The organism is Ruegeria sp. YTSC199 (genome assembly GCF_059609725.1).
Window position 1 is genome coordinate 53365 of sequence record NZ_JBXWMF010000017.1, and the last position, 52949, is coordinate 106313.

General features: G+C 59.4%; 69 protein-coding genes (2 of these 69 only partly in view). 42 read left to right on the top strand and 27 right to left on the bottom strand.

All coding sequences use genetic code 11. The features are described 5' to 3' along the window. Positions 1 to 337, bottom strand: the 5' portion of a protein-coding gene (locus tag AC2FEE_RS16510; protein WP_496866419.1) for a hypothetical protein. The gene continues 182 nt to the left of window position 1, outside the view; the window shows 337 of its 519 coding nt (coding positions 1–337); the start codon lies at positions 335 to 337; its stop codon lies off the left edge, out of view. Positions 338 to 425: 88 nt separating this feature from the next. Between AC2FEE_RS16510 and AC2FEE_RS16515 the strand changes: the two genes are divergently transcribed. Beyond that, positions 426 to 956, top strand: coding sequence for a prolyl-tRNA synthetase associated domain-containing protein (locus AC2FEE_RS16515; protein ID WP_496866420.1), 531 nt, complete (start codon positions 426 to 428; stop codon positions 954 to 956). Between the two features lie 76 nt (positions 957 to 1032). Here AC2FEE_RS16515 and AC2FEE_RS16520 read toward each other — a convergent pair whose 3' ends face one another. Continuing rightward, positions 1033 to 1614 (bottom strand): FMN-dependent NADH-azoreductase, encoded by a 582-nt coding sequence (locus tag AC2FEE_RS16520; protein WP_496866421.1) that lies wholly within the window; start codon positions 1612 to 1614, stop codon positions 1033 to 1035. A gap of 120 nt (positions 1615 to 1734) precedes the next feature. Between AC2FEE_RS16520 and AC2FEE_RS16525 the strand changes: the two genes are divergently transcribed. The 4 genes from AC2FEE_RS16525 to AC2FEE_RS16540 are packed head-to-tail and all read left to right on the top strand — an operon-like array spanning position 1735 to position 4368. Continuing rightward, positions 1735 to 2613: a LysR family transcriptional regulator gene (locus tag AC2FEE_RS16525; protein WP_496866422.1), complete on the top strand. Its 879-nt coding sequence runs from the start codon at positions 1735 to 1737 to the stop codon at positions 2611 to 2613. 26 nt (positions 2614 to 2639) lie between these two features. Then, on the top strand, positions 2640 to 3521 hold the full coding sequence (locus AC2FEE_RS16530) for a DMT family transporter (protein ID WP_496866484.1): 882 nt from the start codon (positions 2640 to 2642) through the stop codon (positions 3519 to 3521). Positions 3522 to 3579: 58 nt separating this feature from the next. Then, positions 3580 to 3864, top strand: coding sequence for a hypothetical protein (locus AC2FEE_RS16535; RefSeq protein ID WP_496866423.1), 285 nt, complete (start codon positions 3580 to 3582; stop codon positions 3862 to 3864). A 39-nt stretch (positions 3865 to 3903) separates the two neighbouring features. After that, on the top strand, positions 3904 to 4368 hold the full coding sequence (locus AC2FEE_RS16540) for a universal stress protein (RefSeq protein WP_496866424.1): 465 nt from the start codon (positions 3904 to 3906) through the stop codon (positions 4366 to 4368). Positions 4369 to 4374: 6 nt separating this feature from the next. Here AC2FEE_RS16540 and AC2FEE_RS16545 read toward each other — a convergent pair whose 3' ends face one another. After that, on the bottom strand, positions 4375 to 4710 hold the full coding sequence (locus AC2FEE_RS16545; RefSeq protein ID WP_496866485.1) for an ArsR/SmtB family transcription factor: 336 nt from the start codon (positions 4708 to 4710) through the stop codon (positions 4375 to 4377). Positions 4711 to 4941: 231 nt separating this feature from the next. Here AC2FEE_RS16545 and AC2FEE_RS16550 point away from each other — a divergent pair, with 231 nt between their 5' ends. The 5 genes from AC2FEE_RS16550 (at position 4942) to AC2FEE_RS16570 (ending at position 7512) form a co-directional block, all read left to right on the top strand. Continuing rightward, the gene (locus tag AC2FEE_RS16550) at positions 4942 to 5274 is read left to right on the top strand and encodes an AtpZ/AtpI family protein (RefSeq protein ID WP_496866425.1); all 333 of its coding nucleotides are present in this window, start codon (positions 4942 to 4944) and stop codon (positions 5272 to 5274) included. 2 nt (positions 5275 to 5276) lie between these two features. Further along, a complete protein-coding gene (locus tag AC2FEE_RS16555) occupies positions 5277 to 6035 on the top strand; it encodes a F0F1 ATP synthase subunit A (RefSeq protein WP_298849513.1) in 759 nt (252 codons plus the stop codon). 48 nt (positions 6036 to 6083) lie between these two features. Next, positions 6084 to 6308, top strand: a complete 225-nt coding sequence (locus AC2FEE_RS16560) for a F0F1 ATP synthase subunit C (RefSeq protein ID WP_005981269.1) — start codon at positions 6084 to 6086, stop codon at positions 6306 to 6308. Between the two features lie 86 nt (positions 6309 to 6394). Beyond that, the gene (locus tag AC2FEE_RS16565; RefSeq protein ID WP_496866426.1) at positions 6395 to 6946 is read left to right on the top strand and encodes a F0F1 ATP synthase subunit B'; all 552 of its coding nucleotides are present in this window, start codon (positions 6395 to 6397) and stop codon (positions 6944 to 6946) included. Positions 6947 to 6951: 5 nt separating this feature from the next. Next, positions 6952 to 7512: a F0F1 ATP synthase subunit B gene (locus tag AC2FEE_RS16570; protein WP_496866427.1), complete on the top strand. Its 561-nt coding sequence runs from the start codon at positions 6952 to 6954 to the stop codon at positions 7510 to 7512. 118 nt (positions 7513 to 7630) lie between these two features. Here AC2FEE_RS16570 and AC2FEE_RS16575 read toward each other — a convergent pair whose 3' ends face one another. Both AC2FEE_RS16575 and AC2FEE_RS16580 read right to left on the bottom strand, forming a co-directional pair. Then, positions 7631 to 8119 carry a metal-dependent hydrolase gene (locus AC2FEE_RS16575; RefSeq protein WP_496866428.1) on the bottom strand — a complete coding sequence of 163 codons (489 nt, stop codon included), beginning with the start codon at positions 8117 to 8119 and terminating at the stop codon, positions 7631 to 7633. Continuing rightward, entirely contained in the window at positions 8119 to 8889 is a 771-nt protein-coding gene (locus AC2FEE_RS16580; RefSeq protein ID WP_496866429.1) for an FCD domain-containing protein, read from the bottom strand. The genes AC2FEE_RS16575 and AC2FEE_RS16580 overlap by 1 nt, the downstream gene beginning before the upstream one ends. A 140-nt stretch (positions 8890 to 9029) precedes the next feature. Here AC2FEE_RS16580 and AC2FEE_RS16585 point away from each other — a divergent pair, with 140 nt between their 5' ends. The 4 genes from AC2FEE_RS16585 to AC2FEE_RS16600 all read left to right on the top strand — a co-directional run bounded on the left by AC2FEE_RS16585 (position 9030) and on the right by AC2FEE_RS16600 (position 14681). Then, positions 9030 to 10229: an aminotransferase-like domain-containing protein gene (locus AC2FEE_RS16585; RefSeq protein WP_496866430.1), complete on the top strand. Its 1200-nt coding sequence runs from the start codon at positions 9030 to 9032 to the stop codon at positions 10227 to 10229. 44 nt (positions 10230 to 10273) lie between these two features. After that, the gene (locus AC2FEE_RS16590) at positions 10274 to 10681 is read left to right on the top strand and encodes a hypothetical protein (protein ID WP_496866431.1); all 408 of its coding nucleotides are present in this window, start codon (positions 10274 to 10276) and stop codon (positions 10679 to 10681) included. Between the two features lie 139 nt (positions 10682 to 10820). Beyond that, positions 10821 to 14276, top strand: coding sequence for a chromosome segregation SMC family protein (locus AC2FEE_RS16595; protein WP_496866432.1), 3456 nt, complete (start codon positions 10821 to 10823; stop codon positions 14274 to 14276). 54 nt (positions 14277 to 14330) lie between these two features. Further along, entirely contained in the window at positions 14331 to 14681 is a 351-nt protein-coding gene (locus AC2FEE_RS16600; protein WP_496866433.1) for a hypothetical protein, read from the top strand. A 403-nt stretch (positions 14682 to 15084) separates the two neighbouring features. Here the strand turns inward: AC2FEE_RS16600 and AC2FEE_RS16605 are convergent, their stop codons facing one another. From AC2FEE_RS16605 to AC2FEE_RS16615, 3 genes are read right to left on the bottom strand one after another with little or no spacing between them, the layout of a single operon-like run. Next, positions 15085 to 16248 carry a lytic murein transglycosylase gene (locus AC2FEE_RS16605; protein WP_496866434.1) on the bottom strand — a complete coding sequence of 388 codons (1164 nt, stop codon included), beginning with the start codon at positions 16246 to 16248 and terminating at the stop codon, positions 15085 to 15087. Between the two features lie 12 nt (positions 16249 to 16260). Beyond that, positions 16261 to 17181, bottom strand: a complete 921-nt coding sequence (gene cbiB, locus AC2FEE_RS16610) for an adenosylcobinamide-phosphate synthase CbiB (RefSeq protein WP_496866435.1) — start codon at positions 17179 to 17181, stop codon at positions 16261 to 16263. Next, positions 17178 to 18143, bottom strand: a complete 966-nt coding sequence (locus tag AC2FEE_RS16615; protein WP_496866486.1) for a threonine-phosphate decarboxylase — start codon at positions 18141 to 18143, stop codon at positions 17178 to 17180. The genes cbiB and AC2FEE_RS16615 overlap by 4 nt, the downstream gene beginning before the upstream one ends. Positions 18144 to 18325: 182 nt before the next feature. Between AC2FEE_RS16615 and AC2FEE_RS16620 the strand changes: the two genes are divergently transcribed. Continuing rightward, positions 18326 to 18688 (top strand): response regulator transcription factor, encoded by a 363-nt coding sequence (locus tag AC2FEE_RS16620; RefSeq protein ID WP_170328338.1) that lies wholly within the window; start codon positions 18326 to 18328, stop codon positions 18686 to 18688. On the opposite strand, the gene AC2FEE_RS16625 is transcribed toward AC2FEE_RS16620, so the two are convergent. Continuing rightward, on the bottom strand, positions 18670 to 19659 hold the full coding sequence (locus AC2FEE_RS16625) for a glutathione S-transferase family protein (RefSeq protein ID WP_496866436.1): 990 nt from the start codon (positions 19657 to 19659) through the stop codon (positions 18670 to 18672). The genes AC2FEE_RS16620 and AC2FEE_RS16625 overlap by 19 nt on opposite strands. A gap of 213 nt (positions 19660 to 19872) precedes the next feature. On the opposite strand from AC2FEE_RS16625, the gene AC2FEE_RS16630 reads away from it, so the two are divergent. Beyond that, complete coding sequence (locus tag AC2FEE_RS16630; RefSeq protein ID WP_170447995.1) at positions 19873 to 20226, top strand: hypothetical protein; 354 nt, start codon at positions 19873 to 19875, stop codon at positions 20224 to 20226. On the opposite strand, the gene AC2FEE_RS16635 is transcribed toward AC2FEE_RS16630, so the two are convergent. After that, complete coding sequence (locus AC2FEE_RS16635) at positions 20223 to 20750, bottom strand: L,D-transpeptidase family protein (protein ID WP_496866437.1); 528 nt, start codon at positions 20748 to 20750, stop codon at positions 20223 to 20225. The genes AC2FEE_RS16630 and AC2FEE_RS16635 overlap by 4 nt on opposite strands. Positions 20751 to 20754: 4 nt before the next feature. Next, the gene (locus tag AC2FEE_RS16640; protein WP_496866438.1) at positions 20755 to 21927 is read right to left on the bottom strand and encodes a MalY/PatB family protein; all 1173 of its coding nucleotides are present in this window, start codon (positions 21925 to 21927) and stop codon (positions 20755 to 20757) included. 94 nt (positions 21928 to 22021) lie between these two features. On the opposite strand from AC2FEE_RS16640, the gene def (AC2FEE_RS16645) reads away from it, so the two are divergent. From def (AC2FEE_RS16645) to speB, 6 genes are all read left to right on the top strand, one after another. Continuing rightward, on the top strand, positions 22022 to 22540 hold the full coding sequence (gene def / locus AC2FEE_RS16645; protein WP_496866487.1) for a peptide deformylase: 519 nt from the start codon (positions 22022 to 22024) through the stop codon (positions 22538 to 22540). Further along, positions 22537 to 23031: a peptide deformylase gene (gene def, locus AC2FEE_RS16650; RefSeq protein WP_496866439.1), complete on the top strand. Its 495-nt coding sequence runs from the start codon at positions 22537 to 22539 to the stop codon at positions 23029 to 23031. Before def (AC2FEE_RS16645) ends, def (AC2FEE_RS16650) begins: the two co-directional genes overlap by 4 nt. A 2-nt stretch (positions 23032 to 23033) precedes the next feature. After that, on the top strand, positions 23034 to 23948 hold the full coding sequence (gene fmt / locus AC2FEE_RS16655; RefSeq protein ID WP_496866440.1) for a methionyl-tRNA formyltransferase: 915 nt from the start codon (positions 23034 to 23036) through the stop codon (positions 23946 to 23948). Between the two features lie 5 nt (positions 23949 to 23953). Then, the gene (locus AC2FEE_RS16660) at positions 23954 to 24190 is read left to right on the top strand and encodes a hypothetical protein (RefSeq protein WP_496866441.1); all 237 of its coding nucleotides are present in this window, start codon (positions 23954 to 23956) and stop codon (positions 24188 to 24190) included. Position 24191: 1 nt separating this feature from the next. Next, complete coding sequence (locus AC2FEE_RS16665; RefSeq protein ID WP_496866442.1) at positions 24192 to 24428, top strand: GlsB/YeaQ/YmgE family stress response membrane protein; 237 nt, start codon at positions 24192 to 24194, stop codon at positions 24426 to 24428. 63 nt (positions 24429 to 24491) lie between these two features. After that, positions 24492 to 25319, top strand: a complete 828-nt coding sequence (gene speB, locus AC2FEE_RS16670) for an agmatinase (RefSeq protein ID WP_496866443.1) — start codon at positions 24492 to 24494, stop codon at positions 25317 to 25319. On the opposite strand, the gene AC2FEE_RS16675 is transcribed toward speB, so the two are convergent. The 7 genes from AC2FEE_RS16675 to AC2FEE_RS16705 form a co-directional block, all read right to left on the bottom strand. Beyond that, positions 25316 to 25918 (bottom strand): COG3904 family protein, encoded by a 603-nt coding sequence (locus AC2FEE_RS16675; RefSeq protein WP_496866444.1) that lies wholly within the window; start codon positions 25916 to 25918, stop codon positions 25316 to 25318. The two genes, speB and AC2FEE_RS16675, sit on opposite strands and share 4 nt — an antisense overlap. Before the next feature lie 18 nt (positions 25919 to 25936). Further along, positions 25937 to 26560, bottom strand: a complete 624-nt coding sequence (locus AC2FEE_RS16680; protein WP_496866445.1) for a trimeric intracellular cation channel family protein — start codon at positions 26558 to 26560, stop codon at positions 25937 to 25939. Beyond that, the gene (rnhA, locus tag AC2FEE_RS16685; protein ID WP_496866446.1) at positions 26557 to 27024 is read right to left on the bottom strand and encodes a ribonuclease HI; all 468 of its coding nucleotides are present in this window, start codon (positions 27022 to 27024) and stop codon (positions 26557 to 26559) included. Before rnhA ends, AC2FEE_RS16680 begins: the two co-directional genes overlap by 4 nt. Continuing rightward, positions 27017 to 27601: a class I SAM-dependent methyltransferase gene (locus AC2FEE_RS16690; protein ID WP_496866447.1), complete on the bottom strand. Its 585-nt coding sequence runs from the start codon at positions 27599 to 27601 to the stop codon at positions 27017 to 27019. Before AC2FEE_RS16690 ends, rnhA begins: the two co-directional genes overlap by 8 nt. Next, positions 27598 to 28050 (bottom strand): DUF3429 domain-containing protein, encoded by a 453-nt coding sequence (locus AC2FEE_RS16695; RefSeq protein WP_496866448.1) that lies wholly within the window; start codon positions 28048 to 28050, stop codon positions 27598 to 27600. Before AC2FEE_RS16695 ends, AC2FEE_RS16690 begins: the two co-directional genes overlap by 4 nt. Continuing rightward, entirely contained in the window at positions 28047 to 28997 is a 951-nt protein-coding gene (ispH, locus tag AC2FEE_RS16700; protein ID WP_496866449.1) for a 4-hydroxy-3-methylbut-2-enyl diphosphate reductase, read from the bottom strand. The genes AC2FEE_RS16695 and ispH overlap by 4 nt, the downstream gene beginning before the upstream one ends. A gap of 194 nt (positions 28998 to 29191) precedes the next feature. Continuing rightward, positions 29192 to 29767, bottom strand: coding sequence for a LabA-like NYN domain-containing protein (locus AC2FEE_RS16705; RefSeq protein ID WP_058283597.1), 576 nt, complete (start codon positions 29765 to 29767; stop codon positions 29192 to 29194). A 140-nt stretch (positions 29768 to 29907) separates the two neighbouring features. Between AC2FEE_RS16705 and folK the strand changes: the two genes are divergently transcribed. The 9 genes from folK (at position 29908) to rnc (ending at position 36997) form a co-directional block, all read left to right on the top strand. Further along, the gene (gene folK / locus AC2FEE_RS16710) at positions 29908 to 30477 is read left to right on the top strand and encodes a 2-amino-4-hydroxy-6-hydroxymethyldihydropteridine diphosphokinase (protein ID WP_496866451.1); all 570 of its coding nucleotides are present in this window, start codon (positions 29908 to 29910) and stop codon (positions 30475 to 30477) included. 94 nt (positions 30478 to 30571) lie between these two features. Beyond that, entirely contained in the window at positions 30572 to 30925 is a 354-nt protein-coding gene (gene rpoZ, locus AC2FEE_RS16715; protein ID WP_170328321.1) for a DNA-directed RNA polymerase subunit omega, read from the top strand. Positions 30926 to 30951: 26 nt separating this feature from the next. Continuing rightward, a complete protein-coding gene (locus tag AC2FEE_RS16720; RefSeq protein WP_496866453.1) occupies positions 30952 to 33084 on the top strand; it encodes a RelA/SpoT family protein in 2133 nt (710 codons plus the stop codon). Between the two features lie 16 nt (positions 33085 to 33100). Next, positions 33101 to 33799, top strand: a complete 699-nt coding sequence (locus AC2FEE_RS16725) for a DUF2062 domain-containing protein (protein WP_496866454.1) — start codon at positions 33101 to 33103, stop codon at positions 33797 to 33799. Next, the gene (locus tag AC2FEE_RS16730) at positions 33792 to 34538 is read left to right on the top strand and encodes a pyridoxine 5'-phosphate synthase (RefSeq protein WP_496866455.1); all 747 of its coding nucleotides are present in this window, start codon (positions 33792 to 33794) and stop codon (positions 34536 to 34538) included. The genes AC2FEE_RS16725 and AC2FEE_RS16730 overlap by 8 nt, the downstream gene beginning before the upstream one ends. 146 nt (positions 34539 to 34684) lie before the next feature. Next, complete coding sequence (locus AC2FEE_RS16735) at positions 34685 to 35008, top strand: hypothetical protein (RefSeq protein ID WP_496866456.1); 324 nt, start codon at positions 34685 to 34687, stop codon at positions 35006 to 35008. Continuing rightward, positions 35005 to 35424 carry a holo-ACP synthase gene (gene acpS, locus AC2FEE_RS16740; RefSeq protein ID WP_496866457.1) on the top strand — a complete coding sequence of 140 codons (420 nt, stop codon included), beginning with the start codon at positions 35005 to 35007 and terminating at the stop codon, positions 35422 to 35424. The genes AC2FEE_RS16735 and acpS overlap by 4 nt, the downstream gene beginning before the upstream one ends. Positions 35425 to 35480: 56 nt before the next feature. Next, positions 35481 to 36320: a signal peptidase I gene (lepB, locus tag AC2FEE_RS16745; RefSeq protein ID WP_496866458.1), complete on the top strand. Its 840-nt coding sequence runs from the start codon at positions 35481 to 35483 to the stop codon at positions 36318 to 36320. Continuing rightward, on the top strand, positions 36317 to 36997 hold the full coding sequence (rnc, locus tag AC2FEE_RS16750; protein WP_496866488.1) for a ribonuclease III: 681 nt from the start codon (positions 36317 to 36319) through the stop codon (positions 36995 to 36997). Before lepB ends, rnc begins: the two co-directional genes overlap by 4 nt. A 124-nt stretch (positions 36998 to 37121) precedes the next feature. On the opposite strand, the gene AC2FEE_RS16755 is transcribed toward rnc, so the two are convergent. Beyond that, positions 37122 to 38498, bottom strand: a complete 1377-nt coding sequence (locus tag AC2FEE_RS16755; RefSeq protein WP_496866459.1) for a multicopper oxidase family protein — start codon at positions 38496 to 38498, stop codon at positions 37122 to 37124. 156 nt (positions 38499 to 38654) lie between these two features. On the opposite strand from AC2FEE_RS16755, the gene era reads away from it, so the two are divergent. Together era and AC2FEE_RS16765 are read left to right on the top strand one after the other, a co-directional pair. Beyond that, positions 38655 to 39563 carry a GTPase Era gene (gene era / locus AC2FEE_RS16760; protein WP_496866460.1) on the top strand — a complete coding sequence of 303 codons (909 nt, stop codon included), beginning with the start codon at positions 38655 to 38657 and terminating at the stop codon, positions 39561 to 39563. Then, positions 39560 to 39889, top strand: coding sequence for a DUF1491 family protein (locus tag AC2FEE_RS16765; RefSeq protein ID WP_496866461.1), 330 nt, complete (start codon positions 39560 to 39562; stop codon positions 39887 to 39889). The genes era and AC2FEE_RS16765 overlap by 4 nt, the downstream gene beginning before the upstream one ends. 22 nt (positions 39890 to 39911) lie before the next feature. On the opposite strand, the gene AC2FEE_RS16770 is transcribed toward AC2FEE_RS16765, so the two are convergent. After that, the gene (locus AC2FEE_RS16770) at positions 39912 to 40307 is read right to left on the bottom strand and encodes a VOC family protein (protein ID WP_496866462.1); all 396 of its coding nucleotides are present in this window, start codon (positions 40305 to 40307) and stop codon (positions 39912 to 39914) included. Positions 40308 to 40530: 223 nt separating this feature from the next. Here AC2FEE_RS16770 and recO point away from each other — a divergent pair, with 223 nt between their 5' ends. Continuing rightward, positions 40531 to 41256 (top strand): DNA repair protein RecO, encoded by a 726-nt coding sequence (gene recO, locus AC2FEE_RS16775; protein WP_496866463.1) that lies wholly within the window; start codon positions 40531 to 40533, stop codon positions 41254 to 41256. Here the strand turns inward: recO and AC2FEE_RS16780 are convergent. From AC2FEE_RS16780 to AC2FEE_RS16790, 3 genes are all read right to left on the bottom strand, one after another. Further along, positions 41240 to 41632 (bottom strand): META domain-containing protein, encoded by a 393-nt coding sequence (locus tag AC2FEE_RS16780; RefSeq protein ID WP_496866464.1) that lies wholly within the window; start codon positions 41630 to 41632, stop codon positions 41240 to 41242. The genes recO and AC2FEE_RS16780 overlap by 17 nt on opposite strands. A gap of 38 nt (positions 41633 to 41670) precedes the next feature. Further along, on the bottom strand, positions 41671 to 42225 hold the full coding sequence (locus AC2FEE_RS16785; RefSeq protein WP_496866489.1) for a hypothetical protein: 555 nt from the start codon (positions 42223 to 42225) through the stop codon (positions 41671 to 41673). 160 nt (positions 42226 to 42385) lie between these two features. After that, on the bottom strand, positions 42386 to 44077 hold the full coding sequence (locus tag AC2FEE_RS16790; protein ID WP_496866465.1) for an acyl-CoA dehydrogenase family protein: 1692 nt from the start codon (positions 44075 to 44077) through the stop codon (positions 42386 to 42388). A gap of 145 nt (positions 44078 to 44222) precedes the next feature. On the opposite strand from AC2FEE_RS16790, the gene AC2FEE_RS16795 reads away from it, so the two are divergent. Then, entirely contained in the window at positions 44223 to 44987 is a 765-nt protein-coding gene (locus AC2FEE_RS16795; RefSeq protein ID WP_496866466.1) for a sulfite exporter TauE/SafE family protein, read from the top strand. Here AC2FEE_RS16795 and AC2FEE_RS16800 read toward each other — a convergent pair. From AC2FEE_RS16800 to AC2FEE_RS16815, 4 genes are all read right to left on the bottom strand, one after another. Further along, positions 44984 to 45535 carry a hypothetical protein gene (locus AC2FEE_RS16800; protein ID WP_496866467.1) on the bottom strand — a complete coding sequence of 184 codons (552 nt, stop codon included), beginning with the start codon at positions 45533 to 45535 and terminating at the stop codon, positions 44984 to 44986. The two genes, AC2FEE_RS16795 and AC2FEE_RS16800, sit on opposite strands and share 4 nt — an antisense overlap. A 27-nt stretch (positions 45536 to 45562) precedes the next feature. After that, positions 45563 to 45853: a hypothetical protein gene (locus AC2FEE_RS16805; protein ID WP_170328304.1), complete on the bottom strand. Its 291-nt coding sequence runs from the start codon at positions 45851 to 45853 to the stop codon at positions 45563 to 45565. 362 nt (positions 45854 to 46215) lie between these two features. After that, positions 46216 to 47814 carry a phosphoenolpyruvate carboxykinase gene (locus AC2FEE_RS16810; protein ID WP_496866468.1) on the bottom strand — a complete coding sequence of 533 codons (1599 nt, stop codon included), beginning with the start codon at positions 47812 to 47814 and terminating at the stop codon, positions 46216 to 46218. Next, positions 47795 to 47917 carry a hypothetical protein gene (locus AC2FEE_RS16815; protein ID WP_496866469.1) on the bottom strand — a complete coding sequence of 41 codons (123 nt, stop codon included), beginning with the start codon at positions 47915 to 47917 and terminating at the stop codon, positions 47795 to 47797. Before AC2FEE_RS16815 ends, AC2FEE_RS16810 begins: the two co-directional genes overlap by 20 nt. 244 nt (positions 47918 to 48161) lie before the next feature. Between AC2FEE_RS16815 and AC2FEE_RS16820 the strand changes: the two genes are divergently transcribed. The 7 genes in view from AC2FEE_RS16820 to AC2FEE_RS16850 are tightly spaced (at most 39 nt apart) and all read left to right on the top strand, a layout consistent with a single transcriptional unit that may run on beyond the window. After that, entirely contained in the window at positions 48162 to 48866 is a 705-nt protein-coding gene (locus AC2FEE_RS16820) for a response regulator transcription factor (RefSeq protein WP_496866470.1), read from the top strand. A gap of 32 nt (positions 48867 to 48898) precedes the next feature. Then, on the top strand, positions 48899 to 50617 hold the full coding sequence (locus tag AC2FEE_RS16825) for an ATP-binding protein (RefSeq protein ID WP_496866471.1): 1719 nt from the start codon (positions 48899 to 48901) through the stop codon (positions 50615 to 50617). Positions 50618 to 50621: 4 nt separating this feature from the next. Beyond that, positions 50622 to 51092, top strand: coding sequence for an HPr kinase/phosphorylase (locus AC2FEE_RS16830; RefSeq protein WP_496866472.1), 471 nt, complete (start codon positions 50622 to 50624; stop codon positions 51090 to 51092). Then, positions 51089 to 51970 carry an RNase adapter RapZ gene (rapZ, locus tag AC2FEE_RS16835; RefSeq protein WP_496866473.1) on the top strand — a complete coding sequence of 294 codons (882 nt, stop codon included), beginning with the start codon at positions 51089 to 51091 and terminating at the stop codon, positions 51968 to 51970. Before AC2FEE_RS16830 ends, rapZ begins: the two co-directional genes overlap by 4 nt. Next, on the top strand, positions 51967 to 52374 hold the full coding sequence (locus AC2FEE_RS16840; RefSeq protein ID WP_480594582.1) for a PTS sugar transporter subunit IIA: 408 nt from the start codon (positions 51967 to 51969) through the stop codon (positions 52372 to 52374). Before rapZ ends, AC2FEE_RS16840 begins: the two co-directional genes overlap by 4 nt. A 2-nt stretch (positions 52375 to 52376) precedes the next feature. Next, positions 52377 to 52646: an HPr family phosphocarrier protein gene (locus AC2FEE_RS16845; protein ID WP_170328297.1), complete on the top strand. Its 270-nt coding sequence runs from the start codon at positions 52377 to 52379 to the stop codon at positions 52644 to 52646. 39 nt (positions 52647 to 52685) lie between these two features. After that, positions 52686 to 52949: the start of a lysophospholipid acyltransferase family protein gene (locus AC2FEE_RS16850; RefSeq protein ID WP_496866474.1), read on the top strand. 636 nt of this gene lie beyond the right edge of the window; only the first 264 of its 900 coding nucleotides appear in the window; its start codon is at positions 52686 to 52688; the stop codon falls past the right edge of the window.

The window sequence follows — 52949 nt, forward strand, 5'->3', positions numbered from 1 at the left end:
CCGAGCTCGTGGTTTCAACCTCAGCGTGGGACAGGTTTGAAAGCACATGCTCGACAGTATCGTAGCCAAAGACAGATTGGCGGCGGATCAGAATGCTGTCGTCGCGACGGTCCAATATGATCTGCACGCGGCGGACAAACGCGCAGAAGGCGCCAAAACCCATCCCGCCGCCGATTAGAGCAAAGAAGATACCGAACAAGATTCCCTCGCCGCCTTCGCTGGCCATGAACATGCCCGCGCCTACAAAGGCGAGAATGAAGAAGACCAGCATGATGCCGATCAGCCAGGGTGTGTTGGACAGGATCAGTTGATCCGGAGTATTACGCGTGATTTTCATGGCGACACGCTAGCATTGTACTCAGAGACTGTCGTGGCTTGAAATTACCCTCATGTTGCGCGATGAGCGCGCCAAACAGGAGGTTTCCATGGACGCATCATCCGCCTTTCAGGATACTTTGCCGCTCAGCTCTGACGCGTTGCTTGCGCAATTGGACGAATGGGGTCTGACTTATCGTCTGCACACGCATATCCCCCTGCGTACCGTAGAGGACGCCAAGGGCGTCGAAGAGCAATTCTTGGTACCAGGAGAAAACACCCTGCGGCTCAAGAATCTGTACCTACGAGATAAGAAAAAGCGGAACTATCTGGTGACGCTGGAGCAAAGTCGCGAGATCGACCTTAAGGCGTTGGGGGCAGAACTGGGTGTCGGCAATCTGTCCTTTGGGTCTTCGGACCGGTTGCTGCAGCACCTCGGTATCAGGCCTGGCGCGGTTAGTCCGCTGGCGATGATCAACGGGGTGCAGAATGATGTGCGATTCTTCATGGACAGCGCGGCACAGCAGGCGGATGTCATCAACATGCACCCGCTGGTCAATGACCGCACTGTTGCGATGGCACGGACCGATCTGATGGCGTTCTTCGACCGCATTGGTTGCGAAGTGAACTGGTTGCCCTGATCCAGCGCCGCAGTAGAAATGCGCCCAGCCTTTGCAATAGCAGGCCGGGCGCGCAGGTTGCCAATGTCGAATGCGATCAGGCCGCCAGTTCCAATACGGCTTTCTGTGCGTTGGCCAGCGTGGCTTCAGCGTCCAGAGCCATCTGGTCGGCGGCAACAACATCCACATCATGAATGCCGATAAAGCTCAGCACATGTTTGGCGTAGTCGGTGGCAAAATCGATCTCGGACCCGACGGCGGTACCGCCCGAAGCAATGGCCAAAACCGCGCGTTTGCCTTCCAGCAGGCCTTTAGGGCCGTTTTCTGTGTAGGAAAAGGTCAGACCAGCGCGCGCAACCAGATCAATCCAGGCTTTGAAAGCAGCCGGTACAGAGAAATTGTATATTGGCAGACCGACGACAATTGTATCGGCCTCTTGCAGTTCGTTCACCAGCGTGTCGGACAGCGCCAGTTGGTCGCGCTGAGTCTCATCCCGTTGATCTGCGGGGGTGAAGTTGGCATTGATCCAGTCTTCGGTCAGCAAGGGCAGGGGGCTTGCCAGATCACGGCGGATGATGCGCGCGGCACCCAGGTGTTTGACGATGCGGTCGGACAAGTCTCGGGTGGCAGACCCGGCGCGGCGGGCCGAGGCGTCGATATGCAGGATGGTTTTGGTCATTTTACTTGGTCCTTGTGGATAGGGATTTCTCGTCTGGTCCCAATATGGATGTTGCGTACGTGAACAAAACTCGGATACATCAACAGTTGATGTTAGAAATTGCACAGTTGTGGTGATGCCGTGGACAATTGGGACGAAGTAAGAACCGCCTATCAAGTAGCTCGCATGGGCACCGTCAGCGGCGCGGCCGAGGTGCTGGGTGTGCACCATGCGACGGTGATCCGACACATCGATGCGATTGAGGCGCGGTTGGGCACCAAGCTGTTCCAGCGCCACGCGCGCGGCTACACCCCTACCGAGGCCGGAGAAGACCTGTTGCGCGTGGCGCAGGCGACCGAAGATCAGTTCAACCAACTGGTCGGGCGGATGAAGGGGCGTGGCGATGACGTCTCGGGTGAATTGGTCGTGACATCTCTGTCCTCATTGGCGCCCCTCGTAGTGCCGGTGCTCAGCGAATTCCAACGCCTGCATCCGGGTCTGATCGTGCGCTACCTGACCGGAGATCGCCTGTTCCGTCTGGAATACGGTGAAGCTCACGTGGCTATTCGCGCGGGTTCGGCTCCGGATCAACCGGACAATGTGGTGCAACCGTTCATCACGCAAGAGATCGGCTTATACGCCAGCAAGGATTACGTGGATCGCCATGGGACGCCCTCCAGCGTCGAGGACTTCAGCAACCATCAATTCGTCAGTACCGACGACGAAAACAGCCGCGCGCCGTTTTCCCGGTGGTTGCGCGCGACAGTACCCGCAGAGAACATCACCTTTCGCTGCACCAACAATTTCTGTATCCGCGAGGCGGTTTTGTCCGGTGCCGGGATCGGCTTCATGGCCCGCTGGGAAGCGGCCCGTGACCCCAATCTGATCGAAGTGGTCGACCCGCTGCCAGAGTGGTTCGGGAACCTGTGGCTGGTGACCCATGTGGACCTGCACCGCACAACCAAGGTTCAGAGTTTTCTGACATATCTGAAGGAACAATCCAAAGGCTGGCTGGCGTGAGCTCTCAGACGCAGGGTCATCTGGCCATGCTTGTGTTCTCGGCGTTGGTGGCCGGCAGCTTTTCTCTGGGCTCGCTGGTTGCCAATCAGATCGCACCCGAGGCGATCACGGCGGCGCGCTTCCTGATTGCCTCGGTGGTGATCGGTATTGCGGCGCTGATGACCACTGGCTTGCCGCGTAGTGCAGCACAGGCACCGTGGCGCTACCTGGTGCTGGGCGGGCTGTTTGCCAGCTATTTTGTTCTGATGTTCTACGGCCTGAAAACCGCCCCCCCGGTCAGCGCAGCTGCCGTGTTCACGCTGACACCAGTGATGTCAGCGGTGGCGGGCTGGGTGTTGTTGCGGCAGGTCACGACGCCCCGGATGGCCTTGGCCCTTGCGGTGGGCGCGGTGGGTGCGCTTTGGGTCATTTTCCGCGCGGATTGGCAGGTTTTTACCGCGTTCCAGATCGGAGGCGGCGAGATTATCTATTTCTGGGGCTGCGTGGCGCATGCGGTTTACACGCCGATGGTGCGCAAGTTGAACCGGGGCGAACCGGCGGTGGTGTTCACCTTTGGCACCCTCTTGGCGGGCTGCGTTCTGCTGACGCTCTATGGTTGGTCCGACATTCGGGCGACCGATTGGACCAACCTGCCGCTGATCGTCTGGGTGGGGCTGTTCTATGTCTCGATATTTGCCACCGCGGCCAGCTTTGTACTGGTGCAGTTTGCAACGCTGCGGCTGCCTTCGGCCAAGGTGATGGCCTATACCTATCTGACGCCCAGTTGGGTAATCCTGTGGGAAATCGCGCTGGGTCAGCAGCCGCCTCCACTGCTGATTGTTGTCGGGGCAATCCTGACCATCGTCGCGCTTGTGCTGCTGCTGAAAGCCGAAGAACAGCGCCGCACAACGAACCCGATGCCGGAATGAAACTTGCTTTCCCCCAAAAATGTGCCAGCGTCGGACGCAGGCAGCATGTAGGCACGAGATGACGAAACCAGCATTCTTCTTGATCACCGTGGCAGGATTGGCTGCCTGTACTCCGCCGGGACCCGGTACCACGGTTTCAGAAGCGGATCTGCACGGCAGTTGCGAAGCGCTTGTTTCGGCTGAAACAGGGGTGAGACCCGAAGATGTTTCTGCGGTTTCCACCCAGAAAGATCCTACGGGCTCCGTAACGACGGTGTCTGTGGTCGGTGCGCAGGCACCGTGGCTTTGTCGGGCGGACCCGTTCGGAGTCATCACCGGTGTGGAATACAGTCAGGAGGGTTAGCCCGCATTCTGTGTTCCGTCCCGCCGTTGAGGCAGATCAATGTCGATACATGCGAATATCCTTATGCTTTTGGCTGAGGAGGAATTCGCCATGTACACTCACATCATGTTCCCTGTTGATCTGCATCTTCCGCCAGAGGTTCGCAAAGCTGCCGATGTTGCGGCTGAGGTTGCCAAGTGGCAGGGAGCCAAGATTACAGTTGTCAGCGTAACAGGAATCCAGCCGGGAGATCCGGTTCAGACGGACGCAAAGATCAATGAAAACCTGCGCGCTTTCGCTGACCAACTCGCCAAGAACAGCGGAACGGAAGTCGCATGTCGAAATATCCATTCCGTCGATGTCGCGGCTGAGGTCGATGGTGATTTAGCTCGCGCTGCCGAGGAAATCGGTGCCGATCTGATTGTCGCGGGCACCCATGCGCCGCGGATCACGGACTATATCTTTTCAAGTCATGCCGGATATCTGGCCAATCACGCCAAGGTTTCAGTCTTTGTGGTGCGTTAGGTCCGGCTAGGGCTCCTCGACTGCGGGCAGCTCGGTTTCCAGAAACCGCTCGAAGGCATCCAGATTGACCGGTTCGAACTGCCCGAACCCCTGCATCCAGACAGACGCCGCACGCAGGGCGTCGGGTTCCAGCTTGCACCATTTCACCCGTCCGCGTTTCTCCTGACTGATCAGCCCGGCCTTGGTCAGGATGACCAGATGCTTCGAGATTGCGGCCAGCGACATCTCGAACGGTTCGGCCACATCGGTCACGGCCATGTCATCCTCTAACAGCATCGCTAGGATGGTGCGGCGCGTGGGGTCGGCAAGGGCTGCGAATACGGTGTCGAGATCATTGGACATGCCTTGGCTGAACCACAGCGCCCGGGTTTGGTCAACCATTTGGTTGAATATGCGGATTCAATGCATTTGAAATCAAGCGAAAGGGTGGGGTGGTTCACTGTTGTGTCGCGTTTGGAAAAAAATATATAAAAAACAATAGCTTAACATGCGGCAATTCGAGCGCTCAACGTCGTTGACTCTGCGCCCTCCGCCCCTTAGCACCCTACCCAAGAATGTGCGAGGGAAATGCCCGTGACCGATGATGACCAAAAGCAGCGTATGGCGCAGCTGGAGGCCAAGATCGAAGCGGCGAAAAAGGCCAAGGCGCCGAAACCCCGTGCAGACGCTGACGTCTCGGGCGGCGAGCTTGCCTGGAGGATGGTCATAGAAATGGTATCCGGTCTGGGGATCGGATTTGGCATCGGATACGGGCTGGACAGCCTGCTCGGGACGATCCCGATCTTTCTGGTGCTGTTTACATTGCTGGGCCTTATCGCGGGCGTGAAGGTTATGCTCCGCAGCGCGAAAGAGGTTCAAGAGAAACAAACGGCGGCAAACGCGGCCGAGAAGGACGAGAGGGACTGAACGTGGCAACTGAGACCACCGCAGCAGAAGGCAGCAGCCTGGTATTCCACCCGATGGATCAGTTCATCGTCAAGCCGCTGTTCGGCGACGGTGCGGTAGGCATGTTCACGGTCACCAATGTGACCCTGTGGTTGTTCTTTGCGGTACTGGCCGTAACAGCACTGTTGGTTCTGCCCACATCCAAACGCGCCATTGTGCCGACCCGGATGCAGTCGGTGGCGGAACTGGCCTATGGCTTCATCTACAAGATGCTGGAAGACATCTGCGGCAAGGAAGGCGTCAAGTACTTCCCCTATGTCATGACCCTGTTCATGTTCATTGTCGTTGCGAACTTCCTGGGCCTGATCCCGACTTCGTTTACCACCACTTCGCATTTCGCGGTGACCATTCCGCTGGCGCTGGCCGTGTTCCTGACCGTAACCATTCTGGGCTTTGTAAAGAACGGTGCCGGTTTCCTGGGCCTGTTCTGGGTGTCCAGTGCGCCGCTGGCACTGCGTCCGATCCTGGCGATCATCGAACTGATCTCGTACTTTGTACGCCCGGTCAGTCACTCCATTCGTCTTGCCGGTAACGTCATGGCTGGCCACGCGGTTATCAAGGTGTTCGCAGGCTTCGCCGCGATTGCCGTGATTTCGCCCGTGTCGGTTCTGGCGATCACCGCTATGTACGGTCTTGAGGTCCTGGTGGCCTTCATCCAGGCCTACGTATTCACCATTCTGACCTGTGTTTATCTGAAAGATGCGCTGCATCCTTCGCACTAAGGTCCGATACCCAAACATCGAAACTTCCAATTCGTAAGGAGAAACATCATGGAAGGCGATCTCGCACACATCGGCGCAGGCCTGGCAGCAATCGGTTCCGGCGCAGCCGCAATCGGGGTGGGCAACGTTGCAGGCAACTTCCTGGCCGGCGCCCTGCGCAACCCTTCGGCGGCTGCTTCGCAGACCGCAACCCTGTTCATCGGTATCGCATTCGCAGAAGCGCTGGGCATCTTTGCATTCCTGGTCTCGCTGCTGCTGATGTTCGCCGTCTAATCTGCGGAACCTGATCCTTACGCGCAGGTGGGCCCAAGCCATAGCGGCCCACCTGTTGTAAAGACAACGTTCCGACGGAGGACATCATGGCGACTGAACCCATTAGCGAAGAAGTAGTAGGCGCGTGCGTCGACTCGCATGGCTCTGCCATCGGGATGCCACAGCTCTGCTTCGATTGGTTCCCCAACCAGATTTTCTGGCTGGTCATTACGCTGGTCGTCATCTTTCTGGTCCTGTCCCGCGTGGCTCTGCCCCGCATCGCGGCAATCCTGGCTGAACGTCAGGGGACCATTACAAATGACCTGGCTGCGGCCGAAGATCTGAAGGCCAAGGCGGTCGAGGCTGAGGAGGCCTATAACAAGGCGCTGGCCGATGCCCGTTCTGAGGCACAGCGTATCGCAGCGGAAGCCCGCGCTGAAATCCAGGCTGGTCTGGATGACGCGATTGCTAAGGCGGACGTGGAAATCGCTGCAAAGGCGGCTGAATCGGAAAAGGCAATTGCCGACATCCGTGCCGGTGCGCTGGAAAGCATTCAAGTGGTTGCCAAGGACACGGCGGCTGAACTGGTCACAGCACTGGGCGGTGAGGCAGATGCCAAAACCATCAACAGTGCCGTAGACGCGCAGACGAAAGGATAAGTGACATGCGGAACACTCTTGCCTTTATCCTGACTGTTGGTGGCGCCAGCCCCGCGCTGGCCGCAAGCGGCCCGTTCTTCTCGCTTGGCAACACCGACTTTGTCGTCCTTCTGGGCTTCATCGTCTTCATCGCGGTCCTGTTCTACTTCAAGGTGCCGGGTTTGATTGGTGGTGCGCTGGACAACCGTGCCGATGGTATCAAGTCCGAACTGGACGAAGCCCGCGCCCTGCACGAAGAAGCGCGCACCCTGCTGGCCTCGTACGAGCGCAAGCAGCGTGAAGTTCAAGGCCAGGCAGACGCCATCGTGGCTGCTGCGAAAGACGATGCTGCTCTGGCTGCTGAACAAGCCAAGGCCGATCTGGAAAAATCCATCGCGCGCCGTCTGGCGGCTGCGCAGGACCAGATCGCATCGGCCGAGGCTTCGGCTGTGAAGGAAGTCCGCGATCAGGCCATTTCCGTTGCTGTATCTGCAGCAAACGCGGTTTTGGCCAAGCAGATGACGGCGACGCAGGCGAACAAGCTGATCGACGCGGCAATTGCCGATGTAGGCGAAAAGCTGCACTAAGCTTTGAGCAATATGAACTTTGTGCGACCCGGTAGATTTCTGCCGGGTTTGCCATTTTATGGAACAGCCTTCTGGTCCGGAGCGGCACTCGGGTTGTGCCGCCATAGCAAGGCTGGCATTAGCCTGCGCGCGCTGGCCTGTTTCTGCCAGAGAAAAACACGATTACAGCCAGCACGGTGATTCCGATCTCAACCAAAAACGTCCAGTGGTTGAGAAATGAGAGAATCCAATGCGAATGCGTGGCCTCAACAGTTACGAGCGGGTGGGAAAAGTCCGAAAACGGCCATAGCCAAGTGATTTTACCGACGATGGAATCCAGCGCCATATGGACCAGCCCACCGGTTCCAAAAATGGTCATAACACGCCCCATCTGCGACCAGCGCAATCCGGTGATTAACCCCACCAGCATGATACCCACCCACAAGATCGGGCGATGCGTGAGGTATGCGTGGTGGTGATGTGCCTTGTCGTCGACCAGATAGAACCAAAGCATGTCCAGATCCGGTGCGATCGCGCCGAGCATAGCCGCGGCGAAGACCGTTTTCCCGATATTTGGCGTGGCAGTCCGAAAGACCAGATAGGCCCCTGGTAAATGCCCTATGAACATCAGATCTGACCTGTCTCGTGTTGCAGCCGTTGCTGCGCGATGGCTTCGTTGCGCTGGGCTTTCTGGTGGTCTTCCATGCATCGCTGGACAAAGCTGAGATGCTTATGAACCGCATCGCGCGCGCCTTCCGGGTCCCGGGCTTGCAGGGCGGTATTGATGGCGCGGTGCTGGTCCAGAATAGCCCCGCGCGTGGTTTGCTGCTGGAACATGATCTGGCGGTTGTAGAACACGCCCTGTTGCAGCAACTCGTACATCGACCGCATCATGTGCAGCATCACAACGTTATGGCTCGCTTCGATGATGGCCATGTGGAACTGGGCGTCCAACTGCGCCTCATCTTCGGAGGCGTTGCGCCCATGGGCCGCTTGCATCTTGTCGAATATCGCCTGCACGACCTTCAGATCGCTGTCCGATCCCAGCCGCGTGGCGCGTTCGGCGGCGAGGCCCTCAAGATCCTTGCGGAACGAGAGGTAATCAAACACCGCCTCTTCGTGACTGCCGAACAACCGGACCAGCGCCGGAGAAAAAGCCGAACCCAAGACTTCGGCCACATAGATGCCCGAACCCGCCTTGGCGGTTAGCAGACCCTGATCCTGCAGGTTCGAAATCGCTTCGCGCAGCGAGGGCCGGGAAACGCCCAGCCGATCCGCCAGTTCACGTTCAGCCGGAAGCCGTTCACCCGGGCGCAGGATACCGCGCAGGATCAGCATCTCGATCTGTTTGACCACCGCGATGGACAGTTTTTCGGGCTGGATTTTCTGAAAAGGCATGGGGCGTTCCGAAATTGGTCAAATCATATGACCACGTATTCCGGGTGGGTTCAAGAACGCCCGTTTGCTACAATAGGTCAGAACTATTGACATTAAGGGTGCGACGCCTAATCTGCCTGACATCAAAGCGGAGGAGATTGATGTCGACGAAAGACCTGTTTGCCACGCGGGCGTCGCGGATGAAGGCGTCCGAGATTCGCGAGTTGCTCAAGCTGCTGGATCAGCCGGGTATTATTTCCTTTGCCGGTGGTATTCCCGATCCAGCGCTGTTCCCTGCGGATGGCTTTGCCTTGGCATTCCAGAACGCGTTGGGACCCGAGAGCCAGGCGCAGGCGCTGCAATACTCTGTTAGCGAGGGATATGTGCCGCTGCGCGAATGGCTGGTCGAACATATGCGTCAAATCGGCATCGACTGCGGGCTCGACAATATCCTGATCACGTCCGGCTCGCAGCAGGCGCTGGACTATCTGGGCAAGCTCTACTTGTCGCCTGGTGACACGGCATTGGTCGGCTGGCCCACCTATCTGGGTGCATTGGCAGCCTTCAACGCCTACGAGCCGCGTTTTGATCGGCTCAGCATCAAAGGTAATCGCGGCGCCGCAGAATATAGGGCGGCAGCGGGTGAGGGAGCGGTGAAGTTCGCTTATCTCTCGCCGGACTTCGCCAACCCGACCGGAGAGACCGTGGATCTGCGTGGGCGCGAAACCTTGCTGGACCTGGCCGAAGACCTGAACTGTGCCGTTATCGAAGACGGCGCCTATCAGGCCCTGCGCTATGACGGACAGGCGATCCCGCCGGTTCTGGCGCTGGAATTGGCGCGCAAGGGCTCTATTGAAAACTGCCGGACAGTCTATTGCGGTAGTTTCTCTAAAACCTTGTCTCCGGGGTTGCGGGTTGGGTGGGTCGTGGCGGCCAAGCAGGTGATCTCGCAACTTGTGCTGATGAAACAGGCCGCCGACCTGCATTCAGCGACGATCAATCAGATGGCCATCAACGACGTGGCGCGCGCCTGCTTTGACACGCATATCCCGATGCTGCGCAGTGTTTACGGTGCACGTCGCGACGCCATGTTGGCTGCGCTGCAGGAACACATGCCGGACGGGGTTGAGTGGACCAAACCCAACGGCGGTATGTTCATCTGGGTGACGCTCCCCAAGGGCACGGTCGGGTCCGACCTGCTGGCGCGGGCGCTGGAAACGGTCAAAGTGGCATTTGTCCCCGGTCAAGCGTTTTTTTCGGACGGGTCCGGTGCCAACACGATCCGGCTGAGTTTCTCGAACTCGGATGAGGATACGATCCGCGAGGGCGTTCGCCGCTTGGGAGAAGTGCTGCGCGCATGAACCGGGAAAGGTTCTGTTAACTGTATTGCGGCAAAGCTGGCGGTATGATCCGGTATCTGTCCCTCCTCGTGCTGGCCGCTTGTTCGGCCGGCACGCCTTACTTTCGCGATGTGCCTGCCACCCGGATCGCGGTGAATGGCAGTATCTTCGACGTGCGCGTGCGCGGAGAGCTGGCCGAGGCAGTTCGGGTCAACACGCAATACGCGCCGCGTCTGGGGCCGATCCGTGACCGGGCCGGGCTGGCCATGGCGAAGGTCTCGGGCTGTCCGATTCTGGATGTATTGGGTGATGCGGCAGTGACCGTGGGCGTGCTGGAATGCGACCGTGAGGTAGGGGAACGGTTGCTGCTGACGGCTGTGTCGACCCCCAATTACGAATGCATTGATTACGGTATCTATGAAAACATTGGCAGCGGTAGCGGCTATCAGGTTTTTGAGTGCACGCCCTACTGAGATACGCGTATTTCTGCGCATATTGGCAAGATATTGTGGATAAGTCGGCCAGATATCCCATATCCTGCGTAACTCCGTTGACTCACCCCCAATCGGTTGCGCAGACTTCCAGATATAGGAATCACAGGACCCATTGCCTTTGCGCTTTAGCAAACTCAAACTCACCGGCTTCAAAAGCTTTGTTGATCCGACCGATCTGATTATCGCGGATGGGTTGACCGGTGTGGTGGGTCCGAACGGCTGCGGCAAGTCAAACCTTCTGGAAGCGTTGCGCTGGGTGATGGGTGAAAATCGCCCTAAATCCATGCGTGGTGGCGCGATGGAGGATGTGATTTTCGCCGGGGCCGCGACGCGCCCAGCCCGAAACTTTGCCGAGGTTGTCCTGACCATGGATAACTCGGAACGGCTGGCGCCGTCTGGGTTCAATGACGCGGATCAGTTGGAAATCGTGCGTCGCATCACGCGGGATGTCGGCAGTGCCTATAAGACCAACGGCAAGGATGTACGGGCGCGCGATGTGCAGATGCTGTTTGCGGATGCTTCGACCGGTGCGCATTCGCCCGCGTTGGTGGGGCAGAACCGCATTGCCGAACTGATCAACGCCAAGCCCCGCGCCCGTCGCCGCATTCTGGAAGAGGCTGCCGGGATCTCGGGCCTGTATCAGCGCCGTCACGAGGCCGAGCTGAAGTTGAAGGGTACCGAGGCCAACCTGACCCGCGTGGATGATGTGCTGGAACAGCTGGGCACTCAACTGGCGCAACTCGCGCGTCAGGCTCGGCAGGCCGCGCGTTATCGCGAGATTGGCGAGCAGTTGCGCCAAGCCGAAGGCATGTTGCTCTATCGCCGTTGGAAAGAGGCTGACATGGCCCGCCAACAGGCCGAGGAAAAACTACGCGAACGGATCACCGAGGCTTCGCGCGCCGAGGCCGAGGCCCGCGCTGCCGCTACAAAACGTGCCGAGATCGAAGAGACCCTGCCGCCGTTGCGCGAGGAAGAGGCTATTGCCGCTGCTGTCTTGCAACGCCAACAGGTGCAACGCGATCAACTGTCGGATCAGGAAGCCCGCGCCCGCCAGACGATTGAAACCCTGACCAACCGTATCCAGCAATTGGCCCATGATATCGAACGGGAGACTGGCCTGAACCGTGACGCAGGTCAGATGATCGAGCGTTTGGAGTGGGAAGCCCGTGAATTGGCTAAAGCTGCTGAAGGGCACGAAGACAAGGTCGCCGAGGCTGCCGAGATCTCCCACGAGGCGGCTGCAGTGTTGCAGAACCGCGAAGATCACCTGTCGCAGGAAACCGAGGATATGGCGCGGCTGGTTGCCCGCCACCAGTCGGCGCAACGTTTGGTCGAGGACAGCCGCAAGACGCTGGCCCGGTCCGAGGGTGAAGAAGAAAAGGCGCGTGCGGCGGTGGAGGAAGCTCGTACCGCTCTGACCCGCGCCAGCGAAGCGTTCGAAGCGGCGCAAGAGGGTGAGGAAGAGGCCCGCGAAGCCGCCGAAGCCGCTGAAGAGGCGCTGGCCGCCGCCGATGAGCTACGCAACGATACGCAGGCGCGTGAGGCCGAAGCCCGCGCGCAACGGTCCGAGGCCGAGGGTGAGCTGGGTGCGATCCGCGCTGAGACCACCGCTTTGGCCAAACTGGTGGAACGCGACACGGCCGAAGGTGGTCAGGTTCTGGACCTGCTGCGCGTCGAGCCCGGTTATGAAAAGGCGTTGGGCGCTGCGCTGGCCGATGATCTGCGTGCCCCACTGGTCGAAGGCGACGGTCCGTCTGGCTGGGTACAGGTTGCGGGCTATGACACCGATCAGCCGTTGCCGGATGGGGTCGAGCCGCTGGCGCTGCATGTGTCTGGCCCGGATCGGTTGAGCCGCCGGATTGCGCAGATCGGGTTGGTTGATGCGGATCAGGGCGCGCGTTTGCAGACCTCGTTGAAACCGGGTCAGCGGTTGGTGTCGCGCTCGGGTGACCTGTGGCGCTGGGACGGATTTCGCGCTTGGGCCGAGGATGCACCCAGTGCGGCGGCTCTGCGTTTGGAACAACTCAACAAGCTGGAAGCGCTGAAACAGGAACTTGCCCGGACTGAGGCGCAGGCCGATGGTGCCCGCGCCGCGCATGAGGCGTTGTCGCAGCAACTGGCGGACGTGACAGAAGCGGACCGTCGCGCACGAGAAGCGCGCCGCGCCGCCGATCAGCGCATGGCCGAATCTGCGCGTCAGCTCAGCCGGGCCGAAGCGGACCGCAATCTGGCTCAGGGCAAGCTGGAGACCCTGGCCCTTGCCGTCGACCGCCACAAGGAAGACGCCATGTCAGCCCGCGCGCAGCTGCGCGAAGCCGAAGGTGCGTTGGCCGGTCTGGGTAACCTCGACAGCGCCCGTGCCCAGGTTGAGGATATTAAACAGACGGTCGAGGCGGCGCGGATCACCATGCTGACCCATCGCTCATCCCATGACGAGCTGCGCCGCGAGGGCGAGGCCCGCACGCGCCGCACACAGGAAGTGACCAAGGACCTCAGCGGCTGGAAGCACCGTCTGGAGACGGCCGAAAAACGGATCTCAGAATTGGCGGAACGCAAGGAAAGCTCGGAAGAGGAGCTGTCCGAAGCCATGGCCGCCCCCGCTGAGATTGCCGAGGCGCGGGAAGAGCTGAACGAGTTGATCGAAGCCGCCGAAGCCCGGCGGGCCGAGGCCGCCGACAAGCTGGCCGAAGCCGAGACTCAGCAGCGTGAAGTCGTGATAGCCGAGCGGGACGCAGAACGTCTGGCCTCGGAAGCGCGTGAGTCCCGTGCCGCAGCTGAGGCGCGCTGCGATGCGGCCAAGGAAAGCGTGACCGCTGCGGCGGAACGGATTGCCGAGGATCAGCAACTGACGCCGAACCAGTTGCTGAACCAACTGGACGCAAACCCTGACCAGATGCCTGCGGCCGATGCCTTGGAGGCCGAAGTAAACCGCCACAAGCGTCAGCGCGATGCGATGGGGGCGGTAAACCTGCGGGCCGAAGAGGACAGTAAGGAAGTTCAGGAAGAGTTTGACACGCTGAATACCGAAAAGGCGGATCTGGAAGAGGCGATCAAGGCCCTGCGTAGCGGCATCGCCAGCCTCAACCGCGAGGGCCGCGAACGTCTGCTGACCGCGTTCGAACAGGTGAACTCGAACTTCGCCATGCTGTTCAAGCATCTGTTTGGTGGCGGTGAGGCCAATCTGGTCATGGTCGAAAGCGACGATCCGTTGGACGCGGGTCTGGAGATCATGTGCCAACCGCCGGGCAAGAAACTCTCGACGCTCAGCCTTTTGTCGGGCGGGGAACAGACCCTGACCGCCACTGCGCTGATCTTTGGCGTCTTCCTTGCCAACCCTGCGCCGATTTGTGTGCTGGACGAGGTCGATGCGCCGCTGGACGATGCCAACGTGACCCGGTTCTGTGACCTGCTGGACGAGATGTGCCGCCAGACCGACACGCGATTCCTGATCATCACCCACCACGCGGTGACGATGGCGCGGATGGACCGGCTGTTCGGAGTGACCATGCAGGAACAGGGCGTCAGTCAACTTGTCTCGGTTGACCTGAAGAAGGCCGAGCAGATGGTGGCCTGACCGTTCACTGCAACGTTATGACCATCTGGTGGCACCACAGGGTAAGCTGGCCGCATGACCCGATATCTGATCCTTGCCCTGCTGACTGCCAGCCCGACCATCGCCGCCGAGTGGCCCACCAAGCCCGGAGATGTGCCTCTTTCCCCCGAGGAATTAAGCGCCTTGGCAGGCCAGACGTTCACCTTCTACGATGACGGTCAGGCCGCTTTCTCCGCCGGAGGCGCCTATTCCTATACCTACGCCAGCGGAGACGCAGCCTTTGGCACTTACTCCATCGCCGAGGACGGCAGCGTCTGTATCGCTTATCGCAACGGGTTTAGCCGGTGTGACCTGTATGTGCGCAGCGGCGAGCGGTTGATCCTGATCGATGAGAAGGGAGATCGCTACCCAGTACGGTCGGAGTGAGTCGGACGTGCATCATCGGATCATTTTTCCAGTGGCTGTAATGCGGACAAAGCGAACTTCCAAACTTGAGAAGTCTAACGTTTCTGTCGAACCACTTTCCAACAGTCAAAGGCACCACCAACCACCAAAATTACGAGGATAGCCACGTCCCTCGCGGATAGCCCTTCATCCGCCCAGTAGAAAGTGCCAAGCAGACATATTGCTAAGCTAAACCATAGGGTTCTTTTTGGTATTGATTTGATGAAACTCACTATTCAGACCCCAAACGTACTGTGTTTGAAGGAACTACCACGGAACACTGTCCGGAGCTAGAAGATCAACTTGGGTAGGTGAACTCCCCTGTGCAAAACGCATTGCGCTTTCCGGCTTCTTTGTCGGCTTTGGGCTCCAATCAGACATTGCGTCATAACTGTCCCAACAACTCCACTGTTGGCCACGCATCCGCAGGCAGCCCCAGCCGCGCCTGCTCGGCCTGCACTGCGGCTCGCGTGCCAGCCCCCAGAATGCCGTCGATCTTGCCGACGTCATGGCCACGCGCCTGCAATTTGCTCTGCAATTGCTTCATCTGCGCACCAGACAGCCCTTGTGCCGGGTTACCCGCGTCGTAGACCTGCGCGCCCTCAAGCCGGGTACCGAAATAGGCGGCAGTCAGGACGTAGACAAAGCTCTGGTTCCATTCGAAATAGACGTCGAAATTGGGATAGGCCAGAAAGGCGGGTCCGTTGTGTCCCTGCGGCAGGATCAGTGAGGCGGGAAGGTTGGCCAGCGATCCGCTGCGCGCCTTTACCCCCATTGCCTTCCATTCAGAGATCGAGCGCGGTTTGCCGGGGCCAGAAAGGGACCAGTCCATCTGCGCAGGCACTGTGACCTCTTGCAGCCAGGGCTGACCGGGCTGCCAACCCAGATGCGACAGCATTTTGGCCCCTGACATTAGCGCATCAGGAGCCGAGGTTTTTAGCGAAACCTTGCCGTCACCATCCGCATCGACACCGTTTTCAATAATGTCACGCGGCAGCATCTGTACCATTCCGATCTCTCCCGCCCAGGCACCAGTGGTGCGGGCCGGGTCGAAATTGCCCTTTTGGTACAGTTCAATCGCCGCGAACACCTGCGGACGGAACAATTCAGGACGGCGGCAGTCATGGGCCAGCGTCACCAGCGCGTTGCGGGTGTTGAAATCGCCCTGAAACGCGCCGTAATCGGTCTCGAACGCCCAGAAGGCCAGAAGCACCCCGCGAGAAATACCGTATTCCGCCTCGATCCGGCCGAACACGGCGTCGTATTTACGCGACATGGCCTGGCCGCGTTCGATCCGGTTTTGCGAGATCAGGTGGCGGGAAAAGTCGATGAACGGTTTCTGGAACACGCCTTGCGCGCGGTCGGCTTTCAGAACCGCTCCGTCCTGTTGTACACCTTTGAAAAACGCGTTGACGGTGGATTTGTCGAACCCTTGCTGAACGGCCTCGCCCTTCAGACCCTTGACGAAGGAATTGAACCCGCCACCGCATTCGGCCATAGCAGGCGAGGCGAGCAGGGTGGCGGCAACAAGGCCAGAAAGAAAGCGCATAGGTGGGTCCCGTCAGAAAATAAAGCTGAGCCCAACCCACACCGACACGAGGCCAAGCGCAAGCCCCCAGACCTTCCACAGCATGTTACATGCGCGGAAAACTTCCGGCGCGCCGATCTCGCGCGGGGCCTTGCCGTTGACCCAGGCCAGATCGCGGACCTGTCCGTCATAGCTGCGCGGGCCTGCGAGGGCGACGTTCAGGGCGCGCGCCATCGCGGCCTCGGGCCAACCAGCATTGGGTGAGATATGGCGGCGCGCATCCGCCACCATTTCGGGCCAGCGTGTCCATTGGCCGGACAGCGCCACGATCATCACGCAGGTCAGACGGGCAGGGATCAGGTTCAACACGTCATCAAGACGGGCAGCGGCCCAGCCAAAGTCGCGGTATTTTTCGGTACGGTAGCCGATCATGCTGTCGGCGGTATTGACCGCTTTGTAGATCAGCAGGCCCGGCAATCCGGCGATCAGGAACCAGAATGCGGGGGCAATGATCCCGTCACTGAGGTTTTCCGCAGCGCTTTCGATCGCCGACCGGGCCACCTGCGCCTCTGTCATGTCGCGCGTGTCGCGAGAGACAATCATAGCGACCTTTGCGCGTCCTTCGGGAAGCGATGTTTGCAGACCGTCGCCCACGTCATTCACATGTGTCACCAGAGATTTCTGGGCCAGTAGGATAGCGCAGATGATGATCACAACCACCGGACCCAGCAGGGCCAGCAATTGCCCCAAGATCAGCGCGCCGCAAAGCAGCAAGGCCACCACGGCAACCCCTTTCAGCCGCCGCTGTGCCCCGTGATTCAGGCGCTCGTCCAGCCAGCCGATGATGTTTCCCATCATCACTGCCGGGTGTTTCACCCGTGACCACAGCCACTCCGGCTCACCCAAGGCGGCGTCCAGACACATGGCACAGACCAGTAGGAAGGCCGTGCTCACAACGCGGCCTCCAATCTGCTCCAACCGTCCGCAGGGGGCAGGCCAAGCCGCAGGTAGGTTTTGGAATACGGAAAGACGCGGCTCCAGATATGGGAGTGGGCAAGGCGGTCCTGCCAGTCGGTGGCGCTGTCAACTTCATACAGACGGAACAGGGTGGTGCCGCCCACAAGGGCTGCACCTCTGGCGGTCATCAGATCGTCCAGCCGGGTGGTCTCGGTGGTCAGCCGTTGGCGTGTGGCGTTGGCCCATTCAATGTCCTGCAAAGCGCGCGTTCCGATCCGCAGGGCGGGGCCAGAGACGGCCCACGGGCCAGTCAAATCGTTCAGCCGGGCGATCAGGTCGGGCTGGCCGATGGCGAAACCCAGCCGCAACCCGGCCAAGCCCCAGAATTTGCCGAAACTCTTCAGTACAACTACGCCGGGCCGGGCAGCCAGATGGATCAGCGACGCCTCGGGACTGACATCGCAAAAGCTCTCGTCGATCACGGTGAAGGGGGCGCTTGCGTCCGCCCCGGTCCAGACCCGCCCGTCAGGGTTGTTCGGATGCACGACGACGCGGGCCTGGGCCGGGCCGTCGGGCTGCACAGACCATCCCTGCGCGGTGAAGGCGGCGGCGTGTTCATTGTAGGTGGGTGTCGTGATCTGCACCCGGCCTCTTTCGACCAGCGCGGGAATGCGTGCAATCACGGCCGAGGCACCGGGTGCGGGCAGAATCGCGGCACCCTCTGGGACGAACCAGAATTGGCGCGCGGCCTTTGTCAGACGTTCAAACGCGCCGTGATCGGGCAATTCGGCCCAGTCCGAGGCGGTCAGGCCCGAAACCTCGTATGGGTGAGGGTTTATTCCGGTGGACAAGTCCATCCAATCCGCGCGGGTTCCGCCATAGCGGGCGATGGCCCCATCCAGCCCTCCGCCATGGTCACGCGCGGCGCGTGGGTTCAAGTTATCGGTATCGCTTGCCATGGAATTCTCGCCGGAATCGCTAGTTTCGGCCTGCTTCAAGCGGATTTTTGCCATTTACACAAGCAAATCCGCGCATTCAGTGCTGCCAATCGGCGTCGTTAACACTTTGTTAAGGAATAAGCGTGATCACGATTTATGGGGGACGGCACCAGACGCTCTATCATGTGCCGAGGTTGTTGCGAATGAATGTTTTGATAGTTGAGAGTAATCCCGATCTTGGTCGGGTGTGGAAAAGGCATCTTGAACGGCACGGCGCCGAAGTAACGCTGGTGCCGGGGCAAGAGGCAGCGATTCTTGCGCTCTACGGTCAGGATTTCGATATCATTGTGCTGGATTTGGTGCTGGAAACCGGAAGTGCGTTGGCAGTGGCCGATTTCGCCAGCTACCGCCGCCCCGAGGCGCGGGTGATCTTTGTCACCAACACCACTTTTTTCTCGGACGGGTCGATTTTCGCCCACAGCCCCAACGCTTGCGCCTATGTGCAAAGTGCGACGCCGCCAGAGGATCTGGCGGCGATGGTCGAACACTACGCCGCGGGTCGCTGATCCCGCCCATGAGGTTCCAGATAGTCCAGAACTGGGTTCACCGGGATGATCCGGTTCGGGTTAATCGTGTCGTGGCTGAAATGGTAGTGGCGCACGATATGGGCCATATTCACGGTCCTGGCGACGCCCGGCCACTGATACAACTCGCGGGTAAAGGCCCATAGGTTCGGGTAGTCGATCAGCCGCCGATGGTTGCATTTGAAATGCAGGTGATACACCGGGTCGAAGCGGATCAGTGTGGTGAACAGGCGCCAGTCGGCCTCGGTCGCGCGGTCGCCCATCAGATAACGGTTTCTGGCCAGGCGGTCGTCGAGCCAGTCCAAAGTATCGAACAGCGGACCTACGGCTGCGTCATAAGCTTGCTGGGTCGTGGCAAAGCCAGCCTTGTAGACGCCGTTATTTACGTCGGAATAAACGCGCGCGTTGATCTCTTCGATCTCATCCCGCATCGCTTCGGGCCAGTAGTCGTCAGAATTGCCGGTGATGCCGTCAAAGGCGGCATTGAACATTCGGATGATTTCCGAACTTTCGTTGGAAACGATGGTCTCTTGCTGTTTGTCCCACAGGATCGGCACGGTGACACGGCCCGTGTAGGTGGGGTCGGCCTTGGTGTAAACCTGATGGGCAAAATCAAAACCATAGAGCGTATCGCCCGTCGCACCGTGGTCATCCGTTTCGAATGTCCAGCCTTTGTCCAGCATATCCGGATGCACAACTGAGACCGAGATCAGGTCGCTCAGACCCTTCAACTCGCGAAAAATCAACGTGCGGTGCGCCCAGGGGCAGGCGTAGCTGACATAGAGGTGATAGCGGTCCGGTTCCGCCTTGAAACCACCCTTGCCGGATGGGCCTGCACTGCCGTCCGCGGTCAGCCAGTTGCGAAACTGCGCGGCGCTGCGTTTGAACGCGCCGCCGGTGGATTTGGTGTCATACCATGTGTCGTGCCATTTGCCGTCGACCAACAGGCCCATTGCGCATCCTCCGCTTTTCGGTTTCAGCAAAGATAGGGCTTTGCGCAGGGCCATCCCACATCAGGTGCCGCGCATTGAGTCTGCATCGGCGCACAGCCCGGATTGAGATTTCCGCGCAACAGGTTGAATTTGCACCGCACTATGTGACCGTCTTCACTGGATTTTTACAGTCAATGCCGCACAATGGAATCCGTTTTCCGGGGGGAACTTATTATGACAACCTATGTTTCTAAGGAGATGAGCGCCGAATTGGATGCGGCGCGAATCGCAGGATTGAAGAAAACCAGCCGTCTTCGTGTGGAATTTGGCGACAATACCTTCAAAATTCTCAGATTGTGGAAAGATGGTTTCACGGTCGAGGCCGAAACCACGCCGCAGTTGCGCGGGCTGGTCGATATTTACGACGGCGCGCGCCACCTGTACCAATGCCTGATCATCGCAGATGACGAGGAAGCGGGCGAGATGCGCTATGAATTCAAGCGCAGCACTGCCGCCGCCGATAAGGCTCCGCTGGATTTCTACCGCGCGCCGGACGCACCGATTGCGTTGTTGGGGTACGAAGACTAGGGGCGGATTTCCACAACGGTGCCGGTGGGCGTCAGGCTCCAAAGCCGCGTCATTTCGGTATTCGACAGGGCGATGCAGCCCGCAGTCCAATCGCCGGGGAGGGTAAAGCCAGCGACGCCATTCGGCTGCCCGTGGATGAAAATGTCTCCGCCCGGATCAATGCCCTGATTATGGGCGCGGTCGATATCTTCTGGCAAAGGGTAGTTGATCCCGAGTGACAGGTGGAAAGCGCTCTGCGGGTTGCGTCGGTCGATCCGGAAGCTTCCAACCGGGGTCTTGCCGTCACCTTCCTGCTGTTTGTCGCCGTCGGGCTCGAACCCCAGTGCAACATCCGCCTGCATGACAACCGCACCGTTCAATGATGCGGTCAGGCGGCGGGCGGATTTCTCGATCAGGATATGGTCGATCTGTGTGGCCTCAGGTGCCATTGGCGGCGCGGGTGGGCGTGGTCCGAAACGATACCATCCAAACCACGCCGCGCCGATCAAACAGATCAGAAGGACAATACGCGCAACCCGTCGCATGACTTTATTGCAAATCGGCAAACGCGTGTTTCAGGCGGGCACAGGCCTCTTCCACTCGCGCGCGCTGGGTGGCGAGGTTGAACCGCTCGAAATTCTCTCCGCCCGTTCCGAAACCGGGGCCGGAGGAGGTAGCGATCCTGGCGCCTTCGCGCAGGCGGCGGACGAACTCAGCGTGATCCATGCCAGTGCCCGAGAAATCGACCCAGGCCAGGTAGGTTGCTTGCAGGGGCATCGACCACAGGCCGGGTATGTCGGCGATGGTCGTGTCGAACAATTTTCGGTTGCGGTCCAGATGGGCGATCTGCTCATCGACCCAAGTCGCGCCTGCCGGAGAATAGGCGGCGGTGATCATAGCAACACCCAGCGCGCTGGGGGCATAGTCCAGCGTGTGCAGCCGATAGCGCATGGCCGCGCGCAGCTCGGGATCGGGGATGATCATGTTGCCAGTGCGCTGACCCGCGATATTGAACGTCTTTGATGCCGCCGTCAGCGTCACCGTCCACGGCCGCGCATCGGGTGCGGCCACATCCATCGGAACAAATTTGTGGCCGGGGTAGATCAGATCGTGGTGAACCTCGTCTGAGACCAGGATCAGCCCGTTCCGCTCGGCAAACGCGGCCACCGCGCGCAGTTCGTCCGGCGTCCAGACCCGCCCCGAAGGGTTCTGCGGCGAACACCACAGCAGCATTTTTTCCGACCCGTCCAGCCGCGACTGTGCGTCCTCCAGATCGATGCCATAGCTGTCGCCTTCACGGACCAGCGGACATTCCACCACGCGGCGGCCGGACTTGTTCACCTTGTAGGCAAACTCATGGTAGACGGGCGTGAAGATCACGACCCCGTCACCGGGTTCGGTCCAGACATCGAGACTCAGAGCGATTGCATTGCCCAGCCCCTGTGAGGTCAGCACCCAGTCGGTGTCGATCTCCCAGTCGTGGCGGTTCTTCATCCACCACTGGACCGAGGCCAGATAATCCGGGTGTGTCCAGGAATACCCGAAGATACCATGATCGGCCGCTTCGCGAACAGCCTCAATCACGCAGGGTGCGGTGGCATAGTCGGAATCGGCCGTCCACATGGCCAGCCCCTCCTGCGGCGGCACGCCGTACAGGTCTTCCATCTTGTCCCATTTAGAACTGTTCGTTCCCCGGCGGTCGATCAGGTCGTTGAAAGTCATGTCTGCTCCATCTGTCCGGGGGAAAGCTAGCCACAATTCCAGCAGGCGCAAGGGGGGCGTTGCGGCGGGAGGCGGGATGGCCTACATCAACCCCATGAAACGCAATATCCTGATCCATCCCGACCCCCGTCTGAAAAAGGTCTGTGCCCCTGTGACCGACCTGTCGGACGAGCTGCGCAAATTGGCCGACGACATGCTGGAGACGATGTATGACGCCCCCGGTATCGGGCTGGCGGCGCCGCAAGTTGGCGTGCTGGACCGTCTAATCGTGATGGACTGCATCAAGGAAGAAGGCGCCGCGCCGCGCCCGCTGATCATGTTCAACCCCGAGGTCATCGCTTCATCCGACGAAACCAACGTCTATGAGGAAGGCTGCCTGTCGATCCCCGAGCAATTCGCTGAGGTGACGCGCCCCAAAGTGGTGGACGTCACTTGGATGGATCGCGATGGCAACTTGCAGCAGGAGACGTTTGACGGTCTCTGGGCGACTTGCGTGCAGCATGAGATCGACCACCTGAACGGCAAGCTGTTCATCGATTACCTCAAGCCGCTGAAACGCCAGATGATCACCCGCAAGATGCAAAAGCTGAAACGCGAACAGGCCCGCGCATGACCGTGCGCACCTGCCTGCCGTGGCCAGACAAACGCCTGCGGACCAAGGCCGAGGAAGTGGCCGAGATCACCGACGAAATCCGCGCCATCTGGGGTGACATGATCGACACGATGGAAGCAATGCCCGGGGTCGGCCTCGCGGCCACCCAGATCGGTGTGATGCTGCGGCTGGCTGTTGTGGATGGGTCGACCGAGCGGGGCAAGGCTGTACGTCTGGCGAACCCCGAGATCCTGCACAGCTCGATTGAACTGCGCGAACATGATGAGGCCAGCCCGAACCTGCCCGGCGTTTCTGCCAAGGTGAAACGCCCCCGCGCAGTGACGGTGAAGTTCCTGAACGAACAGGGCATGATCGACCGCCGTGATTTTGTGGGGATCGAGGCCACAAGCGTGCAGCATCAGATCGACCATTTGAACGGCCGGATGTATTTCGACCGGCTCAGCAAGGTCAAACGTGACATGCTGCTGCGCAAAGCCAGGAAACAGGGGTAATCATGCGCGTTGTCTTCATGGGGACACCCGAATTCTCGGTTCCGGTTCTGGATGCGCTGGTCGAGGCTGGGCATGAGATTGCCGCCGTCTACTGTCAGCCTCCGCGCCCGGCGGGGCGAGGCAAGAAAGATCGCCCGACGCCCGTTCACGCACGGGCCGAGGCGCTGGGCCTGACCGTCCGCCACCCTGTTTCGCTGAAAGTTCCCGACGAGCAGGGCGCGTTTGCCGATCTGAACGCTGATGTGGCGGTGGTGGTGGCTTATGGACTGCTGCTGCCGCAACCCATTCTGGATGCGCCCACGCATGGCTGCCTGAATATCCACGCCAGCCTGTTACCGCGCTGGCGCGGGGCCGCGCCGATCCATCGCGCGATCATGGCGGGCGATGCGCAGACCGGCATTTGCATCATGCAGATGGAGGCCGGTCTGGACACCGGCCCCGTCCTGTTGCGGCAGGAAACCGACATCGGACCGCAGGAAACCACGGCGCAATTGCATGACCGGCTTGCGCCCATAGGGGCTGACCTGATCGTCGAGGCGTTGGCCTGTCTGCCTGAATTGAAGCCTGAACCTCAGCCCGCAGACGACGTGACCTATGCCTCGAAAATCGACAAGGCCGAGGCGCGGGTGAACTGGTCTCGCCCTGCCATTGAGGTTGATCGTCAGATCCGCGGCCTGTCGCCCTTTCCCGGTGCCTGGACCGAAATTACGGGTGACCGGGTCAAACTGCTGGCCTCGATACTGGCCGATGGGCAGGGCGCGCCCGGAGAGGTTCTGAACGACAGACTCCGCGTGGCCTGCGGCGAAGGGGCGATTGACCTGTTGCGCCTGCAGCGGGCAGGTAAGGGCGCACAGGATACGGAAACCTTTCTGCGGGGCTGGCCGGTTGCGCTCGGAACCCGCCTGAATTCGGAGTAAGCCAGATGTTCATGGTCCTGATGGGCACCGTCGTGATTGCCGGTATTGTAGGGTATCTGTCCGAGAAGACCGGGTTCACCCACAACGGATACCTGCCCTCGATCATCATTTGCGTGGGCGGTGCGTTCCTGTTCTATTTCGTGCGCATCATGTTCGGCATCAGCTTTGGCTCGCCCGGTCTGAACGCCGTTTTGTCATCCATCGGCGCGCTGATTATCGTGCCGACGCATTGGAGGAAGTAACGTGCCCGTCATTGCCCTGATCGTCATCGGTGCCGCCGCCGGGTTTCTGGCCACCCGGCTGATGCGGATCGAAGCGGATATTCCCACGACCATGCTGATCGGCATCGTGGGGGCGCTGGTGGGCGGTTTCCTTCTGCGCTCTCTGGTGGTGATGATGGGCTGGCTGTCGGGCTTTGTTGGCGCGGTGCTGGGTGCGCTACTGGTGATCTGGATTTGGCAGACCTATCTGCGTCGCTAGCCTCTTGACCATCGGGCAGGTTACCGGCCAGATCGCCGGAACGCTGAACCCGAAAGATACGCCATGTCATATGATCTGAACCCCGGTGACGTCGCCCTGATGGGCGTGCCGCTCGACCTGCACTCATCTTTTCTGCAGGGGCCAGCCTTTGCGCCCGGCCGCATTCGCGAGGCTCTGCATTCCGGTGCGGCCAATCTGACCGCCGAGGATGGCACTGATTTGGGCGCGACCGATCGTTTCAAGGACACTGGCGATCTGGATGTGTTTGAAATGGCGGGGCAGGAACCGATCGGCCGGATCGAAGCGGGAGCGGCTGCCCGCATCGCAACCGGTGCGCGGTTGTTGTCGCTGGGCGGTGATCATTCGGTGGCTTATCCGCTGATCAAGGCACATGCCGAGCGGTATGAGGGGCTGAACATCCTGCATATCGACTCGCATCCGGACCTGTATGACAGTCAGCAGATCGGCCCACTGGGCCATGGCTGTCCCTTCGCACGGGTGATGGAGACCTGTCAGATCAATCGTCTGGTTCAGGTTGGCATTCGCACGATGAACAAGCATCAGCAGGAGCAGGCAGACAAATTCGGGGTCGAGGTGATCGACATGCAAAACTGGCGCTCCGATCTTGAGATCAGCTTTGACGGTCCGGTCTATCTGTCGCTGGATCTGGACGCGCTGGACCCGGCCTTTGCACCGGGCGTGTCGCATCATGAACCCGGCGGGCTCAGCACCCGAGAGGTGATCAACCTGATCCACCGTTTCAAAGGCCAATTGGTGGGCGCCGATATTGTCGAGCTGAACCCGCACCGCGACCCCTACGGGATGACGGCGATGGTGGCGGCGAAGTTTGTCAAGGAAATCGGCGCGCGGCTGCTGTCGAGCCGAGCTTAGCGTTCGTCGCAGACAGCGGGCGATCCAAGGCGTGGGGCTCTGCCGGTGGTCAAGTCGTATTGATCGGCTTCGGCGGCGGTCATCCAGTGCATCCCGTCGGCGGGCGCGGCGTCCAGCGTGTACCAGTAGAACGCACCGTCAACGCCGATATCCTCGTAATAGTCGAGATAACGGTCATGCTCGGGGTCATCTTCGGGGATTGCGGTGGCGACGATGTTCCAGCCGCCCCAGCTGTGGACTCCAACACAGGCCCCGGGTTCCAGAACGCGCCGGTTGCCCGCCAGAAACAGGTCTGTCCCGCCCGAGGCGACCATTCCGTCCGAGGGCACAACCGTATCAAAACCCAGTTCGCGCACAGCACGAGAGAAGACGACGTTGGCATCTTCATCCACTGACCCTTCGATGTATTGCAGCACCAGGGTTTTGATCTGGGGGTTCTGCTGAGCAACTTCCTGAAATGCGGTCAACGTTGTGTCGTCGATTGTGCCCATAACCACAATTGCATTCCCTTGCGCCTCAAAACGGATCGGCTCGTATTGCTCCGTGCAGGCACTCAGAAGCACGAAGCCAGATACGACGAAAATCAGCGGCTTTTTCATTTTCGGGATCGGTCTTCCTCAACAACGCGGCGGGCGGCTTTTGTAGACTGGAAGTTGCCAGCCAAACAGCAGCGACCCGGCCCGTAAAGCCCAGCAGATCATCGCGCAGGCGGCAAGGGCAACAAGCTCATCAAACCCAAGACGGTTTGCTACTACAGCGGTCAAAGCCCCTGCAAATGCGCACGACACATACAGTTCGCCCTGTTTCAGGACCAGCGGCACCTCGTTACAGACCACGTCGCGCATCAACCCGCCCAGACAGCCTGTGGAAATGCCCATCAACACGACAATCACGCCCGAATGACCCAGCGACAGCGCGGCACCGGTACCGGCAGCCACCGCGATGGACAGGGCGAAACTGTCCAGCCAGACCAGCCAGTTGTATCGGCTTTCGACCAGATGGGCGGTAAAGAACACCAGAACTGCCGCAGCGACGGCGATGAGGATATAGTCGGGTTGCCCGACCCAGAAAATCGGATGCCGGTTCAGCAGCAGGTCACGCACTGTGCCGCCGCCTACCGCCGTCAGGCAGGCAATGAAGGCAAACCCCACCAGATCCAGCTGCGCCCGGCTGGCCACCAGCGCACCAGTCAGGCCAAAAACCAGAACCGAGGCATAGTCCAGCAGGGCCAGCCCGCTCACGTCTGTTCCTTTTTCGGCTTGAACGGGGCCATGCCCGCGCGGGCCAGCTCATCGGCTTTTTCGTTTTCAGGGTGACCCGCGTGACCCTTGACCCATTCCCATGTCACGTCGTGGCGGGTCTGCGCTTCATCCAGCCGCTGCCACAGATCGACATTCTTGACCGGTTTTTTGTTCGAGGTCTTCCAGCCGTTCCGCTTCCATCCGAATATCCAGCCGGTGACTCCGTTTTTCACATAGGCGCTGTCCGTGACGACGGTGATTTTTGACGCCCGCTCCAGCGTTTCCAGCGCGTTGATCGCGGCCAGCAATTCCATTCGGTTGTTGGTGGTCTCGGCCTCGCCGCCCTTCAGCTGGCGCTCTTTCAGGACTTTGTCGCCATCGACCGCGCGCAGCAGCACGCCCCAGCCGCCGGGACCCGGATTGCCGGAACAGGCGCCGTCGGTATAGGCAAACAGCTCAGGCATGGGCCAGTACCAGAATGAACCCGTCATAAGATCCGGCCAGGCCAGTGCCCATGCCGGTGGTGATCCGGTCGATAGTGAAATCAGCTTGCTCCAGAGCCTCTTCGATCTCGGTCTGCGAGAAATAAGTGTAGTAGCGATCCAGGTCGTCGCGATGTTCACCCGTGCCCAGTTTCAGGCCGAGGAAAAAGATACCCTGGGGTTTCAGTGCTCGGTGTATTGCTGACAGATGGCGGGGGAAATCCGCGCGTGGGGCGTGCAGCAGGGAAAAGCTGGCATAGATACCGTCATACTCGGTCTCTTCGGTCACATCGTCAAACGTGCCCAGATGCGCATCGACACCGTTTCCGCGGGCGTGCTCGACAAAGGCTGGGGTCGCGTCCAGTGCCCGGACCGTTAGCCCCTCGCGCATGAAAAAACCGCTGTCCGCCCCGGGGCCTGCGCCCAGATCCAAAATGTAGCCAGAACCTACCGCTTCGGCAAAGGCCATGCGGGATTCGATCTGTTCCGGGGGCAGCGGGATCTGAAGATAATCGGCCACGCGGGTCGTATAGGCGTTGATCGTTCTTTCGTCGGTCACAGGTAAACTCCCACGGCAAGGCAGGCCAGTACGATGGCGGTCAGCGTCACGCGCAGCCGCAACCACCAGGTTGGGGTCAGGCGCCAATAGGCAAAGAGGGCGTCCAGAACCAGCACCCCGGCAAACCCATACATCAGGTTGGTGCCGGTACTGACCGGGCCGCCTCCAGTTTTGAAGAATGCCCACAGCGCGGGCAGAACGGACAGCAGATAGCAGGTCGCCGCTTTGCTGCCCGAGGTCTTGGTGGCGAACCCCCACAGGACACCCGACATAAAGCTGAGGATCACCGAACCGTAGAACAGTTGCACATACGGCCCGACGAACCGCGACCCAAGCGCCTGTGTTCCCCAGGCGTGCAGATCATCGTTCAGATAAGTCAGCGCGCCCCAGAGGAATGGTATCAGCCCGGCCAGCCCCAGGATCAGCGGGGCTCTTGGAATGCCCCTCATGCGGGTTGCCTCAGGATCCGGGGGACTTTGAATTCGACGTTCTCGACGGCGGTTTCGACCAATTCTACGGTCACGTCGAAATGATCCCGGAAGGCGTCGATCACTTCGTTGACCAGCACTTCGGGGGCCGAAGCGCCCGCAGTGACGGCAACGGAAGAGATGCCTTCAAGCGCCCGCCAGTCGATATCGGTCGCGCGTTGTACCAGTTGCGCATAGTCGCACCCGGCGCGCGAGGCGACCTCTACCAAGCGGCGCGAGTTCGACGAGTTCGGCGCGCCGACAACCAGCAGAGCATCCGATTTCGGGGCCACGGCCTTCACCGCCTCCTGCCGGTTGGTGGTGGCGTAGCAGATGTCTTCCTTGTGCGGGCCGACGATGGCCGGGAACCGGACCTCGAGTGCGGAAACAATATCCTTGGTGTCATCCACCGACAGGGTGGTCTGTGTGACATAGGCCAGCTTGTCCGGGTTGCGCACCTGCACTGCGGCCACGTCTCCGACGGTTTCGACCAGCAAGACTTCACCATCGGGCAATTGACCCATGGTGCCAACTGTCTCGGGGTGTCCCTTGTGGCCGATCATGATCATCTGCAGCCCGGCTTCGGCGTGGCGCTGGGCCTCGACATGAACTTTGGATACCAGCGGGCAGGTAGCGTCGACATAGATCATCTCGCGCTGGGCGGCCGTGGCGGGCACGGATTTCGGTACGCCATGGGCGGAGAAGATCACAGGCCGGTCATCGGGGCATTCGTCCAGCTCCTCAACAAACACGGCACCCTGCGCGCGCAGCCCGTCGACGACGAATTTGTTGTGCACGATCTCATGGCGCACATAGACAGGAGCCCCCCATTTCTGCAGCGCCATTTCGACGATCTTGATGGCCCGGTCCACACCGGCGCAAAAGCCACGCGGGGCGGCAAGGTAAAGGATCAGAGGGGGCTTGGTCATGTCACGGTCTCCATAGGCCACAGGTAAGTCTTTTCCCGGCCCTGGTCCAGACGCCAACTTGTCATTTGCTTGACATGTTCAGGTGCTAGCCAACAGGTGATTTCAGCACCTGTACATAGTTAAAAAAGCGCGGCCAGGTTTTCAGAACCTGACCGCGCCTTTTTCTTTCCCCGGTTTGGTGAGTGGTCGGGGTTTTACTGTCCGCCGGCGGCAGCAACGCTACGCGGCTCCATCGGCATTTCACGCGGAGGCCGCCCGATCACGTCGCGCAGGTCTTCCAGTTCGATAAAGTTATCGGCCTGACGACGCAGCTCGTCCGAAATCATCGGCGGCTGACTGCGAATGGTCGATACGACCGACACGCGCACGCCCTGACGCTGCAGGCTGGCAATCAGCGGGCGGAAATCCCCATCGCCCGAGAACAGCACGATATGATCGACGCGCGGCGCCAGTTCCATGGCATCGACGGTCAGTTCGATATCCATGTTTCCTTTGACTTTCCGACGCCCCATGCTGTCGGTGTATTCTTTTGCCGGTTTTGTCACCATGGTGAAGCCGTTGTAATGCAGCCAGTCAACCAGAGGACGGATCGGCGAATACTCGTCATTTTCAAGCAGCGCTGTGTAATAGAAGGCACGAAGCATCTTGCCGCGGCGCATGAACTCCTGGCGCAGCAATTTGTAGTCGATGTCAAATCCCAGTGCTTTAGCGGCCGCATAAAGATTCGAGCCGTCGATGAACAGCGCTAGCCGTTCGTCTTTATAAAACATAAATAGTTCCTTCCGGTACAAACCAGCGACACCGAGTGGTAGGTGAGTGAGCTAGAATAAATGCGGCACGCTGATACACCTATAATTAGGGCATTTGATGTGTATCGCAAGCATGCAATTCGCCGGATATTGGGAGTCTTATGAGCATTTTTTCAACTGAAGCGGTTATTGCGCTGGGTGGAAATCTCAGTTTGAGAGAATTAGAGCCCAACGTGACACTTAAAAAGGGAATTGACGCGATCTCGCGTCATGGCGTGGTGATTCGCACTGTCAGCCGCTTTTTTGAGACCCCGTGTTTCCCACCTGGCGCAGGGCCGGATTACGTGAACGCAGCCGCCCTGATCGAGACCGACAAGACCCCGAGCGAACTGTTACAGGTGCTGCATGAGGTCGAGCATGAATTCGGCCGCGAGCGGGTGCAGCGTTGGGGAATGCGCACGCTGGATTTGGATCTGGTCTGCTACGGCGATTTGATTCTGCCGGATCTCACCGTGTTTGACCGGTGGCGTGCGCTGCCGCCCGAGGCGCAGACACAGCAAACTCCCGATCAACTCATTCTGCCGCATCCACGCTTGCAGGATCGCGCCTTCGTGTTGGTTCCTATGGCGGATGTGACCCCTGACTGGCGTCATCCGGTGCTGGGGCTGACCGTCACCGAGATGCTGGCAGAGCTGCGTGCCGAGGATATTGCGGCGGTGACGCCCCTGTGAATGATGCATTTGCGGCATTTCTTGCTTGTCAAGGCAGGGATTCGCGCTTAGATAAACGTCTTCCTGACATGGATTCAGTAACGGAGAGCGCCCCATGGCCCGCGTGACGGTTGAAGATTGCGTAGACAAGGTTCCGAACCGGTTCGAGCTAGTAATGCTTGCCGCCCATCGTGCGCGCGAGATTTCCGCCGGTGCATCGATCACCGTCGACCGTGACAACGACAAGAATCCTGTTGTGTCGCTGCGCGAGATCGCCGATGAAACCCAGAGCGCCGATGAACTGCGCGAGCGGCTGATCGAGGCGAACCAGACTCAGATCGAGGTGGACGAGCCCGAAGAAGATCAGATGGCTCTGCTGATGGGCGCAGAATCGGACAAGCCAGCCGAGGACGACATGTCGGAAGAGAAGCTGCTGCGCGCTCTGATGGAGGCTCAAGGCCAGGGGTAATCCCCAAAGACAAAGGTGCGGACCGGATGATTTCTGCTGACGACCTGATTGCGCTGGTCCGCAACTACAACCCCAAAACCAATGCTGACCGCATCGCCCGAGCCTATGAGTTCGGGCAGCAGATGCACGAAGGGCAGTTTCGCCATTCCGGCGAGCCCTATTTTTCCCATCCCGTAGCCGTTGCCGCCATCCTGACCGAACAGCGTCTGGATGATGCGACCATAATTACAGCGCTGCTGCACGACACAATCGAGGACACCAAGGCCAACTACAGCAAGGTGTCCGAGTTGTTCGGCGATGAGGTTGCCAAGCTGGTAGATGGCGTCACCAAACTGACCAATCTGCAACTCTCCAGCCGCGAAACCAAGCAGGCCGAGAACTTCCGCAAGCTGTTCATGGCCATGTCCAAGGACTTGCGGGTTATTTTGGTCAAACTGGCCGACCGTCTGCACAATATGCGTACGATCAAGGCGATGCGCCCCGAAAAACAGATCGTCAAAGCGCGCGAGACGATGGATATCTACGCGCCGCTTGCGGGCCGGATGGGGATGCAGTGGATGCGTGAGGAGTTGGAAGACCTCGCCTTTCGTGTTCTGAACCCCGAAGGCCGCCAATCGATCATTCGTCGCTTTATCACTCTGCAGCGCGAAACGGGCGACGTGATCCACCGGATCACCGGTGACATGCGCCACGAATTGGAAAAAGCGGGTATCGATGCCGAAGTGTTTGGCCGCGCCAAGAAACCCTATTCGATCTGGCGCAAGATGCAGGAAAAGGATCAGGGCTTCTCGCGCCTGTCCGATATCTACGGTTTCCGTATCATTACCCAGACCGAGGAAGACTGCTATCGCACCCTTGGCGCGATCCACCAGCGCTGGCGCGCGGTGCCGGGGCGGTTCAAGGATTACATCAGTCAGCCGAAATCGAACGGGTATCGCTCTATCCACACAACGGTTTCTGGCCGTGACGGTAAACGGGTCGAGGTTCAAATCCGCACCCGCCAGATGCATGACGTGGCCGAAACCGGGGTTGCGGCGCATTGGTCCTATCGCGATGGTGTGCGCTCAGAAAACCCGTTTGCGGTCGATCCGGCGAAGTGGATCGCCAATCTGACCGAACAATTCGACAGCGAGGAGGATCACGAGGATTTCCTCGAAGCCGTCAAGCTCGAGATGTATTCGGACCAGGTGTTCTGCTTCACACCCAAAGGCGATGTGGTGAAGCTGCCGCGTGGTGCAACACCGATTGATTTTGCCTATGCCATCCACACCCGGATCGGCCACGCCTGCGTGGGCGCCAAGGTCGATGGCATCCGTGTGCCGCTTTGGACCCGGATCAAGAATGGGCAATCTGTGGACATCATCACCGCAGATGGCCAGACCCCTCAAGTCACGTGGCTTGAGATCGCGGTCACAGGCAAGGCTCGCACATCCATTCGCCGCGCCTTGCGAGAGGTCGACCGCGAACGGTTCATCAAGCTGGGCAAGGAACTGGCGCGTTCGGGTTTTGACCACGTGGGTCGCAAGGCCACAGACAAGGCGCTGGACACTGCGGCGAAACACCTGCGCCTGAAAGACCGGCACGAGCTGCTGGCCCGTCTCGGCAGTGCCGAGCTAACGGCACATGATGTGGTCAGTGCGGTCTATCCGGAACTGACGCAGGACGAGGGCGACGCAATCTCGCCGCGTCGCGCGGTGATTGGTCTGGAGCCGGGGCAAAAATTCGAACGTGCGCCGTGCTGTCAGCCTCTGCCGGGTGAACGCATCGTCGGTATCACCTACCGCGGCAGGGGCGTGGTCGTGCATGCCATCGATTGCGACCGCCTGTCCGAATTCGAAAGCGAGCCCGACCGTTGGGTCGACCTGCACTGGCACTCTGGAACGCACCCGGCCGTCTATGGCGTGACGCTGGATCTGACCATCGGCAATGACGCAGGGGTTTTGGGGCGCATTTGCACATTGATCGGCGAGAAAAAGGCCAATATCTCGAACCTCGAATTCGTTGATCGCAAACCGGATTTTTATCGTCTGCTGATCAGTGCCGAACTGCGCGACCTAGAGCAGCTGCATTCGCTGATGCTGATGCTTGAGGCTGAAAGCGACGTTGCCTCGGTCGAACGGCATCGGGATCGGGAAAAAACCGCGGTTGCGGCTGGTTGAGAAGGGGTGATCAGGAGTGGTTTTCAAGCGCCGAGACCGACGCTCGCCCATTCAGATCGCCTCGGAGTTCGTCTATCCGCGCGGTGGGTGGACCCGGGCCTTTCACTATGTCAAACACCGCATAAGGCGCCTGCCGGATTCGCCTGAACGTATCGCGCGCGGTGTTGGTGCGGGCGTGTTCACCGCGTTCACGCCGTTTTATGGCTTCCACTTCGTTATCGCGGCCCTGATCAGCCGTCTGATCAACGGCAACTTTCTGGCTTCGCTCAGCGGCACATTCTTCGGTAACCCTCTGACCTATGTGCCCATCGGGGTCGTTTGTCTGCAGACCGGAAACTACCTGCTGGGCGACGATTTTGACGAAGGCGAGACCCACGGCCTGATGGATAGCTTTTTTAAGGCGCTAGGCGACCTTAAGAACAACTTCATGGCGATGTTCACAGACCGAGTTGCCGACTGGCGCGGCCTTGCCGTGTTTTACGACGAAGTGTTCTTTCCCTATCTGATCGGGGGCATCTTGCCGGGGCTTCTGGCAGGGTTCATCTGTTACTACCTCAGCCTGCCGGTGGTTCGGACGTATCAGCAGCGCCGCCGCGCCCGGATCAAGGCGAAGTTCGATGAAATCAAACGGCTGGCCGAAACTGAGCTGGCCGCGCCGATTGCAACTCCTGTAGGCTCGGACCGGAGCACGGAAAAGGATACAAACGATGTCTGAAAACAACCTGCGCCTAGGTGTGAATATCGACCACGTAGCCACAGTGCGCAACGCCCGCGGCGGTGCTTATCCCGACCCGCTGCGCGCCGCCAAACTGGCCGAAGAAGCTGGAGCGGACGGCATTACCGCCCACCTGCGTGAGGACCGCCGTCATATCTCGGACGCTGATATTGATGGGCTGATGGAGATTCTGTCGGTACCGCTGAACTTTGAAATGGCCGCTACGCCCGAGATGCAACAGATCGCCCTGCGTCATAAACCGCACGCAGTCTGCATCGTTCCCGAAAAGCGCGAGGAACGCACTACAGAAGGCGGGCTTGAGGTCGCACGCGAGGAAAACAAGCTGGCCCACTATATCGCACCTCTGCGCAAGGCGGGGTGTCGTGTGTCCATTTTCATCGCCGCTGATCAGCGCCAGATCGAAGCCGCCCATCGTATCGGCGCCGAGGTGATCGAATTGCACACCGGTGCCTATTGCGATGCCCATGCCGAGGGTCGCATGGACGAGGCCGCGCGCGAACTTGAAAGCCTGCGTGAAATGTCAGTCTTTGCTCACTCGCTGGGGCTTGAGGTCCACGCCGGCCACGGCCTGACTTATGACACGGTACAACCCGTTGCAGCCTTTCCCGAGGTGCGTGAGCTGAATATCGGTCACTTTCTTATCGGCGAGTCGATATTTCGCGGCCTCACTCCGGCAATTGCCGAGATGCGCCGATTGATGGATGAGGCGCGGGCATAATGGCTCGAGAGATTCCTGCTCCCACGACAGAAACTACTGTAAGGCTTGACCACGTTACTTACGTGGCTCTCGTCTTTGCGGTTTTGATAGCCTTTTCCATCGTCAGGCGCGTGCTGGAATTCGATTTGCCGTTTCCGCTCATGCCCATGAGCTTCGCACTCGTAGCGGCAGCGTTCTTTTATGGGGTGTGGTCCGGTCGGAGTGGCAAGCACTGCGACCCGTCCTTCAAAAGCTGGGTCATTGCCAGAAAAATGGTTCTGACCGGGCTGTGCATCGTTCTGGGACTTTTCCTGTTCCAGGTTTTCGTGTTGGGTCTGTGGACTCTGATGGCTGACGAAACAGGGCTGATACGATATGCCGTGCAGATCGTTGTTGTCGGTTTCGCCTCATTCGTTCTGTGCCGATTTGCCTTCATGCTTGGCGTCAAAAAGGGTTTTGCGAAGTATTTGAAGAAGAAACAAAGCGCATGATTTTGGGTATCGGCACGGACCTTGCGAATATTGACCGCATTCAGGGCACACTCGACCGGTTCGGCGACAGGTTCCGCAATCGCGTTTTCACCGACACCGAACAGGGCAAGGCCGAGCGTCGCGCCGACACTGCAGGGACCTATGCCAAACGCTGGGCCGCGAAAGAGGCCTGTTCCAAGGCGCTGGGCACCGGTCTGCGCATGGGAATCGCGTGGAAGGATATGGCGGTCACCAACCTGCGTACGGGACAGCCGGTCATGCACGTCACCGGCTGGGCCGCCGAACGGCTGAAAGAGATGACACCCGAAGGGCATGAGGCGATCATCCACGTTACCCTGACTGATGATCATCCCTGGGCGCAGGCCTTCGTGGTGATCGAAGCGCGGCCGCTTCAAGATCATGGCGCGCAGCCTTGACTTGCCCCCTTTGGCCCCGCATGTAGCACCCAACAACACAAGGACCGGAGAGCAGTATGGCCGAGGAAGTCAAAACCGGAAATCCCGTATGGGAGACGATTAAAACCATCGTCTACGCCCTGCTGATTGCAGGCGTTTTCCGCACTCTGTTCTTCCAGCCGTTCTGGATTCCCTCGGGGTCAATGAAGCAGACCCTGCTGATCGGGGACTTCCTGTTCGTCAACAAGATGGCCTATGGGTATTCTTACGCGTCCTGCCCCAGTCTGATCATCCCTCGAATCGGCCTGAATATCGACGCCGAGGATATCTGTGGTTGGATGCAGGGTGACGAGAATTCCCGAATTCTGGGCGGAGAGCCCGAGCGTGGTGATGTTATCGTTTTTCGCCACCCTGCCACCGGCCGCGACTATATCAAACGCCTGATCGGCCTGCCGGGTGACCGTATCCAGATCCGTGACGGCCAGATCATTCTGAACGGCACGCCGGTTCCGCAAAAACCCGATGGCGTCTTCACCGAAACCGCCGCTCCGCAAGGTCCGCAACGCCTGCGCCCGCGCTGTGAAAACGGACCGGTGGGCGTTGGCGGCGATTGCGAAAAGTCCCGTTCGATTGAAACCCTCCCCAACGGCGTCACTTATGATGTGTTGAATATCGGTAATCAGGCGTCCGACAATACCGGCATCTATACCGTGCCCGAAGAACACTATTTCTTCATGGGCGACAACCGCGACAATTCCAGCGACAGCCGGCTGCCGCTTTCTGCCGGCGGGGTGGGCTATGTGCCGTATGAAAACTTGATCGGTCGGGCCGACCGGATCATGTTCTCGTCCGCAGGCCGGTCGATGCTGTTTTTCTGGACATGGCGCGGCGACCGGTTCTTCAAGGCGGTCAATTGAAGCTTTCGGCCGAAATAAAAGCGTTTCAGCAGCGTTTGGGGTATGAATTCACCAATCCCGAATTGCTGGTGCGTGCGTTGACGCATGGATCCGTTTCCTCGACCACCCGGCCCGACAACCAGCGGCTGGAGTTCCTGGGCGACCGGGTTCTGGGTCTGGTCATGGCCACCGCGCTGCTTGAGGCCGACAAGAAAGCGACTGAAGGCCAACTCGCCCCCCGTTTCAACGCTCTGGTCCGTAAAGAGGCTTGCGCCGACGTCGCCCGTCAAATTGATCTGGGCGGGGTGCTGAAACTGGGCCGGTCCGAGATGCTGTCCGGCGGACGCCGCAAACAGGCCCTGCTGGGCGATGCGATGGAGGCCGTCATCGCTGCGATCTACCGCGACGCTGGGTTTGAGGCCGCGCGAGATGTGATCCTGGCGCTTTGGGGGGATCGCATTCACACGGTCGAGGCGGATGCCCGTGATGCCAAGACCTCACTGCAGGAATGGGCGCAGGCGCGGGGGCAGAAACCGCCCAGCTATGTCGAGATAAAACGCAGCGGGCCGGACCACGCACCCGTATTTACCATCGCCGCCCGCTTGCAGGACGGGACCGAGGCACAGGCAACCGCGGGATCAAAACGTCAGGCCGAACAGGCCGCGGCAAAGACCTTGCTTGAAAGCCTGTCGAAGTAACCGCCCCAGTATGCCACAGGGTCTTTCTTCATCTGGCTAAACATGCCTGGGAGGTGAGCTCGGACGAAAACCGAGCGAGCGGGCTGGCCCCTTGCCGGTCGGATTGGCGCAGCCAATTTGAGACTCAGACCACCCGAATGAACCCGGTCAGCCCGGTTTTCTGATGCTCAATCACATGACAATGGAACGCCCAGTCCCCGGGGTTGTCCGCAACCAGAGCGATATCCACGACCTCATCCTTCAGCAGCAACATTGTGTCTGTCTTCAGCGGCGGTAAGCTGCGCAGGTTTGACTTGATGGGCACAAAGACCAGCCCGTGCAAATGGATCGGGTGTAGGTTCGGCGACTCGTTACGCAGACGCAGGACATAGCTTTTACCCATCTCCAGCGTCGCCAGCGGGCCAACCCCCTGCGCCGCGTCACCGGGCCATGGTTTCCGGTTGATCGACCAGAAATTATAGCCCAGCGAACCACAGAACCCGTTGGTTGGTTCACCACCCTCGGGCGTCCAGCCGAAGACGAATTCGTGCAGCTCAGCCTTGCTCAGGTCGGGTTTGGCCACCGGGTTGACGGGCAAGGGGCGTAACTCGTTCAGATCGCGTGCCGCGGACGCCCCGACTGCCCTCAAATGGGTCATCGCCCTATGCTGTTGGCCCGGGAATTTCGCCATCAGGTCAACGGTCTGTCCTTCACCCATCGGCATCTGCACCGCAAAATCCACTCTCTGTCCGGGGCCAACCAGCAGAGGGGCTTCGGCGTTGGGCATTGGCACCACAACCTCGACCGGATGACCGTCCCAAGCGATGATCCGGGCCTCTGCACCGTCCAGATGCACCTTGTAGATGCGGGTCGTGTCCGTGTTGACCACCCGCAGCCGTACCAGACCGCCAGCCGTGTGGTCATAGACCGGGCTGTTCAGCCAATTCGCTGTTTGTACATTGCCGAATGTACCGGCCCGCGCCGCCCCACGCGCCGTGTAAGCAGGCAGGAAGGAGCCGTCATCATCCAGCCTGAAATCGCGCAGGTTGACCACCTGCTCGCTGTCGAACCCGGGGTTTTCGGCCTCGGCAATTACCATCACGCCGGTCAATCCATGAGCCATTTGTTCCATCGTCATGCAATGGGGGTGGTACCAATAGGTGCCCGCGTCCGGAGGTGTGAATTCATAGTCGAACAGTTCACCCGGCCCGATCGGCATCTGGGTCAGATACGGCACCCCGTCCATGCTGTTGGGAATACGTAAACCATGCCAGTGCATCGCCGTGTAATCGGGCAGAGAATTGCGCACCGGCAGGCGCATCGCCTCACCCTGTTTGCCGTAGAGAACAGGAGGCGGTGCGTCCGCCGACAGGCTGATCATGCCCGTGGTCACGTGATCACTCAGAAGAAAGCTGGCGGGTTGGACAACCAGTTCCTGCGCGCCCGCGGCCAGTCCGAAGCCACCCAAGCCCAACGCACCGGCGGCGGCTCCGCTGCCGAAAAGAAACTCGCGACGTTTCATTGTTGCCTCTCAGAAGAAGAATTGCCTGGCTGGATCTGGCGCGGCGTGATGTGGTCCTGCCACCTTAGCTGCATGACCGCAATGCGACAAATCCCTCTGGTCCAAAGGACCTTTCTGCTATAGGGGTGCGCACTTGCAAACAGGATCGCATAACACATGACCACACGCGCCGGATTTATCGCCCTGATCGGAGAGCCCAACGCAGGCAAATCCACCCTTCTGAACCGCATGGTCGGAGCCAAGGTCTCGATCGTGACGCATAAGGTGCAGACCACCCGCGCCCGTATTCGCGGCGTGGCGATGGAGGGCGACGCGCAGCTGGTCTTCGTCGACACGCCCGGCCTGTTCAAACCGCGCCGCCGACTGGACCGCGCCATGGTTGCCGCCGCCTGGGGTGGTGCCGCGGATGCTGATATCGTTGTGTTGATGGTCGAAGCGCATCGCGGCATCACCGAAGGGGTGGAACGTATCCTCGAAGGTCTGGAAGAGATCGGGCAGGGCCGAACCGTCGCACTGGCGATCAACAAGATCGACAAGGTACCCTCCGAAAAACTGCTGGCGCTGACAAGCGATCTGAACGCGCGCTACCCCTTTGCCGAGACCTTCATGATCTCAGCCGAAAAGGGCCACGGCGTCGACGATTTGCGCAAATGGCTCGCCTCGAAGCTGCCCGAAGGTCCCTGGCTCTACCCCGAAGACCAGATCGCCGATCTGCCCCTGCGGATGATTGCGGCTGAAATGACGCGTGAGAAACTTACCCTGCGCCTGCATCAGGAACTGCCTTATCAGCTGACCGTCGAAACCGAGAGTTGGGAAGAACGCAAGGATGGCTCGGCCAAGATTGATCAGATAATCTATGTCATGCGCGATGGCCACAAGGGCATCGTTCTGGGCAAACGCGGTGAGACGATCAAAGCCGTGAGCCAGTCTGCACGGGCTGAGTTGGAAGAGTTCCTCGACCGCAAGGTTCACCTGTTCCTGCAGGTCAAAGTCCGGCCCAACTGGTTGGAGGAATCCGAGCGTTACTCGGAAATGGGTCTGGATTTCAAAGACGGCAACGCATGACACGCCTGACGGCTGACTTCTGGGTCCATGCCTATCTGGCACGACTTCGCTTTCAGGAGATACCGGCCTTTGTCGTGGCCCATGGCGACGACACGGCGGGCGCGGTACTAGTCAAGCTGAACACGCTGGACGGTCAGGCGGTCGCGTTCCAACGCAGTTTTGACCTGATGAGCGGTGAGCGGAAATGGGTGGAACTGTCCTCTGGCTCCGAGGCGGATGTGGACACCGCCATCGGGCGCCAGCGCAGCTTCGACCCCGACCTTTGGGTTATCGAGGTCGAGGACCGGCAAGGGCGGCATTTGCTGGGTGAAGACGGGTTGGAGTGAGGTACACGGCAGCCGGGTTCACTTACACCTGACCGTTTTCACCAAGAAAAACAAAACTCATTTTGTTTCCGCCAGGGTCGCGGGCGTATGCACCATAGAAGTTTGGGCCATATTGGGGGCGAGGCCCTGGGTCGCCTTCGTTTGTACCGCCATTGGCAAGTGCAGTTGCATGCGCGTCTCGAACTTCGGCTTCGCTCTGGCACAACAAACCAACCATGTTACCGTTTCCGACTGTTGCGGCTTCTTGATTGAATGGCGTTGCGACCCACATGCTTCCGCCGCCGCGCAGTTCATAACAGACTGCGTGTGGCATGTATTCAGCAATGACTTTGCCGCCGATTTGGGGCACGACCGCGTCATAGTAGGCGCGGGCGTTAGTGACATCGTTTGAACCGATCATTACGTAGTTCAGTGACATTTTTAGAATCCTAAAATTGAGAACATAAGGGGAACATTATTGTGTGTCTTAGTCGCATGCAATGTGTTTCTGCCGTGTTGCATGAACGTCCTTCAAACGCAAATGAGCTCGGTGTTCGGCAAATTGCCGTTAGTGTTTGTGCACCTCAGCCGGTTTGTATCTTGCGCGCGCAACTGCCTTAAGATTTTCTGCACACTGATCTAATGACTCAACGGAGCCAAATTTGGACTGGCGCGATCACGGGATACTTCTGACCTCTCGCCGCCATGGTGAGACGGCTGCGATCATCGAGGTCTTTACGGAAGGCCACGGCCGCCATGCCGGGGTCGTGCGCGGCGGAACCAGCCGTAAGATTGCGCCAATCCTGCAGCCCGGCGCGCAGCTGGATGTGCTGTGGCGCGCGCGGCTTGAAGAGCATATCGGTACATTCCAGGTCGAACCCCTGCGGTCGCGAGCGGCGGCGGCGTTTTCAGGGCGGTTGGCGCTGGCCGGGTTGAATGCAGTGGTGTCATTGTTGTCCTTCTGCTTGCCCGAACGGGAACCGCACCCGGCGTTTTACAAGCAGAGCGAACAACTGATGGACCTGTTGGGTCAGGACGAAATCTGGCCTCTGGCTTATCTGCGCTGGGAACTAGCGCTGCTTGAGGAATTGGGCTTCGGTCTGGACCTGTCCTCCTGCGCGGCGACAGGGGCAACTGACGGGTTGGTTTATGTCTCACCCAAAACCGGTCGTGCCGTCAGTGCCGACGGGGCCGGGGAATGGGCGGACAGGTTGTTACCCTTGCCACCCTGCTTAAACGGGCAAGGAGCCGCGCCGGATACCGAAATCGCCGAGGCGTTGCGGACGACCGGGTATTTTTTGGAACACAGGGTTGCGCCCTCGCTGGGTCACCATCCGCTGCCCGAGGCGCGGGCGCGGTTTGTGGATCAGTTTACTCGACGGCTGTGAACACCATCTCGTGCCCATCTTCGTTGCTCAGGATCAGCACATCACCTGATACCTCGGATTGAGTCATGGCCATGAGGGCGGCGAAGTAGAAGCCCTCGTCCTCAAGCCCGGCGCATGCGGCGCGGGTGGCGGCCAAATCCGCGATCTCGAACCAGGGGTAGGGCGCGTTCAGTGTGCCGCTGTAGCTATTACAGGGCGCGTTGCCTTCGATCCTGCCTTTCTCGGGAAAGCGCAGCAGGGCGCTGGCCTCGAATGGTTTACCGTCAATCTCTTGCAGCGCCCATGTGCGGTCCGCCGCGCCATAGGCGGCAACCGTCTCATCCTTGTCGCATTGGAACAGGGCGAGCAGGGGCAGGGTCAGGATCAGGCGTGTCATGGGTCGGTCTTAGCTCAACAGGACAGCCGACGAAACCGCTAGTAAGGGAGTTCGCCGCTTATCAACTCCTCCCGTACGTCCAGACGGGGTCGCCAGTTGTACCTGGTGTCCTCTCGCACGGGTGCCCAGGTCAGCGCGCCACTTGCGCGCCACGGATCAAGGATGATCCCGTCATACATCGAGTCCCCTTTGGCGCTGATCAGACCCGAGTGGTGGATGATCCGAAATTCTGTCGGCGGAGATGTGGCCCAGTGCAGGTCCAATGTACGGAAGTTTTCCTGCTGCAGGCGCGTGGTCATGGCTTGCGCCCAGTCATTGCACAGACCCTTTTCGCGAAAGCCGTTGATGACTTTGGCGTTGTGAATGATGGCCGCGTCGGTGACGTTCCACTCCTGCTTCAACTGTTGCGAGTAGGTATAAGCGATTGTGGCGGCCTGTTGCGCCTCGGCCGGGTCGACCTTTGGGTCGAGGGATTGAATGGCCTGTGCAAGATCGTCGATATCGTTTTGTGTGGTGGTCGGCTGTGTCTTGGCGCAGCCGCCCAGAGCGAGGGCTGCAAGGACCGCCCAAAGTGCGAAGAATCGTCTGGTCATACCGAGTGCCGTTCTTTTTGAAACGCAGAGTGCTCTAACCGGGTTGCCGCCTGAGATCAAAGGGGAAGTTCATGCGTCGGCGGATCACAACCGCCGCCAAACAGAAAAAGACCCGGCGCAAAGGCCGGGCCAGTTGGGGAAACAGGAATGCCGAGAAAGATCAGCCCAGCAAACGCCGCGCGATGACCTGTGCCTGAATTTCGGCAGCCCCTTCGAAAATGTTCAGAATGCGCGCATCGCACAGGACGCGGCTGATCTTGTATTCCAGCGCAAAGCCATTGCCGCCGTGGATCTGCAGACCGTTATCCGCAGCCGCCCATGCCACGCGCGCGCCCAGCAGCTTGGCCATCCCGGCCTCAAGGTCGCAACGCTGGCCGTGATCCTTCTCCCAGGCCGAGAAATAGGTCAGTTGTCGCGCGATCATGATCTCAACCGCCATCATCGCCAGTTTGCCAGAGACGCGGGGGAAGTTGATCAGAGATTTGCCGAACTGCTTACGATCCTGCGCGTACTGCATGGCGATATCCAGCGCGCTTTGCGCCACACCGATGGCGCGGGCGGCGGTCTGGATGCGGGCGCTCTCGAAGGTTTCCATAAGCTGTTTGAAGCCTTTGCCTTCTTCACCACCCAACAGGTTCTCGCCCTTGACCTTGAAGCCATCAAAGCCCAGCTCGTATTCCTTCATGCCGCGATAGCCCAGAACCTCAATCTCGCCGCCGGTCATACCGGGGGTGGGGAAAGGGTTCTCGTCCGTGCCGGGTGTCTTTTTGGCCAAAAACATGGACAGGCCGCGGTGGTCGGTGGTGTCGGGGTTGGTGCGGGCCAGCAAAGTCATCACGTGGGTCCGAGCCGCGTGGGTGATCCATGTCTTGTTACCGGTGATCTCGTAATCGCCTTCCGCGTTTTTGACCGCGCGGGTGCGCAGGCTGCCAAGGTCCGATCCGGTGTTCGGTTCGGTGAACACTGCGGTCGGCAGGATTTCCGCGCTGGCCAGTTTCGGCAGCCAGTTGGCTTTCTGCTCGTCAGTGCCGCCTGCGATGATCAACTCGGCCGCGATCTCGGAGCGGGTGCCAAGCGAGCCGACGCCGATATAGCCGCGCGACAACTCTTCCGAAACCACGCACATCGACGCCTTCGACAGGCCAAACCCGCCGAATTCCTCGGGGATGGTCAGGCCGAATACACCCATCTCGGCCAGTTCCTCGATGATTTCGATCGGGATCAGTTCGTCCTTGAGGTGCCAGTCATGGGCGTTCGGCTCGACCTTTTCCTGCGCATAACGGCGGAACTGATCGCGGATCATTTCCAGTTCCTCGTCCAGACCGGATGCGCCGAACATTGTGGCGCCGGCCTGGTCTTCCATCAGCGCGACCAGACGCGTACGGGCGGCCTGGGAGTTTGCCTTCGCCATCAACGTCTGCACTTCGGTGCACTGGAAACCGGACAGCGCGTCCCAGCCAAGGCCCATATCCTGCAGGCGCACAACCTCGCCCTGGTTCATAGGGATGCCGCCTGCGACCTGATGCAGGTATTCACCAAAGGCGATCTGGTGCAGCAGCTGCTCCATCTCACCGAACTTGCCGTCCGCTTCCAGCGCCTCGGCCCAGCGTTGCATCTGTTGCAGAGACTGGTTGTACGTCGCGAGCCAGGCCAGACCATGCGCGGCGGTCTGGTTCGCCTCGATCAGCGCGCCAGAGACACGGCCATCTTGGATGACCATCTCACGAACCGTTTCGCGGGCGCGCTCAAACACGGTTTCAACCGCAGGCAGGGCCGCACGGGTCAGCGTCAGAAGCTCGGGCAAAATCGCGGATGTTGTCATCTGGGTCATATCCTGTCCGTCATGGGCCATGAATCAGGTCCTTTTTTGGTGTCGTCCGGTCATATCATGCTGCACGTGCAGCGCAACAAAAATACGTGAAGTGCGGCTAAAAAGTTCGAAAATTGCTTTGACGATTTTGCAGTGCAGCACACGCCAAGAGTGATATCACGGGCGTATGACCCTGTTTTCGTTGCTCACTCCGCAAGATCTGATGTTGGCCCTGGTCGTCGCCTTTGTAGCGGGGTGGGTCAAGGGCATGGTCGGGTTTGCCATGCCAATGGTTCTGGTGTCCGGGCTCAGCATGTTCCTGCCGCCCGATCTGGCAATTGCCGGGCTGATCCTGCCGACGCTGGTGACCAACAGCGTTCAGGCCCTGCGCGAGGGCGTGCCTGCCGCTGTCTCGGCAATCAAACAATTCCGGTTCTTTCTGGTGGCCGGGCTTGTGTTCCTGCTGCTCGGCGCTCAGTTGGTCAGCGCCGTGCCCGCCCGAACCTTTTTGCTCATGATCGGCATTCCGGTCACGTTCTTCGCGCTGATTCAGGTGCTGGGGGTAAAACTGTCCCTGGGTAAACCGTCTGCGCGGATCGAGGTTGGGATCGGCGCGGTTGCCGGGTTTGTCGGCGGGATGTCGGGCATCTGGGGGCCGCCGACCGTTGCCTATTTGACTGCACTGAACACACCCAAAGTAATGCAGATGCGCGTGCAGGGGGTGATCTACGGTTTAGGGGCGGTGGCGCTGATGCTGGCGCATCTGGGCTCCGGCATTCTGCGGGCCGAGACGGTGCCGTTTTCGGCAGTGCTGATCCTCCCGGCGTTAATCGGGATGTGGATCGGGTTGGGGTTGCAGTCGCGCATCGATCAGGCGGTGTTTCGCAAGGTGACTCTGCTGGTTTTGCTGGTCGCGGGCGTAAATCTTTTGCGGCGCGGACTGCTCGGCTAGCTGTGGCGGTCGGCAAACCGGAAGGTGAAGTACAAACCCAGCATCAGGAAAAACAGACCCGAGATATCTCCGATCAGAAAGGCGACGTATTCTACGCGCGCGCTGCCAAAGGCCAGGTTGGTCAAGCCGGAGACAAGGAAGGACGTGACAATCCCGACACCCATGACGCAGGACCAGCAGGGATTGCGGTCTGGCCGGGGAAACAAATCCCATCCGACCCATTTGAACAGGTAAAACACCGCTGGCACCGTTGTGACGGCAATTACGATTGCCATCAACCGGCTTGGGAGAAACACATCACTGCCGCCGAGAAAGGCGAAGACCAGAAAGACGCCGGGCAGCAGGGCAAAGATCGCCCGCCAACCCAATAGCCACGCCGACAGAACCCGCACCCCGTGTGGAAGGAAAAGCAAACTGGCCCGACTTGGGTATTCCGGAAAGAACACATTCTGAAGCGGCATCAGAACCTGGAATGTAAGGTACGAAGCCACGATATATGCCAGCGAGGCACAGAATGTGTCCGTCGCCCACCTGCGCACGTCGATCATCAGCTACCTGTGCGCAGGTTTAAGGCATCACTTGGGGGCATGAACGATATACCGGCCCCGGTTGGCGCTGCCGCTTTGAGACAGGTAACCTTTTTGCACCAAGGATTTCAGCGCACGAAAGAACGTCGGGCGCGAGACGCTTTGAACAAGAGTGTGCTCGATCAATCCGAAGGTGCGCACCTCTTCGTCGGATTTGGACAGCTCTTCGGCGGCGTAGTAAATGTCGCGCTCAACCGGAGACAGTTGCTCTAGCCCCAGTGTCCGTTCCATGCTTTGCATCAGCTTGCGCAATTCGGTCAGTTTCGAGATTTCAGTCATATTCTACCCATCGTTTAAAGTGCCATCAGCCGCAGTTCCGCGACACCGTTTTACAAGCTGAGTTGAGTGAATTCAGCGCGTCTCACCTTGACACTTTTCCCCTTTGTAATACAGTACGTATCTGATTAGGTTGCTCAATTTGCTGATGTGATCGTCTGCTCGAGCCACCCCAAGGTCTTTTCAAGTTAGGTCCGGTGCAGAATTGCGCCGGGCTTTTTCGTCATAATGACTTCATCAATTACCTCATGAAACGTTCTCGGGCAACGCATTTGCAACCGTGTTGTGCATAATGCAACCTAAGGGAGATATCATCTTAGCGGGGTGTCCAAAGAAAAGGGGGCGAAACCGCCCCCTTTTCTGGATTAGCCGATTGCGACGGCTTTGATATCTTCGTCGATGAAGGGCAGGTACTGTTCGAAATTCTCGGCGAACATCTGCACCAGCTTTTCCGCCTGTTTGTCGAAAGCGGCCTGATCGTCCCAAGTGCGGCGTGGGTCCAGCAGAACCTCGGCCACGCCAGGCACCGATACAGGCACGTCAAAGCCGAAATTGGCGTCCTTGCGGAATTCGGCGTCGCGCAGCGACCCGTCCAGCGCCGCAGTCAGGAGGGCACGGGTTGCCTTGATCGGCATCCGCGAGCCAACGCCATAAGCGCCGCCGGTCCAGCCAGTGTTCACCAGCCAGCAGGTTGCGCCATGCTGGGCGATCTTGTCGCGTAGCAGGTTGCCATACGCCTCAGGCCGACGTGGCATGAAGGGCGCGCCGAAGCAGGTCGAGAAGGTGGGCTGCGGTTCGGTGACGCCCCGCTCGGTTCCGGCGACCTTCGAAGTGAAGCCCGACAGGAAGTGGTACATCGCCTGCGCCGGGGTCAGCCGTGCGATCGGAGGCAGAACACCAAATGCATCACAGGTCAGCATGATGATGTTCTTGGGGTGACCGCCAAGAGCGCTGCTTGAGGCGTTCGAGATGTATTCCAACGGATAGGCGCATCGCATGTTCGCGGTCAGCGAGTCATCGTCGAAATCCAATTCCTTGGTTTCGGGATCGAAGACCATGTTCTCGATCACTGTGCCGAACTTGCTGGTGGTCGCGTAGATTTCCGGCTCGGCCTCGGCGTTCAGGTTGATCGTCTTGGCATAGCAGCCGCCTTCGAAGTTGAAGGTACCGCGATCCGACCAGCCATGTTCGTCGTCGCCGATCAGGGTGCGCGACGGATCGGCCGACAGGGTGGTCTTACCGGTGCCCGAAAGACCAAAGAACACCGCAGTGTCGACCGGATTGCCAACGGCGTGGTTGGCCGAGCAGTGCATCGGCATCACGCCTTTTTCCGGCAGCATGTAGTTCAGCAGGGTAAATACGGACTTCTTGTTCTCACCCGCGTATTCGGTGCCGCCGATCAGGATCATCTTGCGGTCAAAGTTCAGCGCGATCACTGTCTCGCTGCGGCAGTTGTGCTTGGCCGGGTCGGCCTGAAAACTGGGGCAGTTGATGATGGTGAAATCGGCGATAAAATCGTTCAGATCTTCACGATCCGGACGGCGCAACAGGTGGCGAATGAACAGGTTGTGCCAGGCCAACTCGGTGACCATGCGCACGTTAATCGAATAGGCCGGGTCGGCGCCGCCAACGAGGTCTTGCACAAAGTAGTCGCGGCCTTTCATGTGGGCCAGCATGTCTTCGTACAGCGCGTCAAAGCCCTCGGTGCTCATCGCGGCGTTGTTTTCCCACCAGATGCTGTCGGCGATGCTGTCGGTCTTGACGACGTGCTTGTCCTTGGGAGAGCGGCCGGTGAACTTGCCGGTTGTGACCAGAAAGGCCCCGCCATTGCCAAGTGTGCCTTCGCCGCGCTTCAGTGCCTCTTCGATCAGCGCCGGTTCCATGAAGTTGTAATAGACATTTCCCAGACCCTCGATGCCCTGATCTTCGAGGCGGAATTGCGGGTTAACCCGTCCAGATGTCATGTGTGTCTTCTCCTGTGGCGGCGCTGCGACGGTTGGGCCACGTGCGCTCTTGGGGCAGTGTGCCGGCAAAGTCCGGCGGCTGGGCGCCTCTTATCACGGTCATTTGGGGCATGAACAGGTAGGTTTGGCGTAGTTAGCGCAACCAAGCAAAGGTTTAGCGCCATCACGATTTTTCTGTCCAATGACAAGGCGCTTTTCTGAGCGGTTTAACGGCTTTTTTGCCGCAACTGTGTGACAAGAAACGAGCGATTCGCAGATACGGATTGATTCGCGGCCGCAAAATCGACAAAGATGCCTTACTAATAAGCGAAATATTGCGTGAGTGAGCAGGAATAGGGGTAATCCCGATGTCAAAGATTGCACTAGTGGACGACGACAGGAACATTCTGACGTCCGTGTCCATGACACTTGAAGCCGAAGGATTCGAGGTCGAAACCTATAATGACGGGCAAGCGGCCCTGGATGCATTCAATAAAAAACTGCCCGATATGGCCGTGCTGGATATAAAGATGCCACGGATGGATGGCATGGACCTGCTGCAACGGCTGCGGCAGAAAACCCAGATGCCAGTTATTTTTCTGACCTCGAAAGATGATGAGATCGACGAGGTACTGGGTTTGCGCATGGGCGCAGATGACTATGTGAAAAAGCCGTTCTCACAGCGTTTGCTAGTCGAACGCATTCGCGCGCTGCTGCGCCGACAAGAGGCGAATTCAGGCGATATCACCAATGCCAATACTGGCGACACTAAGGTGATGGAGCGGGGTGAACTGCGAATGGATCCGTTGCGCCATGCGGTCAGTTGGAAGGGAGCGGAAGTCTCTCTGACTGTGACCGAGTTCCTGCTGCTTCAGGCGCTTGCGCAGCGTCCGGGTTTCGTCAAGAGCCGCGATCAGTTGATGGACGTTGCCTATGACGATCAGGTTTATGTAGATGACCGGACCATCGACAGTCATATCAAACGGCTGCGTAAAAAGATGCGGGCGGCGGACCCCGAGTTTTCGGCCATCGAAACGCTGTATGGCATCGGGTACAGGTATAACGAAGAATAAGCGTAGCCGCTGAAAAAGGGTAACCGGATCTGGTGCGCGATACGGAACAAGCCATCGAAGTAAGGGACGGTGATGTCGTTCTGGGGGATGATTGGGTCATCCCGCAGGATCCGGAGTCGGCCGAGCTGCGCGCCTCGCGTCGTCGGCGCAACCTGTTTTCGTTGCGCGGCTCTCCGCTGGCACGGAAGATCATCACCTTAAACCTGATCGCGTTGGTGATCCTTGTCACCGGGTTGCTTTATCTTGACGATTCCCGTGAGGAGCAGGTTCAGCAGACCGCGCGCAACCTGATTGGGGATGCGCAACTGGTCAGCAACGTGTTCGAGGCCCAGTTGCGTCAGAATCAGGCCGCGGGCTCTTCGGAAACGGCGGCGCTGAACGTGAAAGACACGCTTGCGGGCCTCAGCCTTCCTGACGGGGGGGAGGTCTTTGTCTATGACAGTGGTGGCACCCTGATCGGCTGGACTCGGGGGGCATCGGCCTCATCGCAAATGCCGGTTCTTCTCAGGTCTGAATCTGAGGTTCAGACCGGCAGCACACTGATCAGCGACGCGCTGAATGCGGTCTGGACCGGTTTGTCACGGGTTTTTGCGGGCGGGGTCGACACTGATGCACCGACCCTTGCTCAAAGGGTGCAGGAAATCATTCCACAAGCGCTGCAGGGTCAGATGCAGGTGCAGGCCGTGCAGGACGATATGGGTAAAACCGTCATCGTTGGCGCTGCACCAATCCTGCTGGACGCAGAGCCGGTAGGAGCTGTAGCCATGGCTGGCCCTGCTGGTGAGATCGACGCGCTGGCTCGTCGCGAACAGGAACGCATTCTTCAGATGTTTGTCGTGGCGCTGCTGGTGTCTATCGGGCTTAGCCTAGTGCTGGCCTCGACCATCGCCAACCCGCTGGCCGATCTGGCCGCCGCTGCCGAAATGGGCAAGGACCGAGGCGCCGGGGTCAATCCGGGCCGCATCCGCATCCCCGATCTCAGTGCACGCCCGGATGAGATCGGACGCCTCAGCCGCGCACTGCGAGGAATGGTGACGGCCCTTTACAATCGTATTGATGCTAACGAACAGTTCGCGGCTGATGTGGCACACGAGATCAAGAACCCGCTGGCCAGTCTGCAATCGGCGGTGGGTACTCTGCGCATGGTCAAGCGCGACGATCAGCGCGACAAGCTGCTGGGCGTGATCGAACATGACGTGCGGCGGCTAGACCGTCTGGTCAGTGATATCTCGAACGCGTCCCGGCTGGATGCCGAACTTGTCAAGGAAGAGGAGCAGTCTTTTGATCTGCTCAAACTGTTGGGCAATATCAGCCAGTTTCTCGGGGAGGACGCCCGCGCCAAAGGCATCGACTATATCACCGACCTGCCGTCCAAGCCGATCACAATCAACGGGCTCGAAGCGCGCCTTGCGCAGGTTTTTGTAAACCTGATCACCAACGCGATTTCCTTCTGCGAAGAAAGCGACGCTATCCGGGTGTGGGTGCGGCGGCGTGAAAACCGCGTTCTGATCGTGGTCGAGGATACTGGCCCTGGCATTCCGGAGCAGGCGCTGACCAAAATTTTCAAGCGGTTCTATTCGCAGCGCCCGGCCGAGCATTTCGGCAACAACTCGGGTCTTGGGCTGGCGATCTCGAAACAGATTGTCGAGGCGCATGGCGGCGTGATCTGGGCCGAGAACATCCGCCCGACCGAAGCGGACATCACGTCGGATCCGCAAGGCGCGCGTTTCGTCGTGGGTCTGCCTGTGTAAGCGTATGTGCTGCCAGGCCCTCGAGGGCATCCAGCATCAGGACACTGCCATACTCCACGCCACATGTGTTGCCGTAGAAGGGCGGGGCGCGCTGATCTTGGGGCGATCGGGGGCAGGGAAATCGGCGTTGGCACTGCAGATGCTGGGGCTTGGGGCTTCGTTGGTTGGCGACGACCGGATAGACCTGCGTATGGTCGGTGAGGGGGTCATGGCTGATGCGGCCCCGAATCTGCGCGGGTTGATTGAGGCGCGCGGCATTGGCTTGCTTCGCGCGCAGTCTGCGGGGGAGGTGTCGGTCAGTTATGTGGTGGACCTTGATCAGAGCGAACTGGCACGTCTGCCGGAACCGGCAAAAACCGTAGTGCTTAGGCAAACTGTCCCCTTGCTTCGGGCGGCGGGTGTGCCCAATTTGGCCGCAGCACTTATGCAATTGTTGAAGATGGGGCGCGTGGACCCGGAATGGCCCAGCACATGACAACGCAACGGCGCATCGTCCTGGTGACCGGCCCCTCGGGCGCGGGCCGTTCGACAGCGATACGTGTTCTTGAAGATCTGGGCTTTGAGGCCATCGATAACTTGCCGATGGGTCTTTTGATGCGCCTGCTGGACGGTCCGCAAAGCGACCGTCCGATGGCGCTGGGCATCGACGCCCGCAACCGTGATTTCTCGACCACCGGCTTTATCGAACTGGCCGTCAGATTGCGGCGGATGGAGCAGGTTGATCTGACGACGCTATATCTGGATTGCAGCGACGACGTGTTGCTGCGGCGGTTCTCGGAAACCCGCCGTCGCCACCCGGTTGCGACCGATGCCAGCCCGGAGACAGGTGTGCGGCAGGAAAAGGAATTGCTGGCCCCGATCCGTGAAATAGCCGATATCCTGATCGACACCAGTCCTTTGAATGTCCACCAACTGCGCGAAGAGGTCGAGCGCTGGTTCGCCCCGCAGGGCGGACGGCATCTGGCGGTGGCTATCGAGTCCTTCTCGTACAAGCGCGGCCTGCCGCGGGGATTGGACATGGTGTTCGACTGTCGGTTTCTGGCCAACCCCTACTGGCGGCCTGAGTTGCGGGCAGAAGATGGTCGAAACCCGGATGTGGCGCGCTATGTTCAGTCGGATACAAACTACGCACCGTTTTATGACCGGGTGGTTGACCTGCTTAAACTCTTGTTGCCGACCTTCAGGGCCGAAGGCAAAGCGCACCTGTCCGTGGCTTTTGGATGTACCGGAGGGCAACACAGATCGGTGGCCATGGCCGAAGCAGTTGCAAAGGCCCTTGCAGAGGAGGGGCAGCAAGTGGCAATTAGGCACCGCGAAATGGAACGTCGATCGTTGAATGTGAGGCCGGATTGATCGGGATTGTACTCGTAGCACATGGTGGACTGGCGCAGGAGTACCTGGCCGCCATGCAGCATGTGGTCGGAAAACAACCTGGCCTCGTTGCCATATCGATCGAACCCGATCACGATCGCGAGGCCAAGCAGGCCGAAATTTGTGCGGCCGCCGACAGCGTGGATGCCGGAGATGGCGTTGTTGTCGTGACCGATCTGTTCGGAGGCAGCCCATCGAATTTGAGTCTGCGAGCCTGTGCGCCGCAGGATCGCCGAATTCTCTACGGTGCAAATCTGCCTATGTTGATAAAACTGGCCAAAACCCGCCACCTGCCCATCGCGGATGCCGTGCGGCAGGCGATGGAGGCTGGACGCAAGTATATCAATGCGCAAAATGTGACGTTGGAAGAAGACCGGATTGATTAAGAATGACCAATCGAAGCTTGAAAATCATCAATGAAAAAGGTCTGCACGCCCGCGCTTCGGCCAAGCTGGTTGAGGTGGTCGAGGGCTTTGACGCACAGGCTGAAGTGTCCAAGGACGGTTTTTCTGCATCGGGCGACAGCATTATGGGCCTTTTGATGTTGGCAGCCTCGCGCGGAACGACTATTGACGTCGAGACGTCCGGACCGGATGCTGAGGCGTTGGCTGATGCTTTGGAAACCCTGGTGAACGACAAGTTCGGGGAAGGGTTCTGATCCCATCGGCCGGGCTACGAAGAACGGGAAGACCAGGAATTGGCGGAAACGACGCACGAGACCAAGACAGGCCCGATTGTGGATGGGACAGCGGATCAGGGCGAAATCTACGACCGTAGAACCCTGACCTATGCGAACTCGTTCGATGATGCCTGGACGTCAACAGCCATTCGCACCATCGAATGGTGCACGGGCAAGCTGACCATCCTGCGCATGGTCAACAAGTTTGAGAAAAAGAACGAATACTATCGCGGCCAGCGGTTCTGGGGCGGTGCGCTCGAGGTCATGGGCATCAACCTGACC

Bases quoted from the DNA above. Each gene is read 5' to 3' on its own strand.
- AC2FEE_RS16515 (WP_496866420.1), top strand. From the start codon at position 426: ATGGACGCATCATCCGCCTTTCAGGATACTTTGCCGCTCAGCTCTGAC.
- AC2FEE_RS16520 (WP_496866421.1), bottom strand. From the start codon at position 1,614: ATGACCAAAACCATCCTGCATATCGACGCCTCGGCCCGCCGCGCCGGG.
- AC2FEE_RS16530 (WP_496866484.1), top strand. From the start codon at position 2,640: ATGCTTGTGTTCTCGGCGTTGGTGGCCGGCAGCTTTTCTCTGGGCTCG.
- AC2FEE_RS16535 (WP_496866423.1), top strand. From the start codon at position 3,580: ATGACGAAACCAGCATTCTTCTTGATCACCGTGGCAGGATTGGCTGCC.
- AC2FEE_RS16540 (WP_496866424.1), top strand. From the start codon at position 3,904: ATGTCGATACATGCGAATATCCTTATGCTTTTGGCTGAGGAGGAATTC.
- AC2FEE_RS16545 (WP_496866485.1), bottom strand. From the start codon at position 4,710: ATGTCCAATGATCTCGACACCGTATTCGCAGCCCTTGCCGACCCCACG.
- AC2FEE_RS16560 (WP_005981269.1), top strand. From the start codon at position 6,084: ATGGAAGGCGATCTCGCACACATCGGCGCAGGCCTGGCAGCAATCGGT.
- AC2FEE_RS16565 (WP_496866426.1), top strand. From the start codon at position 6,395: ATGGCGACTGAACCCATTAGCGAAGAAGTAGTAGGCGCGTGCGTCGAC.
- AC2FEE_RS16570 (WP_496866427.1), top strand. From the start codon at position 6,952: ATGCGGAACACTCTTGCCTTTATCCTGACTGTTGGTGGCGCCAGCCCC.
- AC2FEE_RS16575 (WP_496866428.1), bottom strand. From the start codon at position 8,119: ATGTTCATAGGGCATTTACCAGGGGCCTATCTGGTCTTTCGGACTGCC.
- AC2FEE_RS16580 (WP_496866429.1), bottom strand. From the start codon at position 8,889: ATGCCTTTTCAGAAAATCCAGCCCGAAAAACTGTCCATCGCGGTGGTC.
- AC2FEE_RS16585 (WP_496866430.1), top strand. From the start codon at position 9,030: ATGTCGACGAAAGACCTGTTTGCCACGCGGGCGTCGCGGATGAAGGCG.
- AC2FEE_RS16590 (WP_496866431.1), top strand. From the start codon at position 10,274: ATGATCCGGTATCTGTCCCTCCTCGTGCTGGCCGCTTGTTCGGCCGGC.
- AC2FEE_RS16600 (WP_496866433.1), top strand. From the start codon at position 14,331: ATGACCCGATATCTGATCCTTGCCCTGCTGACTGCCAGCCCGACCATC.
- AC2FEE_RS16605 (WP_496866434.1), bottom strand. From the start codon at position 16,248: ATGCGCTTTCTTTCTGGCCTTGTTGCCGCCACCCTGCTCGCCTCGCCT.
- AC2FEE_RS16615 (WP_496866486.1), bottom strand. From the start codon at position 18,143: ATGGCAAGCGATACCGATAACTTGAACCCACGCGCCGCGCGTGACCAT.
- AC2FEE_RS16620 (WP_170328338.1), top strand. From the start codon at position 18,326: ATGAATGTTTTGATAGTTGAGAGTAATCCCGATCTTGGTCGGGTGTGG.
- AC2FEE_RS16625 (WP_496866436.1), bottom strand. From the start codon at position 19,659: ATGGGCCTGTTGGTCGACGGCAAATGGCACGACACATGGTATGACACC.
- AC2FEE_RS16630 (WP_170447995.1), top strand. From the start codon at position 19,873: ATGACAACCTATGTTTCTAAGGAGATGAGCGCCGAATTGGATGCGGCG.
- AC2FEE_RS16635 (WP_496866437.1), bottom strand. From the start codon at position 20,750: ATGCGACGGGTTGCGCGTATTGTCCTTCTGATCTGTTTGATCGGCGCG.
- AC2FEE_RS16640 (WP_496866438.1), bottom strand. From the start codon at position 21,927: ATGACTTTCAACGACCTGATCGACCGCCGGGGAACGAACAGTTCTAAA.
- def (WP_496866487.1), top strand. From the start codon at position 22,022: ATGAAACGCAATATCCTGATCCATCCCGACCCCCGTCTGAAAAAGGTC.
- def (WP_496866439.1), top strand. From the start codon at position 22,537: ATGACCGTGCGCACCTGCCTGCCGTGGCCAGACAAACGCCTGCGGACC.
- fmt (WP_496866440.1), top strand. From the start codon at position 23,034: ATGCGCGTTGTCTTCATGGGGACACCCGAATTCTCGGTTCCGGTTCTG.
- AC2FEE_RS16660 (WP_496866441.1), top strand. From the start codon at position 23,954: ATGTTCATGGTCCTGATGGGCACCGTCGTGATTGCCGGTATTGTAGGG.
- speB (WP_496866443.1), top strand. From the start codon at position 24,492: ATGTCATATGATCTGAACCCCGGTGACGTCGCCCTGATGGGCGTGCCG.
- AC2FEE_RS16675 (WP_496866444.1), bottom strand. From the start codon at position 25,918: ATGAAAAAGCCGCTGATTTTCGTCGTATCTGGCTTCGTGCTTCTGAGT.
- rnhA (WP_496866446.1), bottom strand. From the start codon at position 27,024: ATGCCTGAGCTGTTTGCCTATACCGACGGCGCCTGTTCCGGCAATCCG.
- AC2FEE_RS16695 (WP_496866448.1), bottom strand. From the start codon at position 28,050: ATGAGGGGCATTCCAAGAGCCCCGCTGATCCTGGGGCTGGCCGGGCTG.
- ispH (WP_496866449.1), bottom strand. From the start codon at position 28,997: ATGACCAAGCCCCCTCTGATCCTTTACCTTGCCGCCCCGCGTGGCTTT.
- AC2FEE_RS16705 (WP_058283597.1), bottom strand. From the start codon at position 29,767: ATGTTTTATAAAGACGAACGGCTAGCGCTGTTCATCGACGGCTCGAAT.
- folK (WP_496866451.1), top strand. From the start codon at position 29,908: ATGAGCATTTTTTCAACTGAAGCGGTTATTGCGCTGGGTGGAAATCTC.
- rpoZ (WP_170328321.1), top strand. From the start codon at position 30,572: ATGGCCCGCGTGACGGTTGAAGATTGCGTAGACAAGGTTCCGAACCGG.
- AC2FEE_RS16720 (WP_496866453.1), top strand. From the start codon at position 30,952: ATGATTTCTGCTGACGACCTGATTGCGCTGGTCCGCAACTACAACCCC.
- AC2FEE_RS16730 (WP_496866455.1), top strand. From the start codon at position 33,792: ATGTCTGAAAACAACCTGCGCCTAGGTGTGAATATCGACCACGTAGCC.
- AC2FEE_RS16735 (WP_496866456.1), top strand. From the start codon at position 34,685: ATGAGCTTCGCACTCGTAGCGGCAGCGTTCTTTTATGGGGTGTGGTCC.
- acpS (WP_496866457.1), top strand. From the start codon at position 35,005: ATGATTTTGGGTATCGGCACGGACCTTGCGAATATTGACCGCATTCAG.
- lepB (WP_496866458.1), top strand. From the start codon at position 35,481: ATGGCCGAGGAAGTCAAAACCGGAAATCCCGTATGGGAGACGATTAAA.
- AC2FEE_RS16755 (WP_496866459.1), bottom strand. From the start codon at position 38,498: ATGAAACGTCGCGAGTTTCTTTTCGGCAGCGGAGCCGCCGCCGGTGCG.
- era (WP_496866460.1), top strand. From the start codon at position 38,655: ATGACCACACGCGCCGGATTTATCGCCCTGATCGGAGAGCCCAACGCA.
- AC2FEE_RS16765 (WP_496866461.1), top strand. From the start codon at position 39,560: ATGACACGCCTGACGGCTGACTTCTGGGTCCATGCCTATCTGGCACGA.
- AC2FEE_RS16770 (WP_496866462.1), bottom strand. From the start codon at position 40,307: ATGTCACTGAACTACGTAATGATCGGTTCAAACGATGTCACTAACGCC.
- AC2FEE_RS16780 (WP_496866464.1), bottom strand. From the start codon at position 41,632: ATGACACGCCTGATCCTGACCCTGCCCCTGCTCGCCCTGTTCCAATGC.
- AC2FEE_RS16785 (WP_496866489.1), bottom strand. From the start codon at position 42,225: ATGACCAGACGATTCTTCGCACTTTGGGCGGTCCTTGCAGCCCTCGCT.
- AC2FEE_RS16790 (WP_496866465.1), bottom strand. From the start codon at position 44,077: ATGGCCCATGACGGACAGGATATGACCCAGATGACAACATCCGCGATT.
- AC2FEE_RS16795 (WP_496866466.1), top strand. From the start codon at position 44,223: ATGACCCTGTTTTCGTTGCTCACTCCGCAAGATCTGATGTTGGCCCTG.
- AC2FEE_RS16800 (WP_496866467.1), bottom strand. From the start codon at position 45,535: ATGATCGACGTGCGCAGGTGGGCGACGGACACATTCTGTGCCTCGCTG.
- AC2FEE_RS16805 (WP_170328304.1), bottom strand. From the start codon at position 45,853: ATGACTGAAATCTCGAAACTGACCGAATTGCGCAAGCTGATGCAAAGC.
- AC2FEE_RS16810 (WP_496866468.1), bottom strand. From the start codon at position 47,814: ATGACATCTGGACGGGTTAACCCGCAATTCCGCCTCGAAGATCAGGGC.
- AC2FEE_RS16815 (WP_496866469.1), bottom strand. From the start codon at position 47,917: ATGACCGTGATAAGAGGCGCCCAGCCGCCGGACTTTGCCGGCACACTG.
- AC2FEE_RS16820 (WP_496866470.1), top strand. From the start codon at position 48,162: ATGTCAAAGATTGCACTAGTGGACGACGACAGGAACATTCTGACGTCC.
- AC2FEE_RS16830 (WP_496866472.1), top strand. From the start codon at position 50,622: ATGTGCTGCCAGGCCCTCGAGGGCATCCAGCATCAGGACACTGCCATA.
- rapZ (WP_496866473.1), top strand. From the start codon at position 51,089: ATGACAACGCAACGGCGCATCGTCCTGGTGACCGGCCCCTCGGGCGCG.
- AC2FEE_RS16845 (WP_170328297.1), top strand. From the start codon at position 52,377: ATGACCAATCGAAGCTTGAAAATCATCAATGAAAAAGGTCTGCACGCC.